This is a genomic window from Helicobacter macacae MIT 99-5501 (assembly GCF_000507845.1).
GTDB classification, from domain to species: domain Bacteria; phylum Campylobacterota; class Campylobacteria; order Campylobacterales; family Helicobacteraceae; genus Helicobacter_B; species Helicobacter_B macacae.
Genome location: NZ_KI669454.1, coordinates 1,446,500 through 1,503,160 on the forward strand (window position 1 = coordinate 1,446,500; position 56,661 = coordinate 1,503,160).

57 protein-coding genes, 3 tRNA genes and 1 pseudogene (2 of these 61 only partly in view) are annotated in these 56,661 nt (G+C 40.9%); 15 read left to right on the forward strand and 46 right to left on the reverse strand.

Features of this window, described 5'->3' with window-relative positions; translation table 11 throughout:
* Both HMPREF2086_RS06415 and HMPREF2086_RS06420 read right to left on the reverse strand, forming a co-directional pair.
* Window positions 1-937 carry the 5' portion of an aldo/keto reductase gene (locus HMPREF2086_RS06415; protein ID WP_023927970.1) on the reverse strand. The gene continues 14 nt to the left of window position 1, outside the view, so the window shows 937 of its 951 coding nt (coding positions 1-937); it begins with the start codon at window positions 935-937; the stop codon falls past the left edge of the window.
* Between the two features lie 70 nt (window positions 938-1,007).
* Window positions 1,008-2,123, reverse strand: a complete 1,116-nt coding sequence (locus tag HMPREF2086_RS06420; RefSeq protein ID WP_034561305.1) for an NAD(P)-dependent alcohol dehydrogenase — start codon at window positions 2,121-2,123, stop codon at window positions 1,008-1,010.
* Between the two features lie 325 nt (window positions 2,124-2,448).
* Here HMPREF2086_RS06420 and HMPREF2086_RS06425 point away from each other — a divergent pair, with 325 nt between their 5' ends.
* From HMPREF2086_RS06425 to HMPREF2086_RS06435, 3 genes are all read left to right on the forward strand, one after another.
* Window positions 2,449-3,195, forward strand: a complete 747-nt coding sequence (locus tag HMPREF2086_RS06425; protein ID WP_023927974.1) for a DNA-3-methyladenine glycosylase family protein — start codon at window positions 2,449-2,451, stop codon at window positions 3,193-3,195.
* A 101-nt stretch (window positions 3,196-3,296) separates the two neighbouring features.
* Window positions 3,297-3,725 carry a hypothetical protein gene (locus HMPREF2086_RS06430; RefSeq protein ID WP_023927976.1) on the forward strand — a complete coding sequence of 143 codons (429 nt, stop codon included), beginning with the start codon at window positions 3,297-3,299 and terminating at the stop codon, window positions 3,723-3,725.
* Between the two features lie 210 nt (window positions 3,726-3,935).
* Entirely contained in the window at window positions 3,936-4,358 is a 423-nt protein-coding gene (locus HMPREF2086_RS06435) for a GtrA family protein (protein ID WP_023927977.1), read from the forward strand.
* A gap of 185 nt (window positions 4,359-4,543) precedes the next feature.
* Here HMPREF2086_RS06435 and HMPREF2086_RS06440 read toward each other — a convergent pair.
* The 5 genes and pseudogenes from HMPREF2086_RS06440 to HMPREF2086_RS06460 form a co-directional block, all read right to left on the reverse strand.
* Window positions 4,544-4,618, reverse strand: a tRNA-Asn gene (locus HMPREF2086_RS06440).
* 143 nt (window positions 4,619-4,761) lie between these two features.
* Entirely contained in the window at window positions 4,762-6,390 is a 1,629-nt protein-coding gene (gene argS / locus HMPREF2086_RS06445) for an arginine--tRNA ligase (protein WP_023927979.1), read from the reverse strand.
* 279 nt (window positions 6,391-6,669) lie between these two features.
* Window positions 6,670-6,817 (reverse strand): annotated as a pseudogene (tatA, locus tag HMPREF2086_RS12120) (twin-arginine translocase TatA/TatE family subunit); the annotation flags it as partial.
* Window positions 6,818-6,949: 132 nt separating this feature from the next.
* The gene (gene gmk / locus HMPREF2086_RS06455; protein ID WP_023927981.1) at window positions 6,950-7,684 is read right to left on the reverse strand and encodes a guanylate kinase; all 735 of its coding nucleotides are present in this window, start codon (window positions 7,682-7,684) and stop codon (window positions 6,950-6,952) included.
* Between the two features lie 106 nt (window positions 7,685-7,790).
* The gene (locus tag HMPREF2086_RS06460) at window positions 7,791-10,640 is read right to left on the reverse strand and encodes a midas domain-containing protein (RefSeq protein WP_023927982.1); all 2,850 of its coding nucleotides are present in this window, start codon (window positions 10,638-10,640) and stop codon (window positions 7,791-7,793) included.
* A 148-nt stretch (window positions 10,641-10,788) separates the two neighbouring features.
* On the opposite strand from HMPREF2086_RS06460, the gene HMPREF2086_RS06465 reads away from it, so the two are divergent.
* A complete protein-coding gene (locus HMPREF2086_RS06465) occupies window positions 10,789-11,244 on the forward strand; it encodes a phospholipase D-like domain-containing protein (protein ID WP_408605727.1) in 456 nt (151 codons plus the stop codon).
* A 111-nt stretch (window positions 11,245-11,355) separates the two neighbouring features.
* On the opposite strand, the gene HMPREF2086_RS06470 is transcribed toward HMPREF2086_RS06465, so the two are convergent.
* The 3 genes from HMPREF2086_RS06470 to HMPREF2086_RS06480 form a co-directional block, all read right to left on the reverse strand.
* A complete protein-coding gene (locus HMPREF2086_RS06470) occupies window positions 11,356-12,618 on the reverse strand; it encodes an SAM-dependent methyltransferase (RefSeq protein WP_023927984.1) in 1,263 nt (420 codons plus the stop codon).
* Between the two features lie 15 nt (window positions 12,619-12,633).
* A complete protein-coding gene (gene yejB, locus HMPREF2086_RS06475) occupies window positions 12,634-13,674 on the reverse strand; it encodes a microcin C ABC transporter permease YejB (RefSeq protein ID WP_023927985.1) in 1,041 nt (346 codons plus the stop codon).
* Window positions 13,675-13,822: 148 nt separating this feature from the next.
* Complete coding sequence (locus HMPREF2086_RS06480) at window positions 13,823-14,848, reverse strand: bifunctional 3,4-dihydroxy-2-butanone 4-phosphate synthase/GTP cyclohydrolase II (protein WP_023927986.1); 1,026 nt, start codon at window positions 14,846-14,848, stop codon at window positions 13,823-13,825.
* 105 nt (window positions 14,849-14,953) lie between these two features.
* Between HMPREF2086_RS06480 and HMPREF2086_RS06485 the strand changes: the two genes are divergently transcribed.
* From HMPREF2086_RS06485 to HMPREF2086_RS06495, 3 genes are all read left to right on the forward strand, one after another.
* A tRNA-Gln gene (locus HMPREF2086_RS06485) sits at window positions 14,954-15,028 on the forward strand.
* Window positions 15,029-15,087: 59 nt separating this feature from the next.
* A tRNA-Met gene (locus HMPREF2086_RS06490) sits at window positions 15,088-15,164 on the forward strand.
* Between the two features lie 184 nt (window positions 15,165-15,348).
* Window positions 15,349-16,530 (forward strand): MFS transporter, encoded by a 1,182-nt coding sequence (locus HMPREF2086_RS06495; RefSeq protein WP_148374503.1) that lies wholly within the window; start codon window positions 15,349-15,351, stop codon window positions 16,528-16,530.
* On the opposite strand, the gene HMPREF2086_RS10850 is transcribed toward HMPREF2086_RS06495, so the two are convergent.
* The 7 genes from HMPREF2086_RS10850 to HMPREF2086_RS06525 form a co-directional block, all read right to left on the reverse strand.
* Entirely contained in the window at window positions 16,507-16,875 is a 369-nt protein-coding gene (locus HMPREF2086_RS10850; RefSeq protein ID WP_023927988.1) for a R.Pab1 family restriction endonuclease, read from the reverse strand. The two genes, HMPREF2086_RS06495 and HMPREF2086_RS10850, sit on opposite strands and share 24 nt — an antisense overlap.
* Complete coding sequence (locus tag HMPREF2086_RS10855; protein WP_023927989.1) at window positions 16,860-17,231, reverse strand: hypothetical protein; 372 nt, start codon at window positions 17,229-17,231, stop codon at window positions 16,860-16,862. The genes HMPREF2086_RS10850 and HMPREF2086_RS10855 overlap by 16 nt, the downstream gene beginning before the upstream one ends.
* Window positions 17,228-18,271 (reverse strand): N-6 DNA methylase, encoded by a 1,044-nt coding sequence (locus HMPREF2086_RS06505; protein WP_023927990.1) that lies wholly within the window; start codon window positions 18,269-18,271, stop codon window positions 17,228-17,230. The genes HMPREF2086_RS10855 and HMPREF2086_RS06505 overlap by 4 nt, the downstream gene beginning before the upstream one ends.
* A gap of 18 nt (window positions 18,272-18,289) precedes the next feature.
* On the reverse strand, window positions 18,290-19,912 hold the full coding sequence (locus HMPREF2086_RS06510) for an ABC-F family ATP-binding cassette domain-containing protein (RefSeq protein WP_023927991.1): 1,623 nt from the start codon (window positions 19,910-19,912) through the stop codon (window positions 18,290-18,292).
* Between the two features lie 116 nt (window positions 19,913-20,028).
* Complete coding sequence (gene bioC, locus HMPREF2086_RS06515; RefSeq protein WP_023927992.1) at window positions 20,029-20,817, reverse strand: malonyl-ACP O-methyltransferase BioC; 789 nt, start codon at window positions 20,815-20,817, stop codon at window positions 20,029-20,031.
* A gap of 40 nt (window positions 20,818-20,857) precedes the next feature.
* Entirely contained in the window at window positions 20,858-21,706 is an 849-nt protein-coding gene (locus HMPREF2086_RS06520) for a pimeloyl-ACP methyl esterase BioG family protein (protein WP_023927993.1), read from the reverse strand.
* Window positions 21,707-21,764: 58 nt separating this feature from the next.
* Window positions 21,765-23,135, reverse strand: a complete 1,371-nt coding sequence (locus HMPREF2086_RS06525) for an aminotransferase class I/II-fold pyridoxal phosphate-dependent enzyme (protein ID WP_023927994.1) — start codon at window positions 23,133-23,135, stop codon at window positions 21,765-21,767.
* A 103-nt stretch (window positions 23,136-23,238) separates the two neighbouring features.
* On the opposite strand from HMPREF2086_RS06525, the gene HMPREF2086_RS06530 reads away from it, so the two are divergent.
* The gene (locus HMPREF2086_RS06530; protein ID WP_023927995.1) at window positions 23,239-24,657 is read left to right on the forward strand and encodes an adenosylmethionine--8-amino-7-oxononanoate transaminase; all 1,419 of its coding nucleotides are present in this window, start codon (window positions 23,239-23,241) and stop codon (window positions 24,655-24,657) included.
* A gap of 497 nt (window positions 24,658-25,154) precedes the next feature.
* On the opposite strand, the gene HMPREF2086_RS06535 is transcribed toward HMPREF2086_RS06530, so the two are convergent.
* The 9 genes from HMPREF2086_RS06535 to HMPREF2086_RS06565 form a co-directional block, all read right to left on the reverse strand.
* Window positions 25,155-25,964, reverse strand: a complete 810-nt coding sequence (locus HMPREF2086_RS06535; RefSeq protein ID WP_023927996.1) for a hypothetical protein — start codon at window positions 25,962-25,964, stop codon at window positions 25,155-25,157.
* Window positions 25,961-26,503 (reverse strand): hypothetical protein, encoded by a 543-nt coding sequence (locus tag HMPREF2086_RS06540; protein WP_023927997.1) that lies wholly within the window; start codon window positions 26,501-26,503, stop codon window positions 25,961-25,963. The genes HMPREF2086_RS06535 and HMPREF2086_RS06540 overlap by 4 nt, the downstream gene beginning before the upstream one ends.
* Before the next feature lie 316 nt (window positions 26,504-26,819).
* Entirely contained in the window at window positions 26,820-27,068 is a 249-nt protein-coding gene (locus tag HMPREF2086_RS06545) for a hypothetical protein (RefSeq protein ID WP_034560429.1), read from the reverse strand.
* Between the two features lie 130 nt (window positions 27,069-27,198).
* Window positions 27,199-28,164, reverse strand: coding sequence for a thiamine pyrophosphate-dependent enzyme (locus HMPREF2086_RS06550; protein WP_023927998.1), 966 nt, complete (start codon window positions 28,162-28,164; stop codon window positions 27,199-27,201).
* Window positions 28,165-28,197: 33 nt separating this feature from the next.
* Entirely contained in the window at window positions 28,198-28,338 is a 141-nt protein-coding gene (locus tag HMPREF2086_RS11570; protein ID WP_156921316.1) for a hypothetical protein, read from the reverse strand.
* Between the two features lie 81 nt (window positions 28,339-28,419).
* A complete protein-coding gene (locus HMPREF2086_RS11575) occupies window positions 28,420-28,596 on the reverse strand; it encodes a hypothetical protein (protein ID WP_023928000.1) in 177 nt (58 codons plus the stop codon).
* Window positions 28,596-29,828 carry a 2-oxoacid:ferredoxin oxidoreductase subunit alpha gene (locus HMPREF2086_RS06555; protein WP_023928001.1) on the reverse strand — a complete coding sequence of 411 codons (1,233 nt, stop codon included), beginning with the start codon at window positions 29,826-29,828 and terminating at the stop codon, window positions 28,596-28,598. The genes HMPREF2086_RS11575 and HMPREF2086_RS06555 overlap by 1 nt, the downstream gene beginning before the upstream one ends.
* Window positions 29,829-29,862: 34 nt before the next feature.
* Window positions 29,863-30,261, reverse strand: coding sequence for a 4Fe-4S dicluster-binding protein (locus tag HMPREF2086_RS06560; RefSeq protein ID WP_023928002.1), 399 nt, complete (start codon window positions 30,259-30,261; stop codon window positions 29,863-29,865).
* A 280-nt stretch (window positions 30,262-30,541) separates the two neighbouring features.
* Window positions 30,542-31,102, reverse strand: a complete 561-nt coding sequence (locus HMPREF2086_RS06565; protein ID WP_023928003.1) for a pyruvate flavodoxin oxidoreductase subunit gamma — start codon at window positions 31,100-31,102, stop codon at window positions 30,542-30,544.
* 160 nt (window positions 31,103-31,262) lie between these two features.
* Between HMPREF2086_RS06565 and HMPREF2086_RS11580 the strand changes: the two genes are divergently transcribed.
* A complete protein-coding gene (locus HMPREF2086_RS11580; RefSeq protein WP_156921317.1) occupies window positions 31,263-31,439 on the forward strand; it encodes a hypothetical protein in 177 nt (58 codons plus the stop codon).
* Between the two features lie 62 nt (window positions 31,440-31,501).
* Here the strand turns inward: HMPREF2086_RS11580 and truD are convergent, their stop codons facing one another.
* From truD to HMPREF2086_RS06620, 12 genes are all read right to left on the reverse strand, one after another.
* The gene (gene truD, locus HMPREF2086_RS06570) at window positions 31,502-32,833 is read right to left on the reverse strand and encodes a tRNA pseudouridine(13) synthase TruD (RefSeq protein ID WP_023928004.1); all 1,332 of its coding nucleotides are present in this window, start codon (window positions 32,831-32,833) and stop codon (window positions 31,502-31,504) included.
* Window positions 32,834-32,837: 4 nt separating this feature from the next.
* A complete protein-coding gene (locus tag HMPREF2086_RS06575) occupies window positions 32,838-34,088 on the reverse strand; it encodes an alanine racemase (RefSeq protein ID WP_023928005.1) in 1,251 nt (416 codons plus the stop codon).
* A gap of 45 nt (window positions 34,089-34,133) precedes the next feature.
* On the reverse strand, window positions 34,134-34,718 hold the full coding sequence (locus HMPREF2086_RS11190; protein WP_023928006.1) for a c-type cytochrome: 585 nt from the start codon (window positions 34,716-34,718) through the stop codon (window positions 34,134-34,136).
* A 229-nt stretch (window positions 34,719-34,947) separates the two neighbouring features.
* On the reverse strand, window positions 34,948-36,762 hold the full coding sequence (gene mrdA / locus HMPREF2086_RS06585) for a penicillin-binding protein 2 (protein ID WP_023928007.1): 1,815 nt from the start codon (window positions 36,760-36,762) through the stop codon (window positions 34,948-34,950).
* Window positions 36,737-36,886, reverse strand: coding sequence for a hypothetical protein (locus HMPREF2086_RS11585; RefSeq protein ID WP_023928008.1), 150 nt, complete (start codon window positions 36,884-36,886; stop codon window positions 36,737-36,739). Before HMPREF2086_RS11585 ends, mrdA begins: the two co-directional genes overlap by 26 nt.
* Window positions 36,865-37,365, reverse strand: a complete 501-nt coding sequence (locus tag HMPREF2086_RS06590) for a hypothetical protein (protein ID WP_023928009.1) — start codon at window positions 37,363-37,365, stop codon at window positions 36,865-36,867. Before HMPREF2086_RS06590 ends, HMPREF2086_RS11585 begins: the two co-directional genes overlap by 22 nt.
* Window positions 37,366-37,534: 169 nt before the next feature.
* Window positions 37,535-38,374 (reverse strand): GTP-binding protein, encoded by an 840-nt coding sequence (locus tag HMPREF2086_RS06595; protein ID WP_023928010.1) that lies wholly within the window; start codon window positions 38,372-38,374, stop codon window positions 37,535-37,537.
* 113 nt (window positions 38,375-38,487) lie between these two features.
* Complete coding sequence (lptA, locus tag HMPREF2086_RS06600) at window positions 38,488-39,027, reverse strand: lipopolysaccharide transport periplasmic protein LptA (RefSeq protein WP_023928011.1); 540 nt, start codon at window positions 39,025-39,027, stop codon at window positions 38,488-38,490.
* 76 nt (window positions 39,028-39,103) lie between these two features.
* The gene (locus HMPREF2086_RS10860) at window positions 39,104-39,826 is read right to left on the reverse strand and encodes a hypothetical protein (protein WP_023928012.1); all 723 of its coding nucleotides are present in this window, start codon (window positions 39,824-39,826) and stop codon (window positions 39,104-39,106) included.
* A gap of 9 nt (window positions 39,827-39,835) precedes the next feature.
* A complete protein-coding gene (locus HMPREF2086_RS06610) occupies window positions 39,836-40,354 on the reverse strand; it encodes a KdsC family phosphatase (RefSeq protein ID WP_023928013.1) in 519 nt (172 codons plus the stop codon).
* A gap of 176 nt (window positions 40,355-40,530) precedes the next feature.
* Entirely contained in the window at window positions 40,531-41,121 is a 591-nt protein-coding gene (gene hisB, locus HMPREF2086_RS06615) for an imidazoleglycerol-phosphate dehydratase HisB (protein WP_023928014.1), read from the reverse strand.
* 497 nt (window positions 41,122-41,618) lie between these two features.
* Window positions 41,619-41,945, reverse strand: a complete 327-nt coding sequence (locus HMPREF2086_RS06620; protein ID WP_023928015.1) for a c-type cytochrome — start codon at window positions 41,943-41,945, stop codon at window positions 41,619-41,621.
* Between the two features lie 156 nt (window positions 41,946-42,101).
* Here HMPREF2086_RS06620 and HMPREF2086_RS12125 point away from each other — a divergent pair, with 156 nt between their 5' ends.
* The 6 genes from HMPREF2086_RS12125 (at window position 42,102) to HMPREF2086_RS06655 (ending at window position 49,397) form a co-directional block, all read left to right on the forward strand.
* The gene (locus HMPREF2086_RS12125; protein ID WP_034560433.1) at window positions 42,102-42,329 is read left to right on the forward strand and encodes a hypothetical protein; all 228 of its coding nucleotides are present in this window, start codon (window positions 42,102-42,104) and stop codon (window positions 42,327-42,329) included.
* Window positions 42,277-43,458: a flagellar basal body P-ring protein FlgI gene (locus tag HMPREF2086_RS06630; protein WP_023928016.1), complete on the forward strand. Its 1,182-nt coding sequence runs from the start codon at window positions 42,277-42,279 to the stop codon at window positions 43,456-43,458. Before HMPREF2086_RS12125 ends, HMPREF2086_RS06630 begins: the two co-directional genes overlap by 53 nt.
* 50 nt (window positions 43,459-43,508) lie before the next feature.
* Entirely contained in the window at window positions 43,509-43,895 is a 387-nt protein-coding gene (locus tag HMPREF2086_RS06635) for a rod-binding protein (RefSeq protein WP_023928017.1), read from the forward strand.
* A 40-nt stretch (window positions 43,896-43,935) separates the two neighbouring features.
* On the forward strand, window positions 43,936-45,093 hold the full coding sequence (locus HMPREF2086_RS06640) for a sensor histidine kinase (RefSeq protein ID WP_023928018.1): 1,158 nt from the start codon (window positions 43,936-43,938) through the stop codon (window positions 45,091-45,093).
* A 79-nt stretch (window positions 45,094-45,172) separates the two neighbouring features.
* Window positions 45,173-46,348: an ATP-dependent DNA ligase gene (locus HMPREF2086_RS06645; protein WP_023928019.1), complete on the forward strand. Its 1,176-nt coding sequence runs from the start codon at window positions 45,173-45,175 to the stop codon at window positions 46,346-46,348.
* Window positions 46,349-46,763: 415 nt separating this feature from the next.
* Complete coding sequence (locus HMPREF2086_RS06655; protein WP_023928020.1) at window positions 46,764-49,397, forward strand: TonB-dependent receptor domain-containing protein; 2,634 nt, start codon at window positions 46,764-46,766, stop codon at window positions 49,395-49,397.
* Between the two features lie 81 nt (window positions 49,398-49,478).
* Here HMPREF2086_RS06655 and HMPREF2086_RS11590 read toward each other — a convergent pair whose 3' ends face one another.
* The 8 genes from HMPREF2086_RS11590 to HMPREF2086_RS06690 form a co-directional block, all read right to left on the reverse strand.
* The gene (locus HMPREF2086_RS11590; RefSeq protein WP_148374481.1) at window positions 49,479-49,760 is read right to left on the reverse strand and encodes a hypothetical protein; all 282 of its coding nucleotides are present in this window, start codon (window positions 49,758-49,760) and stop codon (window positions 49,479-49,481) included.
* 436 nt (window positions 49,761-50,196) lie between these two features.
* Entirely contained in the window at window positions 50,197-50,973 is a 777-nt protein-coding gene (locus HMPREF2086_RS06660; protein WP_023928021.1) for a pseudouridine synthase family protein, read from the reverse strand.
* A 4-nt stretch (window positions 50,974-50,977) separates the two neighbouring features.
* Window positions 50,978-51,994 carry an LptF/LptG family permease gene (locus HMPREF2086_RS06665; RefSeq protein WP_023928022.1) on the reverse strand — a complete coding sequence of 339 codons (1,017 nt, stop codon included), beginning with the start codon at window positions 51,992-51,994 and terminating at the stop codon, window positions 50,978-50,980.
* 9 nt (window positions 51,995-52,003) lie between these two features.
* Complete coding sequence (locus HMPREF2086_RS06670) at window positions 52,004-53,134, reverse strand: prepilin peptidase (RefSeq protein ID WP_034560436.1); 1,131 nt, start codon at window positions 53,132-53,134, stop codon at window positions 52,004-52,006.
* Between the two features lie 37 nt (window positions 53,135-53,171).
* Window positions 53,172-53,942 carry a hypothetical protein gene (locus tag HMPREF2086_RS06675; RefSeq protein WP_023928024.1) on the reverse strand — a complete coding sequence of 257 codons (771 nt, stop codon included), beginning with the start codon at window positions 53,940-53,942 and terminating at the stop codon, window positions 53,172-53,174.
* A gap of 394 nt (window positions 53,943-54,336) precedes the next feature.
* Window positions 54,337-54,984 (reverse strand): protein-L-isoaspartate(D-aspartate) O-methyltransferase, encoded by a 648-nt coding sequence (locus HMPREF2086_RS06680; protein WP_034561334.1) that lies wholly within the window; start codon window positions 54,982-54,984, stop codon window positions 54,337-54,339.
* A 35-nt stretch (window positions 54,985-55,019) separates the two neighbouring features.
* A complete protein-coding gene (locus HMPREF2086_RS06685; protein WP_023928026.1) occupies window positions 55,020-55,751 on the reverse strand; it encodes a carbon-nitrogen hydrolase family protein in 732 nt (243 codons plus the stop codon).
* Window positions 55,741-56,661, reverse strand: partial view of a ribonucleotide-diphosphate reductase subunit beta gene (locus HMPREF2086_RS06690; protein ID WP_023928027.1) — the 3' portion only. Its footprint extends 144 nt past the window's final position; 921 of the gene's 1,065 nt are visible here — the last part of the coding sequence; its start codon lies off the right edge, out of view — the gene reads right to left on this strand; its stop codon occupies window positions 55,741-55,743. The genes HMPREF2086_RS06685 and HMPREF2086_RS06690 overlap by 11 nt, the downstream gene beginning before the upstream one ends.

A 56,661-nucleotide genomic window follows, 5' to 3' on the forward strand; every position in this document is an offset into this window, starting at 1 on the left:
CAAACTGCGAAGTATTCGTATCCATTGCGCTTAATGTCGCCTTATCACGCTCATCAAGCGCGAAGTCAAACACAGCGATATTTTCTTGCATTCGCTCTAGCCTAGAAGTCTTTGGAATCACTACTATGCCTTGCTCTATGAGAAATCGCAATGCCACTTGCGCCATAGTTTTGTTATGCTTTTTAGCGATTTGTAGCAAGGTAGCGTTGTGAAAAAAGTCGTTTTTCCCCGCCACAAAAGGACTCCACGACTGCAAAATAATGCCTTGCTTTTTCATCACTTCACGCAGGGATTTTTGCTGATGAAAAATATGCGTTTGGCATTGATTTATCGCAGGGACTACCTCGCAACCTTCAATAAAATCCGCCAAATCCTTTTGCTTAAAGTTTGAGATTCCAAGTGCGCGGATTGCACCCTCTTTGTAGAGCCTTTCCATTGCCTTATACATTTGCTTTGCATTCCTGTAAGTGTCGTGGATAAGGAGCAAATCAAGCCTATCAAGCCTTAGCTTTTTCATTGAGGTTTCAAAAGCCCTTAGCGTCTCATCATAGCCCATATTGCTTGAGAGTTTGGTAGTGATGAAAAACTCCTCGCGCTTAATTTCTGCAAGCGCGTTTGCCACTGCGTTGCCTACTTCGCGCTCGTTGCCATACATTTGCGCGGTGTCAATTAGTCGGTAGCCCACTTGCAAGGCTTGGCTTATGGCTTCTTGCCCGCTTTTGCCACTAAGCCCATAAGTGCCAAGCCCTAGAATTGGCATTTTTATGCCGTTATTAAGCGTTAGAAATTCCATTTTTACCCCCTTGCTTTGTGCTTTGGTAGTCTTTGAATCCTTTGCAAATAATGGCAACGCAGTAGTCATCATCGCAAGTCCTGCGAACCTTGTGCAATCCGCGACAAACTCCCGCCGTTTGTTATTAAAACAATCACTTTGCATTTCTGCTCCTTTTAATATTAGTTTTGCCCTCTAGATTCTAGAATCTAGAGTGTGCGAAGATACACAGATTCTAACTCAAACTTTTCATATCAATCACAAAGCGGAAGTTTGCCTTGCCTTGCGCGACTTTTTGATACGCACTATCAAGCTGTGTGATTGGGATTAGCTCAATGTCGGGGTAGATATTGTTTTTCACGCTAAAATCAAGCATTTCTTGTGTTTCTTTTATGCCACCGATAAGCGAGCTATACACTTTCCTGCGAAACTGCCAAATCATCGCGTTTGCGTCCAAACTAGGATTGTCTTTATGTGAGGGCAAGCCCACGATTGCCATTTCGCCATACATTTTTAGCATTTTTTGATACGCGTTTATATCGTAATGATAGGGAATCGTAGAGATGATGAAGTCAAATTCATTTGTGATTTGGCTAAACTCTTTGCTATTCACATTGACAAATCGCTTCGCACCAAGCCCTAGCACCGCTTCGCGCTTATCTACTATGTCAAATCCCGTAACCTCCGCGCCAAGTGCCACCATATATTTCACTGCCAAATGTCCTAGTCCGCCCACACCTGCTACGGCGACTTTTTGCCCTTTTTTGACTTTGCTAAACATTATGGGCGAGTAAGTTGTGATTCCAGCGCAAAGCAGTGGCGCGACTTTTTCTATTTGCGCGGTTTTTGGCACTTTTATGGCAAATTTTTCACTCACTACATAGTTGTTTGAGTAGCCACCGAAAGTGATTTCATCGTTATGAAAGACATCTTTGCTATTGTAAGTAAAGACGGTTTTAGCGTTTGTGCAAAACTGCTCTTCGCTGCGTTTGCACGCTTCGCACTCCCCGCAAGAATTTACCATACAGCCAATCCCCGCGTAATCGCCTATTTTAAATTTGCGCACTTTCTCTCCCACTGCGATTACGCGCCCTGCGATTTCGTGTCCGGGTATCATAGGATAGTTTGGCTTGCCGTGCTCGCCCAAAACCGCGTGCAAGTCGCTGTGGCAAATCCCCGCGTAGAGGATTTCTATGAGTATATCATTTGCGCCTAATGGGTGGCGTGTGAAGCTATGGGGCTTAAATTTGAAATCCTTGCTAAAAGCTGCGTAGCCTTTGCTTTGGATTCGCGCCCCGCTTTTTGCTTGGGATATTGCTTCATTTGAGCCGATGATTTGGCTTGCGCTCATTGTGCTTGCAGTGTTTGCTTGCGTGCTGCTAAAAATCGCGCCACCAAAAAGGGCTACGCCCGCGCTTAGTTTGGCAGAGTTTTTGACAAACTCGCGCCTTTTCTCATCGCGACAATCGCGCTGTGTGTCGTGCAATTTACCTTGCAATTTATCTTGAATATTTGTTTTCATTTTTTGCTCCTTTTAAATTATGAGTTTTGCACTCTAGATTCTAGAATCTAGAAGTGATAATAAAATTATAAAACTTGAGAGCAACTATCAGTCAAGAGAAAATCACGAAATTTTTATCAAAATGCGTAAAAATGATTTTTGAAATGAAGTTATAATGCAAAATATTTCAACACAAAGGGATTTTGTGGCTTACAACCAAAGTTTTTTCACTCCTCACATTTTCACTTACACCACTAAAGAGCTAGATTGCCTAAAGGCAAAGGACAAAAGGCTTGCAAAAGCGATTGACAAAATCGGCACAATCACGCGCGAGGGCGAGCGCGATATATTTGCAAGTGTCATTCATCACATAATCGCGCAACAAATTTCCACCAAAGCCCAAGCAAGCATTTGGGCACGGTTTTGCGCGCTTTTTAGCGAGGTAGAGAGTGAGAAAAAAAATGTGAAAAAGGCACAAAGCACAGATTCACAATCCAAGCAAAAAGCGCAAGTCCTCTTAGCCATAGACATAGACAAAATCCGCTCTTGTGGGATTTCCTCGCGCAAGGCACAATACATTTTAGACTTCGCCCACAAAGTGCAAAGTGGGGAGTTTGACATAGAGGCGGTGGCAAAAATGAGCGATGAAAAAGCCATAGAAAGCCTAATCAAACTTCGTGGGATAGGCGTTTGGACGGCGGAGATGATATTGCTTTTTTGCTTGCAGCGCAAGGATATTTTAAGCTATGATGATTTGGCACTGCAACGCGGGCTAAAAATGCTCTACGCGCTTAAGTGTGAGGGCAAAAATGGCAAAATCCCAAAAGAAGTGTTTGCGACATATAGGGCGAAATTTAGCCCCTATGGCAGTATCGCAAGCCTTTATCTTTGGGAAATTGCAAGCGGGAAGTTTGAGATTTAGGGGTTTAGAATTTTTATTGTGCTTTATAAATTTTGGTGCTTTTGTAAGTTTTGCGCTTTTATGAGCGCGGAGCGAAAAAGGCGAAACCTAAGGAGTAAAAAATGGCAAGTAGTGAGGCGTTTAAGGACTTTGTCTTGGAGCGATTGGAGCAGTGCGCTAGGGAGTATCTAAATGGTGCGTTTGCCTTTAGTGCGCTAAAAATGTTTGGGGAATATTGCGTGTATATCAGTGAGTTTGGGAACTTGGAAAGCCAAAGGAGCAAAAAAGTGCTGTTTTTGCTCTGCGATGAGCAGGTGTTTATCAAAAAGTATGAAGCCTTAGATGAAGTTGCTAGCGAGTATGAGGGGTTTTTTGCGCTTGGATTCCCTTTTGTCGGTGCGAGGGAACATTATATTTTAGACATCGAAAACCTTGAGCTACTAGCCAAAATAGTGCAATCCACCCTGCCCTATCTACCCACACCAAAGTCAAAAAATACACACCAAAGCAAGCGTGCAAAAGCAAGAAAGCCAAACTTGCTAGAGCAATAAAAAAACGATGATTTTTAATTATACGCCAAACTCTCGCTTATATTTTGCTTTGCTATCTTTTTCAATGTGTCGCAAAGTAGCACCATAAAAAATACTAAAATTGTGGCAAAAAATTTGTGTTGATAGATTATGATTCTATCCAAAAGTGCGAACTACGCGCGAAAATCCGCACAAAAATCTAAGCCAAAATCCACATAAGGAAAATCACAAATGAAAAAATACGCAAAAGAATTTTTAAAAAACCCTCTGCAAAATTCTGCCCTGCTGTATGCAATCGTAGGTGTTGCAAATACGATTGTGGGGCTTGGCGTGATATTTGCGCTAATGTATGTGGGAGTAAAGCCTGAAGTTGCAAATCCTATTGGCTATGTCGTAGGGTTTTTGAACTCATATTTTCTAAATAAAAAATTCACTTTCAAGTCGGCAAACTCACACAAAAGGGACTTTGTGAGGTTTGGTGTGGCTATGGGCGTAGCTTATCTCATAAACCTAGCCGTGCTACTTGGAATGCACTATGGGTGTGGCACGGATAAATACATAGCCCAAATCATCGCAAGTGTGTGCTACACCATAAGCGGATATTGCATTAGCAAACTTTGGGCTTTTAAGCCAAGCAAGAAAGAAAGTGAGTGAGTGAGGTAAAATCAAGCATTGATAGCAAAAAATGATAAAGCTATTTGCGATAAATTTAGCATTGTAAACAATAGAAAAAACTTTTTTAATCATAGTGTGAAAATTTCGGCTATATCAACTAAGATTGCGTTTTTTAAATTGTCTTTGCAAGGTTTGGTAAGAAGTTAAAAAAGTCTAAAAAAGAATGGCTCCGGATGCAGGATTCGAACCTGCGACCAAGCGGTTAACAGCCGCCTACTCTACCGCTGAGCTAATCCGGAATCTAAAAAATATCGCCTAAAAAACTAAAAAGAAATAAAGGCAAAATTCTACGAAAAAATCGCGCTAATGTCAAGGTTTTACGCAACAAAAGCGCGGATTTTGTATATTTTTATTTTTTAAAACTACAAAAAAGATTTGATTCTCACATTTTTGTCTTTGCTTTTATCCCTAGCAATGATAGCCCCTGCGTGATTGATAGGCTTACAAGTTTTGAGATTTTTAGATATATTGCTTCGTTTTTGCTACCCAAAATCTTAGTAGCATTGTAAAATCCGTGATATGCGCTTGAGAGGTTTTTTAGGTATTCACAGATTTTTTGCAAGCTCCTCTCATCATACGCCATTTCTGCTATGCGTGGCAAAAGTAGTGCCAAAAACGCTAGCTCCATTATCTCGCTATTTTCTTTGCCCTCTTGGCTAGATTCTAGCTTCGCGCTCAAAATCTCTCCCTCACTCAAGCTAGATTTTGCACACATTGTGTGGATTCTAGCATTTGCATAGTTGATATAAAATATAGGATTGCTTGCGTCCTCCTTGCTAAGCATATCTATGTCAAACTCCAAATGCGTATCAGGCTTTTTTGTCAAAAACACAAACCTAAGCTCATCTGCACTAATCTCATCAAGCACTTCGCCAATCAAAATAAAATTCCCCGCTCGCTTACTCATCTTGTATGGTTTGCCCTCTTTTAGCAGGCTTACCATTTGTGCTAGCAAGACTTCAAGCCTAGATGAGTCAAATCCCAAAAACTCCATAGAAGCCTTTACTCGTGGGATATAGCCGTGATGGTCAGCACCCCAAATATTTATCAGTCTATCAAATCCGCGCTTATACTTGTAGCGATGATAGATAATATCCCCAGCTAGATATGTTGGTTCGCTATTTTCTCGCACCACCACCCTATCTTTCTCATCGCCAAATTGGCTAGATTTTAGCCAGATTTTGCTATCTTTATCATAGACACCGTTATTTGATTTTAACTCTTTTAGAGTATCCTTCCACTGCGTATAGAGGCTTTTCTCACTTACGAAATTATCAAAGCAAATGTGTAATCTCTCCAAATCAGTCTTAATAATCTCTAGCATAAGATTTTTGCCGAAATCTTTTAATTGCTCAAGGTTTGAGATTATGTTTTTTGGCAAGAAAAAATCCTTGCCAAAATGGCTAATCGCATCTTGTGCTGCTTTAGCGATATACTCGCCTTTATAAGTCTCTCCTGCCTCTTCTGCCTCTAGCAAAATCTGTGGCAAAGGGCTAAATTCTAGTATCCTTAGCCCACTAAGTGCGAGTGAATATGCTAGCTTATCCATTTGTGCGCCAGCGTCATTTATGTAGTATTCTGTGGTGATATTTTTCCCTAGATATTCTCCCACACGCTTCAAGCTATCGCCATAGACAGCACCTCGTGCGTGCCCTATATGAAGCGGTCCTGTGGGATTTGCGCTGACATACTCAAGGAGAATTTTTTCTTGCTGTGATTTTTTTTGCGTTAGAGTATTTTCAAACGCGCTCTGTATGCAGTGATGAAAAAACTCGGCACTCAAAGTGAGATTGATATAGCCATTCACTTGAGATACTTTGCTAAACTCGGCTTTTGATTCTAGTTTAGCACATATTTCTTGTGCGATTTGTGTAGGAGGAAGTTTTTTAATCTTTGCTAGACTAAAAGCTATGGGTGTGGCAATATGCCCAAAATCTTTATTTTTAGGTAGCTCTAAAACTACCTCTTGCCCTACGATTTCACTTATGATATTTTTGATAGAAGCAAACATAATTTGTGATTTTATCTAGTTGGGTTTTATCTAGCTTGTGCTTTTTGTCATTTTTGCAAGATTGCCAAGTGGATTATGCTTTCTTAGAGCGTCCACGCTTTTTGGGAGAATCTACCCCACTAGAAGAAGTAGCACTAACAGAAGCAGTGGCCTTGTCTGCAGAAGTCTTTGTGCTAGAGCCTTTTGGACGAGTGCGCCCCCTTGTGCTTTGGGAAATTTGTGGCTGTGAAGTGCTAGCTTCTATGATTGTTTGCCCTGAAGTGTTGGCAACGCTACTAGACTCCTCATCATCATCTTTTATCGCCTTTTTGAAGCCCTTGATTCCTGTGCCGATGCCTTTCATAAGCTCGGGGATTTTTTTGCCACCAAAAAGTATCAAAACCACCGCTATGACAATAGCCCAATGCCACCAGCTACCTGCTCCCATCTATCGCTCCTTTATTAAATTTTTACAAACAAAAACGCTGATAAAATGCTTAAACAAAAAATGTTATTGTAAAATTTTTTATTAAATAAAAATCCCACAGAATCGCAAAATATTCTATGCAAAATCTTTTTGCTAGCCTTTCCACTCCTGCATAAGCAAATCAGTGATTGCCTCTTGGGTGAGAAATTCTAACGAAGTAGCAATATGCAAAATCGCACTTTTTGCTTGTGCTATATCATCATTTATTATCACATAATCAAACTGCGAAATATGCTGCATTTCGTTATAAGCGTGCAAAAGTCGTAGCTCAATATGCTCCTTGCTATCGCTTTGTCGCTTCTCTAGTCGCTCACGCAAAATCTGCTTGCTTTTTGTCGTTACAAAAATAGATTTTGCTAGCTCGCCATAATGCTCTTTTATGCTTCTATGTCCCTGCACATCGACATCAAAAACCACTAGCTTGCCTTGATTTAGTGCTTTTTGGATAGGTTTTAGAGAAGTGCCGTAGTAGTGATTATGCACTTGAGCCCATTCCAAAAACTCCCCCTTTTCTATATCTGCGATAAATTCTCTTTCACTAACGAAATGATAATGCTCGCCGTCCCTCTCGCCATCGCGCATAGCCCTAGTCGTAGTAGAGATAGAAAAATACATATCACTTATGGATTCTTTTAGTGCGGTGCAAAGAGTGGATTTCCCAGCACCACTAGGACCTGAAAGAACCAAAATCCTACCACATTTTTGCCCTAAACGATTTTGGCTAATCTTTTTTTGATTTTTAGCACAATCAACCGTGCTAGACTTTGGAGGATTTTTCTGCGATTGTTGTGATTGCGCATTGCGTGATTGCGTTGTTTGTGGTTGCATTTTATACCTTTATCGTAGTTGTTGCCCCACTTTTTTCTAGCTCCGTTTTTTGCCCCGATTTTACTACGCTTTTATGCTTTGCTCTCTACTCTATCTTGGCAGATAGCTAATCCTGCGAAAAATCAATATCAATGCGGATATGCGCTCCCTCAAGCAGTGAGCTAATCTCCTCCGCGCTTTTATTGGCAAGTAGCTCGGTGATAAGTCGCTTTTGCGTGGATTTGGCACTTGATGATTTGGTAGAATCTTTTGAGCTAGATTCCACACTAGAGCCAAAATCCAAACTAGAATCTTTGGTATCAAAATCTTGTGCCACAACTTTTTCAAGCGAAGTGTCTAGCTCAGCGATAGCTGTATCTAGCCCGCTTATAGAATCTTTTGATTCTATTAAATTTTCTAGCTCTTCCAAAGATTTTGGCAACTCGGTTTTTGGCATATCCACATCATCTAGGCTACTTGCTTCTAAGTCGCTAGATTCGCTCTCTTCCAAGCTAATATCATCTAAGCTGCCCGCTTCTGCGCTATCAGCACTATCTATGTTATCTGTTTGCAAGCCACCCTCCTCTAAGCCACTTGCTGCCAAATCTTTGCTTAAGTCATCTTGTGCCAAATCCTGCAAATCATTCTCTAGGACGCTATCTAGCCCCATTTCATTTGCCAAATCCTCTTTAGAATCCTGTGTACTAGATTCTTTAGCATCTGCTTGTGTTTCATCGACTTGTGATTCTGTCTGCTCGCTCAAATCTGCCAACTCAAGCACTTTATCTATACTGCTAGCCTCATCTTTAACTGCCTCATCTACTTGGCTTATTTCATTATGAGACTCGCTAGGCGGCTCTCCCTCTGCCAAATCATTTTGCAAGACCGTTGGCGTCTCTTCTTCTAAGCTTTTTTGCAAATCCTGCTCCAAATTTTCTTGCAAATCTTTTATTACTTCATCTTGAATGGATTGTGTGGATACTTCTTTGCCTGCGCTTGCTTCTTGTGGGGCAAGAGACTGTGCTACCTCATCGCTTATCTGCTCTTTTGCCACTTCTGCTACGCTGGTATCCTCCACGCTAGCATCCGTGATAGACTCTTGTGGAGTTTCTACCACTGATTCTTGGCTAGAATCTTGTGTATTTTGAGCACCCTGCTCTGCCACACCCAAATCACTCAAAGGCTCTTTCTCACTTCCTGCCAAAGCCTCTTTATCCAAAGTAACGCCACTAGCCAAATCACTGCCCAAATCCTCCTCGCCTAACACTTCCATAATATCACTTTCACTCAAATCCGCAAACTCTCCTCCCTCGCTAGCTTCTTTGGCGTTTTCTTGTGCGGATTCCTCTTGTGTGGATTCTTGGATAGGTGCTTGTGCTTCTTGTTGTGCGCTAGGCTCACTAGCCTCTACGCTACCAATCTCCTCTCCAATAAATTCTTGTGATTCTTTGCTTGCACCCTCATCGCTTATGCCTGCTAGTGCCTCGCTAGCCAAATCACTATCTGCGCTAATTTCCGCACTATCCGCGCTCTCTGCACCTTTTGCCTCATCTATATCATCTGCTAATCCTGCGATTTCATCTGCACTATTTGCACTATCTGCCAATCCCTCGACTTGTGCTCCTGCATTTTCAGCAAGCAAGTCTTGTATCTCTTGGGCTTCATCTTTGTCAAGCACACCACCTTGCGCGGTAAAATCTAGGCTTGATTCTTGTGATTCTTGTGGCAAATCCTCTACATTACCATTTGTGCCACTTGCACTATCTGCTACACCTGCTATGTCATCAGTCGTTTCATTTGCAACCACTTCACTTGAAATGTCTAAGCCATCAAGGCTATCATCCAAACTATCTAAACTAGCTAAATCATCTTGTTTTTTATCCAAGTCCACTCCCAAACCCGCACTTGCGCTTTCGCCCAAATCCGCACCCAAATCGCCACTCAACCCCTCATCACTACCGATGTCATCTCCAAGCAGTTCATCACGCTCACTCACATCACTAGAAGCCACGCTAGAATCCGCGCCAAAATCCGCGCTAGGAGCACTATCTGTGCCACCTAGCCCATCTAGATTCCCAAGCACAGAGGCAGTGCCCAAATCATCTAACTTATCCAAACTATCTAACTGTCCATCTAATGAACTATCTAGAGAATCGCCCAAAGAGTTATCTAAAGAATTCTCATCAATGCTATCCAAATCCCCTGCCAAACTCTCTCTTATGTCTAAAGCAGAATCTAACTCATTAGGTTCTGCGCTATATTGCCCTGCAGATTCCCCACCCAGCGCATCCACTGAAGCAGGCTCGCTTAAAAAATCAGGTTCACTAGAAATATCCTGCACCGCACCTAAATCATTACCACCCAAATCATCTACGCTCGCCCCACTTTTTTCTCGCTCAAGCGCAGCTAGGCTTTTATGCTCGATATTTTCCCCCACTTCTAGGAAATTTTCTTCCTCATCTACTTGCTCTTTTTGCTCTTTTGCACTCTGAGCACTTGTCTTTGTCTCCACCGCGTCAGTATCAGGCAATGGTGGCAACTCCAAATTCCCCTCAAATAAATGTTCATCTTTCAAATCAAATTCATTAAGCGGTATATCTTTGATGGGTTCTATCGGTGTTTTTTGCTCCTCTTCGACAGCTCTATTGAAATCCTCGCCCCTATTCACAAGCTCTTTGCGCAATAGCTCCAAAATCTGCGTAGGCAAAAACGGCTTTTGGACAAGGTATTTAAACTCATTTAGAGGTTTGCGCCGTGAGTATATAAGACAGCTTAGAGATTCTGTGCCGATTTGCTTAGCGCGTTTTGTGTCGCTACCTAGCGCATTCTCATCGACAAACAAAAAGCAATCCTCCAGCATAGAAGAATCAACCTCTTCTAGGCTAATAAAATGCTGCACTTGCAACCCCGTCTTTTTCGCACAAGCCTCAATCAGCTTTGACACCATTAAATCTGTGTTAGCTATGACAATCTTCATACACGCCTACCCATTTCGTAGATAAAATGCTACAATTATACCAATTTTTTGACAAAAGGATTGCCAAATGAATAAGTTGCTAGCAAATTTTGTTCTCTTTTTATTCCTTTCTACTTCCAGCACACTACTCGCAAGGAGCGAACTTTTTATGATGCCTTATGAACAATCCCAAGCCCTAAAAAGCCTACAAGACGCATTTAAACGCGCTCAAAAAAGCATAGATATTTCAATTTATAGTTTTACAAACAGAGAGATTGCAAAAACCTTGAGAGATAGCGCAAATAGAGGTGTAAAAGTGCGAATAATCTACGACAAAGATAGTGCCAAAGACGCCCGCTCCACCATAGGCTACCTAGAAAAATACAACAACATAACCACCTGCACGCTAAAAGGTCGCAAAGCTCAAAACGGCAACTACTACGGCATAATGCACCAAAAAATGGCAATAGTGGATAAAAATATCCTCTACATAGGTTCTGCAAATTGGAGCAAAAACGCCTTTGAAAACAACTTTGAAACGCTTTTTTATGATGATGATTCTTATCTCGTAAATAAAGCACTAAACGCATTTGAAAAAATGATAAAAGAATGCGAGAAATTCTAAAAAATTTTTAGTGTTTTTTTTTAGTAAAACTTAAAATCCCTATTTACCACAACAACTAAGGCACACTTTCTAAAGCCCAAATAAAGCAACATTTGCAAAAAATAGTGAACTTCAACTACCAAATTCTACACAGAAAAATCTCTCACCCATTCCATTTGGGCTAAGTAGCTCACGCACTCTTAGCACTTCTTGCTGATAGATTTGCATTTTGGGATTTTGTGAGATTTCACTTTGTAAAATTTGGTTTTGTGAGGCTTGATTTTGCAAATCTTTATTTTGTAGATTTTGATTTTGCGAATTTTGGCAAAAAAGAAAAAACTCCTCTAGTAGCTTATCTATACCAAACTCCACAAGCGCAGCATTTAGACGCGATTTAGCTTGTAATCTCACACCAAATGAGCCAAAAAGCGCAATAATGCGCGAAAAATCCACTTCATAAGTCAAATCACACTTGCCAAAAAGCCCGTGCAAATCTGTGCAAATCTCTTCAAAGCTAAGCACTCTATGTGCCTTATATCCACGCAAAGTTACCTCATATCTTGCCACTTCGCCACCATAATCAAAGCTCAAAAACCTCCACGATTTGAGATTATCTTGGGATTTGATAAAATCACAAACACTTCTTATAAAAGGTTCTAGTCCAAGCGAAATCTCGCCGTTTTTGACTTTATCTAGCTTTTTTTGAGAAAGCATTTTTTGTAGATGATTTTTGCAAAATATAGTTTTTTTACTTTGTGCGCTTGATTGCTCTATCTGTGATTGTAGATTTTGGATTTGTCGCTCTATTTCCTCATCGCTACGCCACACAATCCTATCAAAATCCTTGATAAAGCAAAAGCGATTTTCCCTCACCACCTCGCAAGCAAACGCATCAAAAAGCTCATTACTTAGCATAAAAATACTTTTTTCATTAGCTAGCTTTAGCTCGCTTAAATCTTCTAGTGGCGTTATGCGCGGATTTTGCGCTTGCATTTTGCGCAAAAGCTCTAGTGGCTCTATACTAAAAAACCTTGTTTGCTCTAATACTCCCACACTCAAAATATCCAAAAAATCAATAATATCGCTAAGAAGCCTACCACTATGCGCACCAAACTCCACAACACCAAGTGGCAACTCTAGCTTGCCACACTCAAGCAAGTCAATGATATGTCTTGCGATAGCACCACCAAAAAATCGCGACACACTCACAGCTGTGTAGAAATCCCCCTCTTTGCCAATTTTTTCATCTCCTTTTGTCGCGCGTGAATAGTAGCCATTTACCCCATAAAGCCACTCATTCATATACAGCCCAAAGCTCACCCCAAAATCATCTGCAAAATCCACTCCAAAATCGCTTGCAAAGCCCTTTGCAAAATCCGCGCTAAAATCCCTCATAAGCCCTACTCAAAATCAAAATCTATCAAAATGAATTCTAGGGTCGATGAGTGTATAAACGATGTCGCTAATAATCCCCACCACAAGACTAAGAAGCGTGAAAATATATAGCGTGCCAAATACCACAGGATAATCCCTACTCAATATACTCTCATACCCCAAAAGCCCCAATCCATCAAGGCTAAAAATAATCTCAATCATCAAACTACCGCTAAAAAAGATTCCCATAAAAGCCGCAGGAAAAGAAGCAATCACAATTAGCATAGCATTGCGAAAAATATGTCCATATAGCACGCGATTTTGACTTGCCCCTTTTGCATAGGCACTTAGCACATATTGTTTGTGCAACTCCTCTAAAAACGAGTTTTTGCTAAGTAGTGTAAGCCACGCAAAACCACCGATAGAAAGGCACAGCACAGGAAGTGTGATATGCCACAAATAGTCTTTAATCTTGCCTATTGTGCTTAGCTCTTTAAAATCCTCACTCACAAGCCCACGAAGCGGGAAAAAATCCCATTGCACCGCAAAAAGCACAATAAGCAAAATCCCAAACAAAAACGCAGGAATAGCATTGCCTATAACAATAGCAAGCGAGCTAAGAGAATCTAGCAATGAGCCGTTTTTGCGGGCTTTGTAAATCCCTAGCGGGATAGAAATGAGATAAATCAAAATCGTGCTAAAAAGCCCTAGAGATACTGACACAGGCAACTTTTCTACCACCAAATCCCATACGCTGATTTTGCGATAGTAGCTATTTCCTAGCTCAAATGTCGCGTAATTTTTTATCATTAGCCAAAATCGCTCCATTATGCCTTTATCAAAGCCATATTGCTTTTTTAGCTCCTCTATGAGTTCGTTTGGCAAGCCTTTGCTTGCTTTGTATTCGCTTATTTTTATTCCCGCGCTTGCTTCGCCTTTTGCACTCATTTCAAGTTTATTTGTCATATATTCCACAGGACCGCCCGGTGCTAGCTGAATGATAAAAAAATTTATCGCAATAATGCCTAAAAGTGTGGGAACAATGAGAAATAATCGCTTGCAAAGATAGGAAAACATCGCTAAATCCTTTTTGCAGATTTTTAAAAAGATTGCAAAATATCATACAAGGCTAAAATGACTGATTTTTTAGCGTGATTTTTGATTTCTAAATGGGCATAAAAAATAACTAAAATCTCAAATCCGCACAATAAATTCACACTCAAAATCACGCTGTAAGTGTTTCTAAAATCTTTAAGTCAAATCCGCCAAGTGCTGCAAACTCGCGTTTGTTGTTGCTGATTAGCTTAAATTCTCGTATGTCAAGTTTTTTTAGAATCTGCGCTCCGATTCCAAAGTTTTTTACCAAATCCGTTCTTGTCGAAGCGTCATTGACAAACACAAGATAGCCGCCCTCTTTTTGTAGTTTTTTAACGCACTTTAGCAAAAAGTCAAATCGCTTTGCGTTTTGAAGTAGCTCAAAATCGGTTCGTATCGTGTGTAATCGCACAAGAGGCGTATCTGGCGAGCCAAACTTAAACGCATAATGCTCTCTATCCAAATGGTCTTTTAGCGTGATTTTTTCACACACACTTGAGAGAAACTCACTATTTTCACGCGAAGTGATACTAAGCAGATTTTCATTTTGGAGGCGATAAGCTATCAAATCTGACACATAGAGAATCTTTATATTATGCTCTTTGCTAAAATCACTCAAAAATCTATCCCCTCTTGCTGCCATAGTGCCATCTTCTTTCATTATCTCACAAATCACGGCTATGGGCTTTACCCCTGCCATTTTGCACAAATCCACTCCCGCTTCGGTATGCCCTGTGCGAACCAGCACACCTCCGTCTTTTGCGATAAGCGGAAAAATATGTCCCGGACGGACAAAATCGCTAGGTTTTGCATTTGGCGCACACATAAGATTGATAGTCAAATCCCTCTCATAAGCAGAAATCCCTGTCTTAGCCTCCCTAGCATCAATAGAAACCGTAAAAGCTGTCTCGTGGTTGCTATCGTTTTTTGCCACCATAGGAGGCAAATCTAGCTGCAAGGCAATCTCTTTTGGGACGCATACACAGATAAGCCCTCGCGCTTTGCTCGCCATAAAATTTATCTTTTGAGGCGTGCTAAAAATTCCCGCCATCACTAAATCCCCCTCATTTTCCCTATCCTCATCGTCCATTACGATTACCATTTCGCCATTTTTTATTGCTTCTATTGCTTTTTCTACGCGGGTTAAATATTCCACAGCAAAATCCTTAAAAAACAAAATTTTGTGCGCATTATACTTCAAAAGTATTGACAAAAAACATAAAGTTTTATAGAATAGCGACTTTGTTTTGCGAAGTCGTATTGGGGTATCGCCAAGTGGTAAGGCAGCTGGTTTTGGTCCAGCCATTCCGAGGTTCGAATCCTTGTACCCCAGCCACTTTTTAGATTCTTTTTCTTTTCTTTATATCCCCTTTTTTTACCTTTATCGCTTCTTGTCGCGGGATAGAGCAGTCCGGTAGCTCGTTGGGCTCATAACCCAAAGGTCGGTGGTTCAAATCCATCTCCCGCAACCAAACCACTCATACTACTCAAACCAACATTAACTACTCTAAAAAACTAAAAACAACAAAAAAAAAACACGCAAGTCAAAAACGCACACCTGCGATAAAAGCGTGCTAAAAAAGCACACCAAACGCACAAGAAGCGCAAACAACGCAAACAAACAAAAACCCAAAAAAGGAGCAATACAAACCAATGATTAGCTCTAAGCGCACGATAAAATCCCTCTCCGCACTTTTTATCGCCATTTCCTTTGCTTTCGCTGGCAATGCCCTAGTGGTAGGCTCTATGGGCGTGATTTTAAAGGAGCGCGAAGTAGGAGAGCTCATCATCGGCATTATTGGCGCGTGCTTTTTCATCGGCGCGAGTATGAGCACCATTAGCGCGCATATTTTCCTTGCAAAAATCGGGCACATTCGCGCATTTGGGCTTTTTTGCGCAGTATTTGCCATTAGCATTATATGCCATAGCCTTAGCCAAAACCTCCTCTTATGGATATTTTTGCGCCTAATGCTGGGGTATTGCTATTATGCAATCCTAATGAGTATAGAATCGTGGATAAACCAAAAAGCAAAAAACGCCGTGCGCTCAAGGGTGCTAAGCTTTTATGAAGTCGTGTTTTACCTCTCTTTTGGCTGCGGACTTTTGCTTATCGGCTTGCCTTTTAGCGAAAGTGAGCTTTTCATCATCTCCGCGTGCTTGATAATGTTTTCCTCCATACCGCTAAATCTAATGCGCATTAAAGAGCCACCCCTCCCGCAAAACTCCTCAATCTCCCTGCCAAGCATTGCTAGCATTCCACCCTTAGCGCGTGCGGGGAGCTTCATCGCTGGTATGGTTATGGGCGGGTTTTTTGCGCTTGGGAGCGTGTTTGCTCTCTCACAAGGGCTTAGTGTGCAGCAAGCCTCTGTCTTTATGTTTTGCGCGATGATTGGAGGATTTTTGGGGCAAAGCTGCATAGGCTTTATCTCTGATGCGCTAGGGCGCAAGTTTGCCATTATCATTAGCGCGAGTGTGGCGTTGCTCGCTGCTGTGCTCTTTTTGTTTGCCCCTGCAAATGTCGTAGCGCAGTGTGGCTTGGCAGTATTGCTTGGCTCTGGGATTTTTTGCCTCTATTCGCTCTCACTTGCTAGGGCAAATGATATGCTAGAGGACTCCACAAAGCGCGTGGAGCTAGGACGCAGCGTGCTGTTTGTGTATTCTCTTGGCTCGCTTCTCGCGCCATTATTGCTAGGGATTGCTATGGAGTTTTTTGGCGCAAATGGCTTTATGGGATTTTACGCGCTAAGTTTGGCATTTTTGATTGCCTTTGGGCTTGATAAACCAAACAAAGAGGGCAAATCCCCGACTCAGAATTTAAAAAATTTCATCGGCGACTAACCCACCCTTGCTTTCCAAATACCCCAATATCGCCAAACAATCGTGTTTGTGGGATTTACTTAATAAGGCAAAAATTCTAAACATTTGCATAAAAATATCTCTATTTTTATCGCTAATTTCTAAAAACCCACTCTCGCCACTTTGCACCGCTCGCCCGATAAATGTGCTATTATTTTTATCTTTTAGCACCCCCAATTCCACGCAAAAATACAGCATAGGCATAGTGCCAACTGCAAATTGCTTCTCTCGCACGATGATTTCACAAATCATATCTTTGTCGCTAAATTTATGCACAAGTAGCGGATAGCTCACGCTTGATTGCAAAAATTCTATACCAGCACGCACTCTTGCACAAAATGTGTCCGCGTGATTTGCGCCCTCTCATCAATAAAATCATTGTTGCTTTGTATTGATTGCTTTAGCGATACAATCTCATTTTTTGTGATTATGCCACTTTGCAGGGCATAAGCCAAAAATTCACTTAGCTCATAAATTTGCTTTGGCTTGCCATTTGCGCCAATGAAGTGATAATTCTCGCTCTTTGGCACTACCTTGTCATAGCCGATTTGCCACTCTATGTAGTGCTTGTGCGTGATTATTGTTTGTGTGGGAGGCACAGCTTTGCCATAATCGCCAAATGTCAATCTCTCTTTTATGCGGATTTTGCCCATCGCTTTGCTAAGTGGAAATTCATACCTCATCGCACAAAATCCTTAAACAATGTGTCAAAATAATCCTCTATAACCGCATTTCTTTCTAATTGCAAAAAATTCCTACAAACTTTCAAAAACGCCTTATTATCGATAAAAATATCAAAATTGCCAAAATAATAAGGCAGTCTATGAGCAAAGTATTTGAAATGATGAATGTAGTAATAATACGCCAAATTCTCACTAAAGACGCGAATGCTATGGTCTGTAGGACTAGGCAAAAAAGTTTTGTTGCGCTTTAGGGCGTTAATATCGCGCAAAGTATGAAAGTAAGCCACTTCCTTGCGCGTATCTTTTGGGTTAGGATATTTGCAAACATAATTTGTAATAAAATCAAAACGATTTAGGCAAATAATGCTTCCATTATCCACTTTGAAATCATAGTTTTGGATAAAGCTAAAATCCATACCCTGCGCACTTCTCTCATATAGAGCGATGATGATTGGGAAAAATGTGCTTGATTTTGGCGCGAACACTTCCGAGCTAATAATCAAACTATCAATAAGGTGATAGCACTCTTTGAAATTAGAGAGGGCATTGAAATTTGCGCGCTTAATCAAATACGATAGCGGGTGCAAAACACACACAAAATCTGCCTGCAATACCGCATAAGAGCGCAAAAACGCTATGCCTAAATCCCTGCAAGAAAGCTGCTTATCAATATCACATATATGCGTTTTTATGGTGTTTTTCGTAAGCGAGGTTTTGTCATTATAGGGTGGGTTACCGATGATTATGAGTGGCTGTTTCTCATCTATCCCAAACGCCTTTCTAGAGACATTGCTAAGTGCGTTTGTGTGGATAGTTTTGATATGTCTAGGCACGGCTTGCAGTGCTACTTTGTCAATATCAACACCCAAATAATTATAATGCTTAATAAAAAAATCCCCACTCCCACAAGCACTATCAAGCAAGAGATATTTATCTAAATCAAGTCGTGATTCAAGCATTGCATAAGCGAGATTTACGATATTTTTAGGCGTATAAAAAGAGCCTAAATTTATCGTTTGAGTCCTATCTAAATGCGACATAAATTCCCCTTGCAAACTTCACTCGCCTTTGCTTTCCAAATACTCCTCGTAAGTTCCGCGAAAGTCGATGATTTGCGCGGGGAGATTCGCGCCGTTTTTGTCAAATTGTGGCACAAGCTCGATTATGCGGTTTGCGTAGGCATCGATGAGCTCTCTATCGTGGCTTACGCATATCACATTCCCACCAAATTTATACAACGCCTCGCCAAGCGCGATGATAGACTCCAAGTCCAAGTGGTTTGTCGGCTCATCAAGCACGAGGAAGTTCCCGCCCTCAAGCATTAGCCGACTTAGCACCATTCGGTGTTTTTCGCCCCCGCTAAGTTTGCTTACCTGCTTTTCTTGCTCCTCTCCGCTAAAAAGCATTCGCCCAAGCGCGTTGCGGATTTCCCCCGCTTCCTTGCGCTTATCAAACGCCCTTAGCCACTCAAATAGCGTCTCCTCGCCCTTGATTTCCTCGCTCACATTTTGTGGGAAATACCCGCGCTCTATGGTCGCCCCCCACTTCACGCTTCCTGAATCTGGACTTAGGACTTCCACGAGAATCTGCAAGAGTGTGCTTTTGCCCACGCCATTTGGTCCTATTAGCGCGATTTTGTCATTTGGGAGGATTTTTAGGCTGACATTTTCTAGCACTTTTTTGTCGCCGTAGGATTTGGAAATCCCCTCGCATTCTAGGGCTTCGTTGCCTATGGTGCGATTGGGCTTAAAGACTATGCTTGGGTCGCGCCGTGAGCTGACTTTGAGCGCGGAAATATCAAGCTTTTCAAGCTGCTTTTGTCGGCTGGTGGCTTGTTTTGCCTTACTTGCATTAGCTGAAAAACGCGCGATAAAGTTCTCTAACTCCTCTTTTTCTTTTAGCTTTTTGTTGCGCTCTGCCTCTTGCTGCTTGGCAATGAGCGTGCTAGCGATATACCAATCATCATAATTCCCGCTAAACTCGCGCACAGAGCCAAAATCCATATCCAAAATGTGCGTGCAAATGGAGTTCAAAAAGTGCCTATCGTGGCTAATGACAACGATTACGCCCTCATAGTGCTTGAGGTTATTTTCCAACCACGCGATTGAGGGCAAGTCAAGGTTGTTTGTCGGCTCATCAAGGAGCAAAATCTCTGGCTTTGGGAATAGCACTTGGGCAAGCAAAATCTTAAACTTATCCCCGCCTGTAAGGCTACTCATAAGGTTTTCGTGCGTGTTTGCGGGGAATCCCAAATCCTCTAAAATCTTTTCAATCACCACTTCGCACTCATAAGTAGGGTCTTCCTCCGCGCAAATCATCTCCAAATCGCCTAGCTCGTTATTGACTTTTTCATCGCTTAAATCGCCGTTTTCATACAGCCACGATTTACGCGCTAGTGCTTCATAAAGTCGCTTATTGCCGATAAGCACGGCATCTTTTAGGCTTAGATTTTCGTAAGCGTATTGGTCTTGTTTTAGCACGCCAAGCCTCGCATTTGGCGTGATGATGACTTCCCCGCTACTTGATTCTGCCTCGCCACTTAGGATTTTTAGCAGTGTGGATTTCCCCGCGCCATTTGCGCCGATAAGCCCGTAGCGTTTGCCACTATCAAGTTTGAGATTGACATTTTCAAAGAGTTTTTTGGTGGGGTAGCGCATCGCTAGATTTATGGTTTGGAGCATTTTTTTGTCCTTTTTTTAGATTTTTGCAGAAAAATCTGCTTTTTGGATTTTATGAAGTGTGTAGCTAAATCAAAAGCCCTATTTTACACTATTTTTTTGAGTTCTTTATAAATGGGCTACCCTCTTTTGCGTGCCAAAATATAGATTGGGTGGTAGCTTATGCGTCCTCCAAATCGCGCTTGATACTCGCTTAGAAGTTTTTTGTTTAGCTTGCTTTGATGAGACTTTAGTCCATTTGCGCCACTTTTTTTTATATGCCTAAACACATTAAGGCTAGAGCCAAAATCCAAAGTTTCAATATTCTCCTTTAGCTCCAAAATATCTAGAGATTCTATTAGGTTTTTTTTTATATCTTTTAGTGTGAGATACTCTAATGAGATACTAGCGAGTTGGGCTAGCTCACGCAAGTTTTGCTTGCCAAAAGTGCTAAGACAAAGTAGCGCATTTGGCTTTAGCATTTGGCTTAGCTGTGATAGTATTTGTGGTGTATCCAGCCATTGCAAGCAAGCGTTTGAAGAGATTAAATCAAATCGTTTTTTAAAAATTTTTTGCTTTTGCAAATCATTCATATCAAAAATTTCCACGCTATCAAATTTTGCAAGTTTTGTAAAATTTCTAGCTTGCTTAAAGGGTGTTGATTTTTTTGGATTTGGCAAGCATTGCGGTGGGTTTATATCATTTGCTATATATGTTTTGTAGGAAATATTTGCTTGCAAAATCTCGCTAAATTCACCATTTCCTACGCCAAATTCAAACACTTCACTAAAATGTTTTTGTCCATATTTTTTAAGCATTTCTATAAGCGCAAAGCGCATTTTTTCTTGGATAATAGCATTTTGTTTATAAGTGTTTTTTGCCTTTGCAAAGCTATTTGCCACTTGAGTGCTATCTAGGCTATTTTGCATAGATTTTACCTTTTATTTTTTGCGTTAAAAAATTTTGATTTTAAGCAATGATTTCTTGCCAATTTCTAAAGCCTACAAAAGCAAAATGTGGTGCGTCTGTATATGTGATTTTGGTGTGATTTTTGTGCGGATTTTGAGCGAAAAACGCTTCGCACGCTTGAGGTGGGAAAACCTTATCCGTGCGCGAAATAATAGCTTTATCCCACAAAAAATCATTTGTAAAATCTCGCCCAAAATCTTGCAAATGATTTTGCGCTAGACTTTTAGCAAAAATCTGAAAGGATTCTAGCTCGTTTTGCATATTTTCTAAGCTAGGCAAAGCAAAATCTAAAGAAAAGCGCGAAATAATATCACGCATAACTTCCGAATTTTCTCCCTGCATTTTAGTATCAAAAATAGCGTCTCTAAAGGCTTGTGGTTGTATATTTTTTGCCGTGTAGGCAAAGACTTTAGGTGGGATTCCTAGCACTCTATCTATGCCGATATTTGTGCCATTTATAGCCACCTTTTTAGCAAAGATTTTATCACACTCACCACCTGCTTGATAGATAAAATCACTTAGCAATGCAGAAGCGACAAAAACCCCCATAGACCACGCTATTAAATAGACATTTTTATACTTTTTGCTAGCATTTATTATCTCTTTTATCTGTGCTTGATGCTGGCTAAAATCGCAATAATCATAAACCATAATCATATCAAAGCCCTGCAAAAAATTCTTATCTGCGAATCTGCAAAAATGACTAGGCAAGCTAGCAAATCCACTAAAAAATACGACTAAATTCTGGCTAGATTGTTTGTCAAAATCTTCCTGCAAATTTTGAAAAGTAAAATCTGCAAAATCCACTTTAGAATCTTGTGGTAAAATCTTAAAAAAACATATTTTCATATTTTTGCCCTTTTTTTATCGCTTTTTTGTAGCTATGTTTTTTATGTTTTCGCAGTGCTTAGATATTTTTCTTAAGACTTTTTAGGATAGTTTTTAGGTGTTTTTCTAGCTCCTCTATGACAAATCTTGCTTCATCTAGAGACATACTTGCACTAAGCGAAAAACGGATTCTAGCACTTCCTTTTGGCACGGTTGGAGATTTTATCGCAGGGGCGTATATACCGCTAGATTCTAGCTTTTTGGCAAGGTTTATAGCTAAATAGTTTTCGCCCAAAATAAGTGAAAAAATATGGCTTTTTCCAAGTGATTTTAGGTAATATTTTTGCGCTATTTGCTCTAATGAATCTCTAAAAAACTCGCTTAAAAGAGCTAGATTTTCCCTGCGTTTTGTAATAGATTTTGCAAGTTTTTTCTCTTCTTTACAGCCCCCCAAAATCTCAAACACAAAGTAACTAAACGCCACATTTATCGGTGGCAAAGCACTAGAGTAGATAAGTCCGCGCGCACTATTGACAAAAAAGTCCCTAAAATGCTTATGGCAAATCACACACGCCCCCACAGAGCCAATCGCCTTGCCAAATGTAAAAACCAAAAAATCTACACAAGACTCCACCCCCAAAGCCCTCGCTAGCCCAAGCCCGTCATTTTCTATCCCAAAACCACTTAAGTCTTTGCTATATCGCACGCCCTCACTCCTGCCAAACACCCCTACACTATGAGCTTCATCAAGGTATATATACACATTTTTTCCGCGCTTTTTGTGCTCCTCTTTTAGCGCGATGATTTGCTCCAAAAACGCAAAATCCCCCTCCATACTAAACACCCCCTCACTCACAATAAAAATATGCTCATAATTTTTACCCCTAGATTCTAGCAGTTCGCTTAAGTGAGAAATGTCATTATGCCTAAACCGCTTAAAATCAGCACCACCAAGTCGCACGCCATCTATCACACTAGCGTGTGAATAAAAATCAAGCAAAAATAGTGAGCGTGGAAGCTGACTAAGGGCTTGCATAAGCGATACATTTAGATGATAGCCACTATTAAATAGCAGGGATTTTTTTGGAAAAAATGCAGAATCCAAGTGTGCTTCAAATGCCTCATACACAGGAAATCCCCCACTAAGTAAGCGCGAAGAAGATGAGCTAAAGCGCAAAAAATTTGCAAAATCTTTGTGTGGTGTTTTTGAATTTTTATGAGATTTTGCACTCTTTTTAGGTGCTAAAAAACCCTTTTTTTCACACCATTTATAAAACTTTTGCACGATTTTTTCATCACTAGCGATACCTAGATAATCATTGCTTGCTAGATTTAGTAGCTTTACTTCCTTGCTATCTAGTAAATACCCACCACAATGCCTAAAATCACGCAATATGCGGTAATTATCCTGCGCTTTTAGAGAGTCTAAAATCTGCTTTATGTGCTGCATTTATTGCCTTTTTTACTTTCGTAAATATGTTTATTTTGTTGGAGTGAAATTGTAGATTTTGGTGTAGTATTTTGCCATAATTTATCGCTACAAAGGCACACAAATGGCACAAAAATCAACCCAAAAATCAAAATCCTTGAAAGCCCTTGATTTAGCACATATATGGCATCCCTGCACGCAGATGAAAGACCACGCTAGCAAAAAAGACAATGGCGAAAATACCCCGCTAATCCCCATAAAAAAGGCAAAAGGTGTGTATCTATATGACTTCGATGGGAAGCGATATGTAGACTGCATAAGTAGCTGGTGGGTAAATCTTTTTGGACATCAAAATCCACTCATAAACAATGCCATAAAAAAGCAACTAAACACCCTAGAGCATATCATTTTGGCAGGCTTCTCTCATAAGCAAATTATTAGGCTTTCGCACAGGCTTACTAGCCTTTTGCCTAGCAAACTTAGCAAGTGCTTTTATGCAGATAATGGCTCAAGTGCGATAGAAGTCGCCCTAAAAATGAGCTACCAATATCATCAAAATCTAGTGCAAAAATCCGCAATAACTTTGACAAAATCTAGCCCAAAATCGCTTGCAAAATCAAATAAAAAAACCAAGTTTTTAACCCTAGAAAATGCCTATCACGGAGAGACTTTAGGCGCACTAAGTGTAGGAAATGTCGGGCTTTATAAAGACATTTATAAGCCACTTTTGCTAGAGTGTATCACTACACCTGTGCCAATCCATAAAGCAACCCCTCACACCTGCCAAAATCCCACAAAATATAGCGACTACCAAAAAGAGCTAGATGCCCTAGAAGCGATTTTGCAAAAAGAGGGGGAGAATATTTGTGCGTTTATTTTGGAGCCACTTATCCAGTGCGCTGGGGGAATGAATATCTATCCTAGTGGGTTTGTCAAAGAAGCGTGTGAAATGGTAAGAAAGCGAGGCATTTTAATAATATTTGATGAAATCGCAGTAGGATTTGGGCGAAGCGGGAGTATGTTTGCATTTCAGCAGTGCGACATAGTGCCTGATTTTTTGTGCCTTAGCAAAGGCATTAGCGCGGGGTATTTGCCACTATCTGTGGTGATTACAAGTGATGAAATCTATAAGGCTTTTTATGATACTTATGAGAGCAATCTAGGATTTTTGCACTCTCATAGCTACACGGGCAATGCCCTTGCTTGCGCGGCTGCAAACGCAGTGCTAGATATTTTTGAGTCTCAAAGCATACTAAGGAAAAACAAAAACTTAAGCGACTTCATCGCATCGCTTTGGGGCAATCTCTCAAAGCTAGAAAATGTCTGCAATGTCCGCTACTGCGGTATGATTTTCGCACTAGATATTACAAGCAGCAGACACAAGAGAGCTGGACTAGAAGTATTTAAGCGCGGGCTAAAAAAGGGGTTACTGCTCCGTCCGCTTGGTAGCACAATATACTTTATGCCTCCATATATCATTAGCAAAAAACAAGTGCGATTTGTAGTAGAAAATCTGCGCGAAATCCTAAAAAATCTTGGCTAAAAAACTAATGCAAAAAAACTTCATATCTTTAAAGCTCCCTCCCCAAATGATAAAAATGTGGCGGAGGAGTGTTTTGTAACTTAAAAGCCATCACTCCTTTAGCACGAATATATTTGTTTCTTTTGAAGCCCCCTCCCTTTGCGGAGGGGGTTTGGGGGTGGGTAAGTTTTGCTTAAAAAAGTATTTTCCCGCTACACAAAAAACAATCACTTATCATACTAATTTAACCACTTGTCATACCGAATGAATAGCTCGTCATACTTAAGGTTTTTAAGCCTAAAGCATCAAAAACATTTTGTCATACTGAGGGCGTAGCCCGAAGTATCTCAAAAGATTCTGCAAAAACAATGTAAAACAAAAAGAGATATTTCGGTTTCTTACGAAACCTCAATATGACAAATCCACATTTCCATTTGAATATTTCGCTTTTGCTTAAGTATGACAAAAGTAGGCTTGATATTATAAAATAAAATCTTTAGCACAAGGTGCATTAAATTTTATGGGCGATTAGCGATTATAGATTGAATATAAGATATGATTTGTCTTTCTTCGTAATTTTTCCAAGTCCAATCCCAATCATGTTTAAAATTAAAGTCTTTCATATCCTTATCTACAGGAAAAGTTATCCCTCTACACTCTGCTACATACTCTTTGATTTCTTGTGAGTTTCTAAAAGCTATTTGTAGAGGCTCTAATGCTTTTTCTGCAGCTTTTTCTGCTTTGTGATGTTCTGCCATATATTTTTCAAAAGCAGTACGATATCCTTCTTCGCAACGGTGATAGTTAACGCAAGAATTAGGAGGCTTTTTTGATGCTGCTGACATTCCACTTATTCTTTTTTTAAATTCATACTCTGCTCTTGTTATTCTCTCAAATGCTTTATCAATATCATATACCCCACCTAAGAACAATTCACAAGTAGCACCTATTTCTATGTCAAGCGGTCTTCTAGCTTCTCTAGTCTTCTTGTTAAATTCTTCCATAGCATCTGCCGCCATGTTACAATAACCGCATCTTCCGTATACTCTCTCTGCTTCTTTATATTCTTTTGACTCTCCCCATTTATACACAAACATACGCGACTGCCATTCAATTGCCTCATACTCCTTGAATTCCACCGTATTCCTGTATGTATCAGCTAATCTCTTTACATCTTCTAGGAGTGGTTTGCATTTATTTTTTAGTTTGATAAATTCCGCAGAGTGTGCTTTGTATTTCTCATATAGTTTCTCTCTGCAATCATCTGCATATCCTACCTCAAGCATTGATACAAATACTATCAATACGATTTTTGCTATATTTCTCATTGTCTTACTCCTTGTGCTTGTTTAAACTGCCTAAAAGTTTGATAGTCCTCTTGCAGGATTTTCTCTTTGATAGTTTTATCTAAATCTGTTTGTGCATTTTGCAATATATCAAAAACTCTTTTTTGACGCTTAGGACTAGTGTTTTTGTAACACACATTTTGAGATTTATCAAGCAAATATATAAAATTCTGTATCGCTCTTTCAAGTGAAGTTGAATTATTGTAACTATATGATTTATATCCATTGTTTATTTTGCTGGTAACACTTTTTAATAACTTTCTATCACAAGAGTTTTTATCGCTATTTTTTGCTATAAATTCTTTTGCTCCGTAGTAGCAAGCAATGTGTTGCCATAGCAGATAACAAAAATTTTTACCAACGCCATTTTTTGTGTTATATGCTTTTACACACTCTTTACAAATCTCAAATCTTAGATTTTCTATCCCCTCTATGCCTAGCCCGCCATCTACGAGATAAAACTCCTCTTGTGGCTTTGACTCTTCGCAGCCTTTGCATTGTATTTTGTTGCTATTTTGCATTTATCGCTCCTAGTTTTTATGATTTTCACAAGAAGCGATACTACAAAAAAAAAAAAAAACAGAATACTAATGTGGGGAAGCAAGAGGATTTTGTGAGGATTTGTAAAATTGAGAGAATTTTGAAATGTTTGAAATGTTGTAGAGGTGGATTTTGTGAAAATTTTTGCATATATTTTGTGCGGAGTATGATTTGAAGTCTTTGTGTGATGATTTGTAATGGATTTTGGGATTTTATGGGATTTGTTGTATTTTGCCTTTTGTTGTCATACCTAAAGCCAACTACTTGTCATACTTAAGATTTAGCTTTTTGTCATACTTAAGGTTTGGGACAAACCGAAGTATCTCTAAAAAATGCAAATTTACAAGAAGTGCTTTTTTGGATATTTCGCTTCTTACAAAAGCTCAATATGGCAAGTTTGCATTGAGATATTTCGCTTTCGCTTAAGTATGACAATAAATTTTTTACGCTTTTAAAAACCCCCTCCCTTAGCACGAAGATATTTGCTTTTTCTATAAGCCCCCTCCCTCTGCGGAGGGGGTTTGGGGGTGGGTTCTTTTCTGCCATTGCAAGAATCGCTTTAGTATTCGTGGCAATCTATATCTTTTTTTATATGGATTGCTACGCTCACTTCGTTCGCCCACAATGATGAAAACATACCCACCCCAATCCTCTCCACATTATGCCTTTGCAGATTCTACCCATTTACACCTAGCACGATATTGTTTGCCTCCTCTAACCGTTGGAGGTGCTCCCACCGCTCATCGACTTCTTTTTGAAAAAGCTCGATGATATGGGCATTTTCTGGCTTAAAGAGATGCTTAAACCGCCCTTGCGCCCCTAGATAGTCCCGCACGGGGATTACATTTTTTGGGCGATAAGTGATACGCACTTCACGCCCGCCAATGATTTCAAAAAGCGGGAACACAAGGCTATCCACCGCCAAATCCGAAGTATCAATGGTTTTGTGTGATTCAAACTTCCACTCTGTCGTGCAAGCACTCATCGCATTTATGAATGTCGGTCCCTCTGTGTCGATTGCTTGCTTGATTTTTTTGTTCATATCTTTCCATTTGTTTGGTGCTACTTGCGCGACATAAGGGCTTCCGTGCGCTGCCATAACAAAGAGAATGTCTTTTTTGCGCTCTTTTTTACCATAGCTTACGCTCCCTGCGGGCGTGGTAGTCGTGCTAGAGCCTATGGGCGTGGAGCTTGACCGTTGCCCCCCTGTGTTTGCATACACTTCGTTATCAAGGCAGATATAAGTCATATCGTGCCCGCGCTCAAAGCACCCGCTGATGAACTGAAAGCCAATGTCATAAGTGCTTCCATCGCCACCAAATGCCACAAACTTCGGCTTCTCACCCTGATATTTGCCCTTTTTGGCAAGTGCGCGATACATTGTCTCTGCACCCGCTGTGGCAGTGCTTCCGTTTTCAAACCCTATGTGAATCCACGGCACATCCCAGCTTGTGTGTGGATACACGGCGGTAGAGACTTCTAGGCAGCCTGTGGAGTTGCCTATCACTAGGGGACCATCGACTGCGTTTAGCACTTCGCGGATAATGATTCCGTGTGCGCAGCCCGGACAGAGGATATGCGCGCCTTCAAATTTCTCGGCGGATTTTGAGAATTGTTTGAGGTTTTTGACTTCTTTTACCATTTGTTACTCCTTTTTTAGTTTGATTTGCCATTGCTACCTATGCTTGGCTTTTGGCTTTGCGCGATAAATCAAGGAGTCGCAAAATCTTAGATTTTGCTTGCTTTGCACGCTTCGCTTGATAGACTTTATTGTCTTATCTGCGCTCGTGTGCTTCGCACAACCTTGATTTCTCATCACAAATCCTTCACGCATTTGTTGCTCCTGTTTTTCTTTTTGCGTCCTTTTGCCTTTTTTTTAGAATTTAAATTCTAGACCCTACCTTGCCACTGCCACGCTTGTGCGAATGTTTTTTGCCAAAACCCAAATTCTAGCATTTGCGGTGGTGCTTTGCACAATCGCTTCGCTTTGTAAATGAGGTGTATTAGACATACACCGCAGTGAAGCAAGGCGGAGGGATTGTGCGAATTGATTACCCAAAGGCGAATTTCCCATTAAAAGAAACTCATCTTTGGACCGCGCAACCCCACAAACTGCTGCACCGCGTGCGTAATCCTCCCCTCCTTTGCGTCCCTATCGATTTCAGCCAAAATCTCGCCCAAATCCTTTTGCGTCATATCGCGCTCGCCCAGCCCATAGATATAGTTGCTAAGCAGCGGACTAGCACCGCCACCTTTTGCGCTTGCATTATACAACGCCGCGCTTACTTCATTATATAACGCACCCATAGCCCCAGCAGGAAGGCTTTTATCAAGGATTGCCACTGCTTTGCAGTGCTTGAGGGCTTCGCCTACTTCGATGAAAGGGAATGGACGAAAGACTTTTAGGCTCACCACGCCCGCTTTTATGCCATTTTTGCGGGCGTTGCTTGCCGCTACACGCGCGGACTCCACAGTCGTGCCAAGTGCGAGGATTGCCACTTGTGCGTCTTGCATATCATAGCATTCTACGATATTGTGCTCCCTGCCTGTGAGAGCTTTAAATTCTGAAAACACGCGCCCTATCACTTCGCTAGATTTCATTAGGGCGTTGTGAAGCTGTGCTTTGTGCTCATAGTGCCACTCCTCTTCTGCCTGCGCTCCGTAAGTAACGGGGTGGGCAAAATCAAAAAGCGGATTTTTGCTCTTATACTCGCCGATAAATTTATACGCCTCCTCATCGCTTAGCGGGCGGACATTTTGGGCGGTGTGAGAGCAGAGGAATCCGTCTTGATTGACTATCACAGGCAAGCGCACGGACATATCTTCGGCGATTTTGAACGCCATTAGGTTTAAATCATAGGCATCTTGAGGATTATACGCGCAGAGGTTTATCCAGCCCGCATCGCGCCCTAGATACATATCGCTATGGTCGCCGTGAATGTTTAGAGGCGAGGCAAGTGCGCGATTTACGAGATTTAGCACGATAGGCAGGCGCATACCAGAGGCTTGATAAAGCACCTCCACCATAAGCGCAAAGCCTTGCGAGCTAGTCGCAGTCGCCACGCGCCCGCCCGCCGCAGCAGCCCCCACGCACGCACTCATCGCGGCGTGCTCTGATTCGACAAGCAAAAACTCCCCATCAATGTAGCCATTGCTTGTGAAAGTCCCGTAGTTTTGCACGATAGGCGTGGAGGGCGTGATAGGATAGGCTGCGACTACATCGATTTGGGCTTGGCGCATAGCTTGGCAGGCTGCCATATTGCCATCCCACACGACTACTTTGTCTAGTTCCATTACTTTTGGCATATTCTCTCCTTATGTTGTATTCTAGTCGCTAGATTTACTCGCTAGCGGGCTTTTTGGGCTCTTTTTGGGGCCAGTTTCCTAGTGCGACTTCGTTGCTCTCATTATTATCAAACATTAGCAGGGATTTTGGGTTTGTGGGGCACACGCTTACGCACACGCCACAGCCTTTGCAGTGCTGATAATCCACACCGCGCATTTTTTCCTCACGCACAAGTATGGCAGCATCGGGGCAATACACCCAGCAGTTAAAGCAGTTTATGCAAATATCCACATTATGCACGGGCTTATCCACGCGCCAATGCGCCACACTCGTGCCATAAGAGCTTTCTTTGGTGTAGCTTCGCTCGTTGTTGTGCTCTCGTAGGGCTTCTCTGCCGTCCTCTGCAAATGGGAAAAGCACCGAGCCGATTTCAAGTTCGCTCCAATCTTTCATTGTCGCCTCCTTTGTTGTTGATTTTTGGCTTTGCATTCTAGAATCTAGAGTGCTAAAGCACTTCTTTGGCTAAAATCCGCGTTTTTGGGATTTCTCTTAAACTTTTCTTTTTGCGCTTCCTTTGCGCTTTTGTTTATTCTTTTTTCGCGCTTTCTTTGTGCTTCTTTAAGGCTTTTTTACTTATGCTTTTTGCACTTTCTCGCGCTTTCCTCGCGATTTTTGCACTTTTTCGCACTTCCTTGAAAAAGCCCCTAAAAAGTGCTGTGTTTGTCGCGCTTGCCTACCTCACTTCGTTATACGCACGCTCGATAGCCTGCATATTCGCATCAATGATATTTTGCGGGAGCTTTTTGCCAAGCACTTTTGTAAAAGCCTTTTTGAAATACTCCAACTCTAGGCTTTGAGAGATTTTGATAAACGCCCCTAGCATTGGAGTATTTGGGATAGGCTTGCCGATAGTATTGAGCGCGATTTTTATGCAATCAAGCACATAGAGCTCTTTGCCCGCTAGCTCAGGCTTTTTTGCCACGAGTTCATCTTTGCTTAAATGCGTGGTGATGATATACTTGGTGTCAGGCTTGTCATTAGCGCAAATATCGGTGATAAAGACAATCCCGGGGTCAATCACAAGCACATAGTCTGGCTCCATATACTTCTCGTGATTGAGGATAGGCGTATCATCGATTCTATCATACGCACTCATCGCCGCACCGCGCTTAGCAGAGCCATACAGCGCAAAGGCTTGGACTTCTTTGCCCGTGCTAGCAAAGACATCTGCTAGCCCTTTTGCACCCGTTACCGCGCCCTGCCCCGCACGAGAATGCCATCTAATCTCTAGCATCGTTTCTCCTTATTTTTAATATTTCTTTATGTAAATTTGGCTTACAAAAGATTAAAAAAAATTTTACCATTTTTTTATTAAAAAGATGATTAACTTGAGAACCTAAGCGAGCAAGAATGCACCAAAAATTGACATTTACGACAAAAAAGAGACAAAAAGAGTGTATTTTCTTTTTATTTTTTGTGTAGATTTTGTAGATTTTTTATATATTGTCGTGCATTGGGCGATTTTAGAAGTCATAGATTTTATATTTGTGGTAGATTTGTGGGGGTTTTTTAAGCATTTTGACAAAAGTTTTGATAAAAATTTTATCGCTTTTTGGCAAGACTTTTTTTAGCCTTGCAAAGTCGATTTTTAATGCGACACATAATTTGCACAAACTTATTGCGCAAATGTCGCTTACAGCTCCTTGCCTGCGATTTGTTCAAGCATTGTAGTGGCATACGCCCCACTTGGCAAGCTAAAGTGCAGCTCCATTTGTGCTTTACTCTCCTTGTAGCTAGACTCACACTCGCTAGCCCACACCCACGCATATCGCCTGCTCCCACCACTACGACAATCCACCTCCAAAAACGGCGATTCTAGCAAGGAAGCTATGCCTGTGGCTTGCTTTAGATTTTCTCCATTTAGCGCACCTGTGGGGGCAAACTCCCCTGCTTGAAATCTAGCTATTTGCTTAGAATCCACCCCCTCTAGCGCAAAAAATCTACCATACGGATAGTGGCAGCAAATATCGCCTTTTAATAGCCCAAAAGGCATTTTTTGATTTCGCAGATTTTCATAGATTTCGCGCAGATTTTGCCTAGATAAACTAAAAAGATTTTCAAAAGCTCTACTTTGCAGTGTGTCTAAAAAATCTAACTCACTAGATTGCTTTTTTGATTCTTGCTCTTTGGATTCTTGCTCTATGTGTTTTTGCTCTTTTGATTCTTTTATAGCCTCTATAAATTCACCAAACCCAAACTCCCCAAATCGCCCAAGAAGCAATCGCACACAAAGCCATTCATTGAAAAGATAGCTTTGCAAACTTGAGCGCAAAAAATCCCGCATTTTTTTGTTTTTTGGTATTTTTGCTTGGGTTTTTGGTTTGTAGGACTTAAGCGCAAAATCATTCAAATCGCACTTTCTCAAATCCCCATTTTCAAAACTCTCTCTTGCCAAACTCCCCCTTGCCAAATCCGCATTTGCCAAATCAAATCCAAGTTTATAATTCTCTCCACTAAGTCCAAATCGCTGAAATCCAAAAAAGTTTGCAAAGCCAAAATTTTGCATTATTTTTAGGCTAGATTCTATCTTTTTGGCATTTATAGGTGTTACCTTTTTTAGACGGATAAAAAAGCGATTGCCCTTTAGGTGTCCTGTCTTTATTTTGTTATTGTGCAGTGTGGTATAAAGTAGCTTTATATCGTGTTGCTTAGATATTGCTTCAAAGCAAGATTGTATATCTCTTTGCTTGAAGTAGATTTTTGGGATTGAGAGGTATTGGGTGGTGGTGGCGTTTTTGTCTTTTAGTCCTGCATAGCCTATGCTTTTGGCTGGGCAGGCGATATGTGAGCTCAAAATTTTGACTAGCTCAAATGTGCTTAAGCCTTTTTTGCGAATTTGCAAAATTTGGTGCTCTCCACTTCCGCTAAACTCATAAAGTGGGATTTCACTTACCACAAAATCTCTAGGTGAGTGGGCAAAGTAAAAATCCGCACTTAAATTTGGATAGCTAAAGATTTTTGGCATTTTTTTAGCGCACAATCACGCGCGGGATAAATGGCGATAAATGCGTCAAAATCACATAAGGTATCGTCCCAAACACTTGCGCAAACTCGCCCACATCGCTAAAAACGCATATTTCCTCCCTCTCACTCTCACAGCTAAAGCAATCCATACTCATCACAGGCAATATCTCCTCTCCACTAGCACAATGCAGTTTTGGCATATCTTTGCCAAGCCGAAACAGCCCATCTCCATAGCCCACATCATAGGTGCTAAACGCACTATCTTTGCCTACCACACTTACCCCACCATAGCCGATTTTATCGCCTTTGCGTAGATTTTGCGTAGTGATTTTGGACGCCCAAAGACTTAGCACGGGTTTTAGATGAATCTCAAGCGGAATTTCAGCGGTGTGGTAGCCATACGCACCAATACCAATCCGCACGATTGTATCACACAATTCTAGCTCGCATTTTTCTAGGCTAGATTTTTGTGTTTTGTTTCGCAAAGCCCCTGTGGTGCTAAGAGAGTGAAATCTAGGCAAATAGATTTGCAAAGTATTACAAAAATCCCTCACTTGCCTTTTTATCTCATAAAAATTTGCTTGAGATTTTGCAAAATCTAGTGCTTCTTCTCCTCCATTATCGCCATAACCATTATGCGCAAAAACTCCAATAAACCTGATTTTTCCCTCCCTTATAAGTCGTGCCAAAATCTCAAATGCTTTATCTAAATCGCCTTTTTGGATTCCATTGCGATTCATTCCTATATTGCATTTTAGCTCAATCCCTAGTGGCAAAGATTTGCAATTTTTTTTAGTAAAATCTTGCAAATCTTTCTCTAGCTTTTTTAAAGACTCTAGCGAAGCAATAGAGCGATAAATATTGCTAGGACAATCAAGCGGAGCTTCGCCATAAAGAATGGTAATATGTGAAAAAATCCCCTGCAAAGCCAACGCTTCATCATAGTTTTTGACAAACACACAATCTATGTCATTCTCTTTTGCAAGCTGTGCGATTTGTAGCAGTCCGTGCCCATAGGCATTGTCTTTCATCACAAGGGCGATTTGTGGCAAGATAGATTTTGTAGTAGATTCGGGGGTAGATTTGTGTGATGATTTTGCTAGGGATTCTAGTGTAGGTTCTGCGGTGGATTTGAGAGTAGATTTGGGCGGTTGCTTTGTAGGGTTTGGGGTAGAATCTATGTTGTTTTTTAGAGCTTGTGCTATTGCGTTTAGATTATGACAAAAAGCCTTAGAATCTAGGCGAATCTGTGCCATTTTTGCTCTTTTGGCTTAATTAGCAGGATTTATTGGCAAAATCAATTATTTAGGGAGTTTTGAAATATATTCTGCTAAGGCTTGTATGTCATTTTGGCTTAGACTTTTTGCTTGCTCCTGCATAATAGCTTTTGTCCCGCCTTTGTTGCCTACTTGGCGTTTGTAGGCTTGCAAGTCGCCGATGATTTTGTATCGTGGAAGCCCTGCGATAGTTATATCCCCACGCGCACCGGGCGCGGACTTTTTGCCGTCATTTCCGTGGCAAGCAGCACATTTTTTGTAAGTCTTTGATGAGGGGCTTTGTGCGAAATGCTGCAAATCTTTAGTAGAACTTTGCGTAGAATCTTGTGCTAAAAAATCGGGTAAATCCTCCCACAAAAAGCGTTTTTGGGTGGATTTTGATGAAGTGCTTGCATAAGCATTTGTAGAGATTTTTGTCGCTCTGTCTGCCAAACTTTGCGCTAAAGCTTGGCTAAAAAACAAACTCGCAAATAAGCAAAAAACACCTAATGCCAAACAAAATCTAGTGCAAAACCTAGCATAAGATATTTTGTTTTTGGTAGCAATTTTTTGGGCTGCGCTAATAGCTTTGTAAATCGCAGTAGAAGCGACTAAAGTGGCGGTTTTCATTTATACTCTCCTAAATGTGTTTTGCCTAATGTGCGTTGTGCATTTTGGCTATTTGATTTTGTGATTTTGCCTTGCTATTTTTTTCATCTTTTTTTCTAATTTCTCTAGCTTTGGGACTTAAATTGACTTAAAAATTTACTAGAGAGATTCTACATATTTAAAGTTTATAAATGGATAAAATATGCAAAAACTTATATCAAAATCTTATGCCAAATTTTTACACCAAAATCTAGCGACTAATATAGCCTAGCTTTAGCAATTCATTTACGATACGAACCATTATAGGACCAGCATTCCCACCGCTTTGTCCGTGCTCTACTAGAATCGTTACTGCATATTTTGGATTTTCTGCAGGGACAAATCCCGTCATCCAGCCGTGAGAGCGTCTAAAATAATCTAGCTCACTCTCTTTTATCCGTGTCTTTACATCTTGAGCGATAGCTGTTACTTGGGCAGTGCCCGTTTTGCAGCCTATTTTTGCTTTTGCTGCTAGCAAGCGCATATAGCCCGTGCCACCGGGGACATTGCAGGCTTCTACCATTCCTTTTTGTAGCACCCATAGTTTTCCTTTTTGAAAATCATTTAGCACATCTTTTGACTCAAAGGTAATATTTGCCGCGCTTTGCTGATTGGCGTTTTGCTGCTTGATAAAATGTGGTGTAGGTAGCTTGCCAGAAGCGATAAGCGCGGTATATCTCACAATCTGCATAGGCGTAGTAAGGAAATATCCCTGCCCGATAGAAGTCTGCACCGTATCCCCAGCATACCACGCTGCGCCGTGTCGCTGCGCTTTCCAATACGGAGTTGGCAAAATCCCACTAGATTCGCCCGGGAAATCTAGTCCACTTTTTTGTCCAAATCCCATTTGAGCAAGCACTTGCCCCATTCGCTCTATGCCTACGACTTGAGATAGTTTATAAAAATACACATCCACAGATTCTCTTATCGCCTTGAAAGTATCTGCACTTCCGTGTCCGCCAGCTTTCCAATCGCGAAAATGATGATTCCCAATCGTTATAGAATATGGTGTAGCGATTTTGGTATTTTCATCGACATTTCCATATTCCAAAATCGACATTGCAATGCCCATTTTGATGACAGAGCCCGGTGGATATTGCCCGTTTATAAAGCGATTGATAAGTGGCTTGTGTGGATTATCTCTTAGTGCGTTCCACTTTATAGAGCTTATGCCACCTACAAAATCATTTAAATCATATTCGGGATAGCTCCCCGCAGCCAAAATCTCGCCACTATGCACATCCATTACGATTGCAGAGCCATTTTTCTCGCCAAACCCATACTCCTCATCAATAGCCCTTTGTAGCCTCGCATCAATAGTAAGCGTAATGTCGTTTTGCACTTGCGGAAGCGTCTCTTCGGCTTTGGATACTTTTTGGTTAAAGGCATTTACAATGCTGGAGCGAGAGCCTAGCTGCCCTTGCAAAACCGTATTGTATTGTCGCTCTATGCCCTCCTTGCCGATGATTCCTGTGTGCTTGCTTATGGGGTCTAAAAAGACATCGTTTTTATCTGCTGCGCCCACATAGCCTATGATATGCGAAGCAAGCTCTCTATTTGGATAATATCTCTTAAAAATAGGCTTGACAGAAATATTTTCTTGCTGATTTAGCAAGGCATACACAGCTTGCATTTCATCATAGCTCACATAATCAATGACTTTTATAGGCTCGTGGTTATAAGCAGAATTTTGCTTATTATAAGTTTCTGCCAAAGTTTCAATATCCACACCTTGCAGATTTTCTGCGATTTTTTTGATTGCGCTTTGTAGCTCATCTTCTCTCAAAAGTGGCTTCAAAAACACGCCAAAAAATAAGTCATTTACCGCCAAAGGCTCGCCCTGCCTATCAAGTATAAGTCCGCGTGCAGGCACTAGCACTTCTTGCTTAAACATATTGCGCCTAGCCACTTCAGCATAGTGGTCATACCTCACAATCGATATGATAGATAGTTTCAAAATAAGCAAAATCCACACTAAGCCAAAAACGATAAAAGTGATTCTAAAAGGTAGGGGGATATTTTTCATTCTTTGCCTTTTTAAGTAAATATGCGTGTATGAATGCGTGGGTGTATTGTGTGTGTGGATTTTTGTGCCTATATTTTAGGGCTTTGGATTTTGGGATTTTGGCTACCATTTTTTGCGCTTCCATTTTATCTGCTCATAGATAAGCATAAGAGATGATTCTATGATGAAATAATAGATAAAAATCGCACTTAGAGAAAAATTTACCCCCGCACCAAACATTTTGATGATATAAAGTGCCAAAAAATACACACCATAAACCGCGATGATATACCAAAAAACAAAAAGTGCATTATGTCCAAAAATGATATTAAATCGCTCGACAATGAGGTAATTTACCACCACAAACACGATAGGCAAAGTCCCAAGTGGAAGCTGCTTTTCACTCTCATAGATGATGAGGCAAAGCACGATTGTAACCACTGCAGTGGTGTTTTTTTTGGAATAAAACTCCATAAAAAGAATAAAAAGCACCCCAATCATAGGAGGCAAAAACAAAAATATACTTCCAAGCAAAGTCCAAAGAAAAAACGCTATGCAAGCAAGTGTAGCTAGAGCTATTTTTTTGAAACTTTTGTCAGGAGTTGGCTGGGATAGAAGCTGCATTTTATGACTCTTTTTAGTAGTTTTGTAAAATATTTTTGCAAGGGGCTTTGAAATAATCCCTTAAGCAAAGATTTAAGACGGTTTGTAAATAGGCTTAAACTTTTGGTAGATAAAGCGTGGCAAATTTTTAGATTTTGTTTTTTTTAAGCGAAGTTTTTTGGCGAGATTTCTAAGTCCGCATTTCTTTAGACGAAGCACAAATCCCCAAAACCCCATCAAATATCGCCTCTCTCAACGCCTCTTTGCCACCATATTTTTTTGGTATTTTGTCGTTATAAGCCATAATTATAGCGTTATTTTGGCTATTTTTTTGGTGCAATTTTGCCAAATCATTCTTGCTTAGTTTGTCCGCTTTGGTAAAAACTTGCAAATACTGCTGGTCGGCATTTAGCAGTGAAAGGATACTATTTTTTAGGGCAAAATCTATCGCCAAATCTGTATGCCTAGAATCAATCAAATGCAAAAAAAGTTTGATACTTTTTCGCTCATTTATAAATCGCCATAGATTTTGCTGCCATTGTTTTAGCTCGGTTTTGGATACTTTTGCATAGCCAATACCGGGCAAATCTATTAGGCAAAACTCAAGCACTTTAGGAGAATCCACGCTAGATTCTATGCTAGATTTTTCACTAAAATTTACACTAGATTCACAGCCAAAATCAGCACTAGATTTTGCTCCTGATTCCACGCTTGATTTTGCATCTGTTTTTGCAAAATCCACACCTAATTTCGCGCTTGATTTTATAAAATCTGCTTTTTGCTCTGTGCTTGATTTTGCCTGCACTCTATCACACTCCCTAACCCACTGCGTAGTAAAAAAATTGATAAGTTTTGTTTTGCCGGGGGTTGAAGAGCTTTTGGCGAGATTTGATTCTAGGATTTCATTGATTAGCGTGCTTTTGCCGACATTACTACGACCCAAAAAAACCACCTCGCTATACAAAGGTGGAGGAGCATTTTTTGTGCTACTTGCAGAGGTTATAAACTTACTAAAGCGCGTGCGTATCATCAATCTATCCTCTTATATCCTATTGTGTCCTCTATGTGTGCTCTTTGTGCCTAAGATTTTGGAGGCAGACTTCTTTAGAGTGCAAAAGTCCAAAATCTCGCCACCACAAAATCTCACTTTTTTTGTTGTATGTCGTTCAAATCAATTATCACGCGCACAGGGGCATCGCCCTCGCTTTGAACATTTGCGAAATTCTCTTTATTATTAAATATGATTCTCTCGCCCTTTAGATAGTTTGGCTTGCCAATCTCGCGTGCTTCTGCTCTGCCGATAAGCTGATATTCGCTTTGCTCGATTAGATAGATAAGCGTATCGCTCTTTCCTTTTAGCTCTCGCCCATCTTCAGTGAAAATATGAAAATCCACATTGCCAATCGCTTCAAATTTAAATGGTTTGCGCTCTTTGCTCATATAGACATTGACTTTATCAGCATTTAGCGTATCGCGCTCCTTTGTGATATGCACGCTTCCCTCCGCACTTGTTATACCCCGCTTCTCATCGGCAAATACCTGCTTAGCATCGATAAGTAGCTCATCACCCCAAGCAACACTACAAAGCGCAAAAATCCCCACAAGCAAATAAAGTCGTAGCCAAAAGCCAAGCCAAACACGACAATCCACAAAAACACTACAAATACTGCCAAATATTTTCATCTCTTTTATTTTCCTTACTCTTTTACCTTTCCTACCTTTTTTTGCCTTTCTTGCCTTGTGCCTTTACCTAAAGCCCTCATTCTTTGGTTTTTTTATTGTTTGTGTCTAGATAGATTTTTGCTTGGACATTTTGCGCACTCATTGTGCCTTCTTTTTGTTTGTAGAGGATATTTTCCCCCTCCAAATCCCCGCTCAAAGACACCGCCCAAAATCTCCCTACTCCACGAAAAACACCATTTTTTGTATCATAGACTCCCTTCTCACTCCAAAAGCTCTCCCCACTATCTTTTGCATACACTCCACCTTTGTTAAACGCATATTCATTATCCACGTGCCTTACTTCCTCGCCATATATGTAGGAAATAGATTGCGCTTTTTTGTCGCTTTTGTTTGACACTATGGTTTCATACCCTACCTCATATTCAGCAAATCGCAATGCCCTTTGCCCTTGCAAACTTGACTTAATGTAGTCCTTATCCGCGTCATAGATTTGGTAGTATTCTAGCTCAATGATTGGCATTTGCTCGCGCTTTTTTAGAATCTCTTGCGTATCTTTGGCTGAAATTTTGATAAACACAAGCATAGCCACAAGCAGCACCCAAAAAAACCAATGCACCAAAAAAGAGGGCGAAAAATACGAAACGACAATATTAGTAGCCTTTAGAGTAAAAAACCGCGCAATCTCTTTTGAGCTAAGAGTGCCCTCCTCATATTGCCCTGCTAGGTAGATTTCCTCTCTTTTGCGTAGTTGTAGCTCTCTAGCAAACTTGATATAAATATATGCCAAAAACCGATTCATACTAGATTCTTAGATTTTGTGATATAGGGCTAAAAATTCTGCTTGCTCTTTTTCATCACGCGAGATGATAAAGTCTATCATCTCTCTTACTGCACCCTCTCCACCACGAGAATTTAGCACTATATCAGCGTGTTTTTTTATCTGCATATTTGCATCTGCAGGTGCGAAGCGCAAGCCACTTTGAGAAAACATCGCCAAGTCATTGACATCATCGCCTATGCAGGCAACTTCGTTTTTTTGCACCTCTAGTCCAGACATTATTTTGCGTGCTGTGCTTGCTTTGTCCTCCACGCCCAAAAACACCCGCGTAATGCCTAGCTCCTCTGCTCTAGCACGCGTGCTAGGGGATTCTCTCCCAGAGATAAGGGCGACTTCTTTACCCATCTTTAGCCACGCCACGATTCCTAGTCCGTCTTTTATGTTGAAACTTTTTGATTCCATTATGGAGTTTGTCTGCGGATTTTCTATAAGCGTGATTTTGCCATCTGTGAGTGTGCCATCGACATCGATAAGAAGTAGTTTAATCATAAATATCCTTTGTTTGGTGGGATTATTTCTGTGCTAGATTTTGGTGTGAAATTTTTGGCGCGAAGTGGCTACAAAATCGCTAGCTTAAAAAACTAGATTTTGATTCGCACAAAATCTTTTATTTGCAAGGATTTGCAAATCTTAGATTCACAAATATTTCGCAACTTAAATAATAACTACAAACAACCCTTTGTGCTTGGAATCTCTACGCGCGGATTTTTTGATAATGCCCTGCGAAGCGCAAGCGCAAAGGATTTAAACACCGCTTCTGTAATATGGTGCAAGTTTTTGCCTCGCTTTATAGAGATATGCACCGTTATGTTTGCATTAAAGCACACGGCGCGAAGCCACTCCTCCACTAGCTCAATGTCAAAATCCAAAATCTTGCCACGATACTCACAGGCACTTGTATCAAACACCAAAAATGCTCGATTGCTAATGTCTAAATCACACTCCGCGCACGCCTCGTCCATCGCCACCGCTCCATTGCCAAATCGCTCGATATTTTGCACGGGATAGATACTTTGTGCCAAAAGTTTGCCGATGACTATCCCGCAGTCCTCCACACTATGATGAAAATCCACCTCCACATCGCCCTTGCATTCTAGCTCTAAGTCAAAAAGCGCGTGCTTGGCAAACGCCTCTAGCATATGGTCAAAAAATCCTATGCTTGTGTGGATTTTGGATTTTCCACTGCCATAAATGTCTAGCTTTGCGTTGATTTGCGTTTCTTTGGTGTTGCGAGTAAGGGTGTTTTGCGCTTTCATCTAAGTCCTTAAAAAGTTTTTGTAAAGTGATTTTTGCTGAAGTTTTTGCTTTTTTTTGATTCTTTAATCTTTTCCACGTCTTAAATATGGAAAGCAAAAAGCAAAATGTAAAGTGTATTGCCTTAAAAATTTGCAAATATTTTTCAAAAGTTTTAATAAAAACCTTTGATTTTGCTAGATTTTGCAATCTAAGCACAAAATCTTTAGAAAAAAGTCAAATAAAAGTCAAATTGTAGCATTTCTTTGTAATTGTTTGCAATGTAGAAGTGGGGTTTTAGCAAAAAAGAGTTATTTAGTAAGCATTTTTTAAGCTATTTAGTGAAGTATTTGTGGCGTAAAATCACACAAAATCTAGCTCAAAACCAGCCATATTAGTGATTTTGGCTTCTCTATCAGGGATTCTACGCGCTTTTTGAGAAAAGGCAAGCTAGACAACGCCCGCCCTCTCTATTTCCTCAAATCCCCCTTAAATACGCTTCATACAGCTTAAAGCAATTTTACTTGCCTTTAAGCGTTGGGATATACTTAGATAGTGCGTCTATGTCCTCTGCGCTAAGGGAGGCTGCTTGTCCCCACATAGTCGCGCCTAGCCCAAATGTATTTAGCGTCTTTGCTTTGTAGCCTAGAAGTGAAGTTTTGATTTGCTCTGGCGTGAGCGTGTTTGTGATTTTACTTTTGCCAAGTGCTTGTTTCTCCATTTTTGGTCCGTGGCAGGACTGACATCTTTGCTTAATGATAGTGGCTGGGTCAGCTGCATTTGTGATAACCACCACCCCTAGCGATAAAGCACCTAGTGCAAGCACTTTTTGAAGTGAGTTCTCCATTTTCTCTCCTTTGGTTGTTGTGATTTCTTTAGGCGATTTTGGGGTAAATCTCACTAAAGCAAGCATATTATATTCCCAAAAAGCCAACAGAAATGAGATAAAGTTACAAAACGCAAAAATGCCATACAAAAGTAGCGCGACACACCACCCAAAACTATGCCAAAAGCACTATACAAAGAAGTAACGCACAAAATAAAAACAACGCAAAATCTCTATCAACCAAATTGCCAAGAAATTGCCAAAAATCACAAAAATGGAATCTCTTTTGCTTCAATCAAAGCCATACCAAATCGCCAAAAGCACATTTTACACGCGCAATTAAGGAGAATCTATGCGAGCAAAGCAGACAAAGGACTTTTTCAAAAGCTGGGATTTTTATGCTAGCTGGGGGAGTAGCACTGCTAGTTTTAGTGCCAAGCAGCCAAAATCTAGCCCAAATCTAAAAAAAACATTCAAAAATATAATATGTGGCTACGGAGCTAGAGTAATCGTAGCAGTGCTACTAGGTAGCGTAGCAATCGGTGTGCTTACCCCTGCAAAAGCCGAAAAAATCGGCGAAATAGCCAATGTCGTAGGCGTGCGCAACAACCAACTAATCGGCTATGGACTTGTCATCGGGCTAAATGGCACGGGGGATAAAACAAGCTCACGCTTCACAATGCAATCTATCGCAAATATGCTTGAGAGCGTAAATGTCAAAGTCGATGCAGAATCTATCAAATCAAAAAATGTCGCTGCCGTGCTTGTAACGGCGGATTTACCACCATTTGCAAGACAAGGCGACAAGCTAGATGTCAAAATCTCCTCCATAGGCGATGCCAAATCACTAGAATCTGGGATTTTGGTAATGACGCCACTTAGCGCGGTAGATGGCAATATCTACGCCGTAGCACAAGGGGGCGTAACCACAGGAACTTCAAGCAACCTCTTAAGCGCACAAGTCGCGCAAGGTGCAGTCGTAGAGCGTGAAGTCCCTTACAATCTCTTTAGCCAAGATAATATCACACTAAGCCTAAAATCTAGCAATTTCCAAAATGCCGTGAAAATCCAAGAATCCCTAAACAAAATCTTTGGCGAGCAAACAGCATTAGCGATTGATTCTCGCACCATAAAGGTAAGCAAACCCCAAGACATAACGCCTGTGGAATTTGTCGCGCTTATCCAAGAAGTGCAAATCGACTACTCCCAAGCAAACAAAATCATCATTGATGAAAAATCTGGCACAATCGTAGCGGGCATAGATATTCCTGTGCGTCCTGTTGTCGTTACTAGCGGAAATATCACGCTAAAAATCACAAACGAGCCACTAGAGGGCGAAAATCTAGAGCAACTAGATGCTACAAGTAGCTTTGATGAGGGGGCTGGCACGATAAGTGCGAGCGAAAAGTCCACGACTATATCAACCGTAGTCAAAGCACTGCAAAAAATGGGAGCTAGCCCAAAAAATATGATTTCTATCCTAGAAGCTATGCGACAAAGTGGCGCAATCGCAACCCCCATAGAGGTTATTTAGATAGAAATTATGCAAGTAGAAAATATTTAGCAAAGCAAAGGAGTGTCCAAATGAAAATCGATAGCACAAATGCCCTAAACCAATACCAAGCACTAAAAATCCAAAGCCTAGAATCTAGCCTAAGTAGCAAAGCACAAGGCAAGTCTACGCTTCACCACCAAGCAAACGCACTAAAAGACAATCCCACCCAAAAGAGCCAAAACGCTCAAAGCAAAGAGGATGCCGCACTAAAAGAGCAAACCGATGCGTTTGAAGCGATTTTGCTAAAATTTATGCTTGATAACGCGCTAAAGCTAGAAGACCCACTTTTCCCAAAGCAGCCCGGCACAGACATTTATCATAGTATGTATAAAGAATCATTATCCGAGCAGCTATCAGGTAGTTTTGGGTATTCAAAAGCATTGTATGATTGGCTAAAAGAGCAAGGCAAAGCCTAAAGTCATAAATCTTGCCAAATCTAGCAAACAAAGTCTATAAATGCCAAAAAACACCACAAACCCCGCAGGTAAAAAAATCTCAAGTGAAAATCTGCCAAACGAGATTTTGCCTAATGAGATTCTGCCAAACGAAATCTTGCCAAATGATTTCCTAAAAGACAATCCCCAAAATATCAAAGCATTGCTAGAGGAATTTATCCGCATTTCATACAGCTACGAAAAAGAAGTCAAAGACGCAAAAGCCCTCTATGAGCGACTTATCGAGACACTCCCAGAAGCGATATGGGTGTATAATCCAAATGGAAGTTTTTTTTATCAAAACAAGTTAGCCAAAGATTTAAGTGTGATTTTAGATAAGCTAGAATCACTAAAACACCACAAAGACTTACAAAGCAAAAAATCCGCGCCAAAATCCACCCAAGAAGAAATCACCTACCAAAACAAAATCTACCTTATACAAACAAACTATGTCAAAGCCAATGACACCGATGAGACGCAGTGGAACACCCTAATCACCGCCACAGACATCACAAGCCAAAAGCGACAAGATAGGCTTGCTTCTATGGGGCAAATCTCTGCCCACCTAGCACACGAGATACGCAACCCCATAGGCTCTATCTCACTGCTTATCTCTACCCTTGCTAAGCGTGCCACACAGGAGCAAAAACCCCTCATTAGCGAGCTTCAAAAAAGCATTTTTCGCGTAGAGCGAATCATCAAAGCCACGCTACTTTTTTCCAAAGGCATAAGCGCAAATCGCTCGCCCAACAAAATCTCCTCTTTGCGTGATGAATTGCGTGATACACTTGCGTATTATAGCTTTAGCAAGGATATAGATTTTGAGTTTGACTTTGTCGATAAAGTCGCGCTTTTTGACAAAGATTTGCTCTTTATTGCGTTGCAAAATTTCCTTTTTAATGCCATTGATGCGATTGAGGAGGGGGAAGCACAAAGAGGGAAAATCACTCTAAAAGCACAGCTAGATGGCGAGGAGCTTATCTTTAGCATACAAGATAATGGCAAGCCCTTTGATGAGGGGTTTGATGAAGTCGCGCTTTTTGAGCCATTTGTCAGCACCAAGCTAAAGGGAAATGGCTTAGGGCTAGCCCTCTCAAAGCAAATCATAGAATCTCATCAAGGCACTATCACGCTAAATGCAAACCAAAAGCTATTTATCGTGCGGATAAAGCGGGCATAAAATTTTATGGGCGAGATTTTGCAAGCAAGTTTTACAAGCAAAATAGTTTAAGGTATAAATTTAGGTTTTGGCAGGCATTATGCGTATAAAAAATATTAGCTTCTTTGCACTCTTTGCGCTATTTTTGGTGCTTTTTGGCTTTTGCTACTCTAATGAAAATTCTAGCGGGGATTTTAGCGAAAATTTTGGCATAAATTCTAGTGCGGATTTTAGCGAGGATTTTGACAAATCCACGCAAGTCTTCGCGCTTAGCAACTTTGATAAAAAGCTACTAGAAAATGGCTCGCTTCAAGGATATGTAGTAAGTGAAAAGCTCGATGGCGTGCGAGCACTATGGGACGGAGTAGTCCTAAAAAGCAGAAGTGGCAAAGCCTTTAGCCCACCAAAATGCTGGGTAGAAAATCTGCCAGATTTTGCCCTTGATGGCGAGCTTTTCATCGCTAGAGGGAAGTTTGAGGAAGTGCTAAGCATAGTAAGCAAGGGCGATAGTCAATGCGAGAAATGCAAGTGCGAGGAGTGGAGCAAGGTGGGGTATTTCATCTTTGATGTTCCCCAAGCAAATCAAAAATTAAATGCTAAAAATAGTGCTAAATCTAGCGCGGATTCAAGCGCAGAATCTAGTGCGAAATCCTACACACTTTTAGAGAGACTAGCCCTGCTAGAGAGTTGGATAGAAAATCGTGCAAACAAGACAAACAAAGCAAGTCAAGCAAAAACCACAAAAGCCAAAAATAGCGCGGATTTAGATAGCGCAAAAGCGAGTAAAAATCCTATCTTGCATATTATCCCCCAAGAGAGTGTGCCTAGCCAAGAAGCCCTGCAAAAAAAGCTAAAAGAGGTTGAAAAGCTCGGTGGCGAAGGACTTGTTATCCGCAAAAATAGCGCACCTTATGAGAGATTTCGCACGACAAATGCAATGAAGCTAAAATCATACAGCGACACCGAATGCGTAGTAGTAGCACACAATCAAGGCAAGGGCAAGTTTTCTCACGCGCTAGGCTCACTTACTTGCGAAAGCCTGCCACTAGATTTTGCCACCACAAAAAGCGCGAAAAATGCGGATTCCACACAGCCTGCACCGCTTACATTCCCCACACATTTGCGCAAAATCCGCTTCAAAATCGGTAGCGGCTTTAGCGACAAAGACAGAGCAGCCCCTCCACCAATCGGCACAATCATTACCTACAAATACTACGGGCTTACCAAAAATGGGCTACCAAGATTCCCCGTTTTTCTTAGAGTCTACTCACCTTAAATAGCCCAAATCGTCCTCACCCCACTTTCTAGCCACCACTTCATTGTAAATTTACAAACAAGCATAGTCAAATAAAATCTAACCAAGTGTATCAAAATGCAAATAAGTGCAAATAAACATAGCAAAGCCCACTTTGATAGAGCACTTTTTCTATCATCATTTTTTATCATTTTTATCATTGTTTTTTGCTACTTCTCTTTATCATCGCGATAGTAAAATCTAAAATACCTAGCCCATTAAATTCCCATTTATGCTTTATTTTTGAGAGTATCCATTCTCATTATGCCTTTCTTTTTGATAACTTTTAGAAATAATTACCATTTTGTAAAAAATTAAGATTTTTTTAAGAGTTTTTGCATTATTATCGCGTTCGTTTTTTAGCCCACTAGGGCAATCTAATCAAAAAGGACACCAAATGCAAACTCCGCGCAAACTATCTGCAAGCACACTTGCAAGCCTCCCTCCACATTTGCCTATACAGCCACTTAGCAATCTACTTAAAAATCAAATCCACTCACGCAAGCCACTTACACAAGCAACCTTTAAGCAAAATATCGCTCTATCAGCCATAGCTTTTCTAAGCCTATCTAGCGTTCTAAATGCCAACCCAAATGAGATTAACTTACAGGGGGGGGGGGCAGCACAAAATACAACACAAAATGTCTTAGAAAAAAATAGCACCAAAGAGCATTCCACTCAAACCACCTCGCAAAATCCTCAAACCACTTCACAAAACTCCACCCAAAATCCTATCTCTACAAACCAAAGCGATTATCAAGCAAACTCCTCCCAAGATTCCCTCATAGATTCTCTGCAAAATCCACAAACCACTTCACAAGATTCCACAATAGATTCCACCCAAAATATACAAACAAATCAATATGACAAAAAATCCAAACGCTACAACAAACTAATAAAACACGAAAGCAAATATGACGACCTCCAAGCAAAGCAGCTTGATAGAGTAGTAGTAAGTGCGAGTGGCTATGAGCAAGACATAAAAAACGCTCCCGCTTCAGTTAGCATTATCCCAAAAGAAGAGATTCTCACGCGCCCAGTGCGTGATATTGGCGAAGCGGTGCAAGATGTGCCCGGCGTGTATGTGGAGAGTGATAAGACAGGGTTTAACAAAATTTCAATGCGTGGGCTTAGCTCTGCTTATACGCTTATTTTGATTGATGGCAAACGCCAAAATGTCGCGCAGGGCTTTAGCTCTAATGGTTTTGGCGAGGCACTAAATGCAAATATCCCACCGCTTAGTATGATAGAGCGAATCGAAGTGATTCGCGGTCCTGCAAGCACGATTTATGGCTCTGACGCGATGGGCGGCGTTATCAACATTATCACAAAAAAGCATACGGATAAAACACAAAGCGGTATGCAACTTGACGCAAAATTTAGCGAAAATCCCAATGTCTTTGGCAATATCTATGGCGCAAATGGCTATGTAACCACGCCTTTACTTAAAAATATGCTCTCACTTAATTTGCGCGGTGGATATAAGATAGGAGAGCAAAATACCTTTCTAAAACCTGCAGGATTAAACGGCACAAACGGCGGAAGTGGAGGTGGGACGAATCCATACACTAATCCTTACGCCACGCATTCCGCTACGGGATTTACAAATTGGAATGCTGGACTTAGGCTAAACTACACACCCGAACCGCACAATAGCCTTTATTTTGACGCGGAGGCTTATTTCGCTCGTGTAGGTTCGCTAAATACTTCGCGCAATCAAATCACAGGAATCCGCGATTTTTATAAAATCAATTCCGTGCTAAACCACGATGCGAATTATGATTGGGGTAAAATCAACACTTATGTGCAGTATTCTGCCACTTTGTGGGCTTCACACTATGGATATACGGCAAATACTAGCACACCAAGCACTAGCGCAAGTGTAGCAGTGGGTGCTAGTAAAGGTGCTGGGGTGAATTGGGGCGCAGCAAGTATAAACCAAGATGTGGTATTTCAAAGCACTTACAACAATAGCTTTGATTTAGGCTGGGCTGGTGCGATAATCTTTAATGGTGGGGTTTATTACCTATATGAAAATCTATGGCGCAAGTCAAATGGCACTAAAATGGATATGCACCAAGTAGCACTTTTTGGCGAAGCAGAATATTTGATAAATGAATATATAAGCACCACTTTGGGTTTGCGCATAAATTATAGTAATAAATTTAACTCTCTAGCCGTGCCAAATCCGCGCTTTTATCTCAATGTCAATCCCACAAATTATCTCACATTTAAAGCTGGAATCTCAAGCGGTGTATTAGCCCCACAGCTAAGCTATCTCTATGATGGGTGGAATATGACTTCTGCAAATGCAGGTGTGCTTGGCAATAAAAATATTCAGCCTGAAAAGAGCTGGAATTACGAGCTAAGCGGGATTTTGGACTTTGAGGCTGTGAATCTAACGCTAACGGGATATTACACAGATTTCCGTGATAAAATCTCTACGCAACCATACACTGACGCAACCTGCACAAATGATAGCACTTGCTCGATTGTGCGAAATGTGGATAAATCACTCATCACAGGCGCGGAGGCGAGTTTTAAGCTAAAGCCGATTTATTATGGAATTGGGCTTGATATGAGCTATTCATTTGCCTACACAAAGATTTTGAGCGCAGCTTCACAAGGGTCGGCAAATGCCGAATACTACAAAGGCGAACCGCTAAACCTTATCCCACGACATAGCTTTGTGATAAAGCCCAGCTACAAAATTGGCGGATTTGAGGCATTTTTGCGCTGGAGTGGGAAATTTCAAACGCCTACGCCAACTCCCGCACCAAATAATAGCACCGCAGGAAACAACCTTGTGCGTGGGGCTATCGGCAAATACTACAAAAACTATCAAATCTTAGATTTGTCTCTTAGCTATAAGTTTTCAAATGGGCTTGGTGCGACATTTGCGGTAAATAACCTGCTAAATACGAATTTTTGGGAGCCTATTTTGTTTAGCAGCAATCAAAACTACACGAATCAATATCAACGAATCCTACCTAGCCGAAACTATTGGCTGACATTGAGATATGATTTTTAGATTCGTAAAAATTATTGACACGAATCGTGGATTTATTGCGATTGCAACAGCATAGAATTGTGGCAATCTATACGCTCATTGTCATTGCGAGGCGAATCGTAGATTTGCGCAAAGCAATCTATTTCCCCCTCCCTCTGCGGAGGGGGACAAAGGGGGTGGGTTCTTTTTCGTCATTGCGAGCAAGTCGCAAGACTTGCGTGGCAATCTAAAGAAAAAAAAAGATAGAGAAAAAGAATAGATTGCCACGAGAATCCTTGTGGATTCTCTCGCAATGACGATTGAGGGTGGATTGCCACGAATCTGACAAGTCAAATTCCAGCAATGACGGGAGTGGCGGACTGCTTCGTTGTGGCTTTTAGCCACTGCCTCGCAAAACAAGCGTAGTGCAGTTTCTTTAGAAAGCCTTTGGCTTCTTTAGTAAAACAAGGCGAAGCGAAGTTTCTTTAGTAATGACGAATTTTTCCGCGTTTTTACTCACGCAAAAAAACACCCACCCCCAAACCCCCTCGTGCTAAGGGAGGGGGTTTTTAAAAAGTCAAACACGGTTACTCTAAGGGAGGGGGGCTTTAAAGTCGCAAAAACACCCTCCGCTAGAATTTTATCATTTGGGAAAGCTTAAAAAGATTTTACACAAGCCTAGTTGTTTTTATCATATTATAAAAACATTTGTCATACTTAAGGGCGTAGCTCGAAGTATCCAAAGCAAAATCAAGTAGAGATATTTCGGTTTCTTGCGAAACCTCAATATGACAAGATAATAAATAAAAACAACTTAACAAAAATCTAAAGCTACAAACTCCTAATACCATACTTTGGCGAAATATAGCCCATTTGCACTCACAGGCTCTCGCCAAGCAGGTTTTTCCCCGCGTAGTTGGGAGAGAAAATCGCCAAAGTCCACTTCCCCCCTTGATACTGCTAGGCTAGCCCCTATCATCAGCCGCACCTGTGCGCGCAAAAATCCATCTCCCTCAATATAGATTCCAAAGCACTCATTGCCACCCCACTTAGATAGGCAAATTCTCTTTAGCCTAGTCGCATAAATCGTGCGTGTGGTTGTTTTGGCACTTGAGTTTGATTTTCTAAATAGTGCAAAATTATGCGTCCCTACAAATGCGTGTAAGCATTTTTGTAGCTTATCTACCTGCCCTACCCGCTCTAGTGCGACAAATGGTGCAAGAAATGGGCTTTGAAAATGTGGGGAGAAAAGATACAAATACGCGCGTTTTTTGGCGTCTTTTATCGGGCAAAAACTAAAATCCACTTCCTTTAAAGAGCGGATTTTGATATGAGGGTAGATTTTGGGAGCTAGGATTTTTGCTAGCTTAGATTCTTCCCAAAAGCTAGGCGCGTAAAACCGCACAACCATTCCTAGCGAATGCACACCTTTATCAGTGCGCCCAGCTCCAAGCACACTAGAATCTATGCCTATACTTTGCAGTGCCTCGCCTATTTTTTCGCTCACGCTTATGATATTGCGTGATTTTTGTGGGGCAAATCCACTAAACGCACCGCCGTTATACGCGATTTTTAGCGCGAAAGTTTTTTGCAGATTTTGCTTTTGTAGCGTTTGCATTAGCCTAATATCGCCTAAAAATAAATCTCCGATACAGCACATAAGAGCCCACAAGCCACACCAAAGGTAACGCAATAGTCCCTATAAGTGGTGCGTTTTGGCTCAAAACATACATAGCCACAAAATACCCCGCTACACTCACAAGCAAATACACATAGCTAAGATTTCTTTGAAATCTTGGATTTGCCACGCCAAAAAGCACTACTAAAAACACACTAGCGATAGGAAAAAGCGAAGCAAGCACCGCTTGGGCAAACCGCCTTGCTTGCGAGCTATTTCCCTCAAAAGCACTGCTCCAATACTCTATCAAATCATAGGAGCTAAGGCTTATGTCTTCGGTTTTGGAGTTTAGCCTCATTTTGGCAAAATATGCTTTTTGCACCTCATCAGGCTTAGCAAAATAAGCACTCCCGCTAGAAAGTAGCAGGCTAAATACGCCATCTTCGTTGGTAAGCTCCCCCTCTTTTGCTGTGATAAAGATTTCGTTATTTTCTATCGCGCTAGAAAAAAGCACCAAGCCTTTATAATGTCGATTGTTTGCTTCATCTGCATACACGAGCCAATCCCCAAGCCTTTGCCCAAATTCGCCCGCTTTTATGTTGATATTGACTTCGGCTTTTTTTTGATTGGCAAAGCTAGTGTATGCCGAGCGCGTGATAGGGATAAGTGCTAGCGAAAACACAAGTAGCACAACGCTTACAAATCCGCTTATCCACACAAATGAGCGCAAAATCTTGCGCGGGGAAATCCCAAGCGAGAAAAACACTAGCAATTCATAATCATAAGAAAGCCTTGATAGCCCAAGCACACACGCACAAAAAAATGTAATAGGGATAACAAAAAAAATCGCATTTGGAATCGCATAAGAAAAAAGCTGCAACAAGTCAAAAATGTTGATTTTTATCGCCTGTGTAGCAGCAGAGAGTGAGATAAGTAGCACGATAGAAGCCACAAAAAATAGCACCAAAAAAAACGGCATAAAAATCTGTCCCACAGCATAAAAAAGGTAGCGTTTCATCATTTTTGTGCCTTACATTGCTAGATAGATACCTTTTGCTATGCCGCCTAGCACGACAAAAGGGATAAGCGGTATGCGGCTAAAAAACTCCAAAGATTTTTTAGAATCCAAAAACTTATGCAGGCCAAGTGCGCCTAAAAAATCGCTTTTTGATTTTGCTGATTTTTTGGATTTTGTGTGTTTTGGGTAGTTTTTAGCGATTAGTCCAAGTGAAATCTTAGCACAAATAAATGCAACGCTAGCCAACACACAGCCCCAAAAAATACTACCAATCAAAAATGTAAATCCAAATAACCCACCAAAGCCAGCGCAAAAAATAATATCCCCCTCGCCCAAAATCTCTTTGCCCCTTAAAAGGACTTTGCCAAGTAATAATGCAAGAGATAGTAGCCCAGCAGCACACAGCGCGTGAAGTAGCACTTGGACAAAGTCATAAAACAAGCCATAAAAACTATGCGACATAAAAAACACTTTGCAAAGACAAAATGCCAAAAACACGACATTGTGCCAATCAAGCACAGCTAAATACTTGCAATCAAAAGCACAAAGCACAAACATAAACCCGAACAACGCACAAACATACACAAAAGCTAGAATCCTAATCAAATCATCGCCAAAGCCACTTTGCCACTCGCTAAAACCAATATTACCAAAACCACTGCCAAAAATCTCATAACGATATGGCACAAAATCTTGCAAATAAAACAAATAAGAATCAAAAATCTCTTTGTAAGAAAAAATATAGGGATAAAAATCCAACTTGCCAAACACCACAAACAAACACCCTGCAAAAAATGCCAAGAAAAAACGGCGATGATTTTTAGACAAAAAAGTTATTAAGATTTTTGAGATTTTGCTAGGGGATTTGAAAAATTTTTTATATTTTTTGTTTTTGGATTTTATGCGAGAGTTTGTGAAAAAATCTATGAGAGAATTTGTGCGAGATTTTGCGCAAGTGTTTGCATAACTTCTTGCGTGGTATTTTTTGTTAGATTTTTGGATAGATTTTGAAGTATTTGCACTCTCATATATATACTCATCTAGCGAGTTATCAAACATTTGTCTTGCAAACATTTGTTTTGTGAGATAATACACAAGCAAAAATACAAGCCCGCCACCCAAAATCACATAAAAACTCTCCACCTAAAACCTACCTAAATCCACACAAAATCTAAAAAATCTAAAATCCAAACCCAATCTCTACCCCAGCCAAAAAATTATCGCTTTTAGGATAGTGCCACGCGTTTATGGGGCTTGACTTCCCAAGCGATTCATATCGCAGATTTGTCCGCATATAATAGTGAAATCGCTTCAATATACGATAAGAAAACCCGACATACCCACCAAGTGCGTAGCTATACGCGCTTATGGTAGAATCTTTTTTGTCCTTATCTGCGCTAAATCCATAATATCCATTTACTACCACATCATAGCCCACCCCATATTCTAAGCGGATTTTGCGACTAAGCGGGACTCTGCCCTCTACTTCTACTCCTATATACTGAAGCATTCTAGAAAATCCGCGCTTGCCGCTAATATCGCTAAGGTAAGAATCAAGTGTATAGAGGACATTTAGATAGATAGGCGAAGTGGCTTTGTAAGTATTTGCGCCAAATTTCACGCGCATTTGCGTGCCGAAGTTTGTAGCGTTCACCTCTATGTCGCTTGGTAAAAAGCTCGCTTTCATATCGTTTTTTAGATTGCTTTTGCCAAAGCCTAAATTCAAATCCCCCACAAGCTGAATTTGCCCATTTGCAGGTGCGATTCTGCCGTGAATAGTGATAAACCCACCAGCATTTTCATTGATATTTTGTGGGGAGTCGGCTCTAGGCGATAAATGCGTGTAGTAAAATCCGCCACCACCAAAACGGACATTCTCTCCCTTTCTCTCGCAAAACTCTCCACCACCTTGCAATAAGCACGAAATCAAAAGGGTAGGCAAAAACGACATACAAACTCCTTAACTTAAATTTATAAAAGATTTTAGGATAAAGCATTGTATCAAAGCAAAATAAAGCAAAACCTAGTAAGGCAAATTTTAGCAAAGCAAAAATTAGTAGAGTGAAATTTAGCGAAGCAAAATAAAGCAAAATCAAACACAACACTGCAAGAAAACCACAAAAATCAAACAAAAACAATGCCATATCTCATTAACCATACCAAATCAAAGTGGCTACCAAAAAAAGTTCTGTAAAAAACTTCGCACTAGCTAAATTTGGGATTTTGATTTTGTTATGGCTAAAACTTGATTTTGCTTTACTTTACTTTACTTGGCTTGATTTTGCTTGATTTGGCTTGCTTGATTTTAGTTGCTAGGGGCTTGCGCTTGACTTTTAGTTGGCTTACTATTGCATCGTCCCTTTTACAATCGGCACAAAAAGACAATCTTCTAGCACCTCCTCATCTACAAGCCTACCACTATTTTTCAAAAATCGCTTGATGACTTGCCTTTGCTCCACTTTGCCACTTGGTGTGGTGCGCTCTTCAAGCATAGGTGCTAGCAGGATTCCCCCCTCCTCTAGCTGCTTGATAAGCGCGCTAGGGACGCTATCCTCTAAGCACGCAGAGAGTAAAATCCTATCATAAGGCGCATACTCTGCCCAGCCACTTTGCCCATCGCCAAACTTCGTGTTGATATTTAGCACCCCACTTGCGCGAATTTTTTCTCGTGCTTGGAGCAAAAGCCTCTCAATCCGCTCTATGCTAAAAACACGGCGAAATCCGGCCTTTGCAAGCACCATAGCTTGATAGCCACTGCCTAGTCCCACTTCTAGCACGCTATCGCCCTGCCCTAGATATTGCGTCATTTTTGCCACTGTGAGAGGCGAGCTGATAAACTGCGCTCCTTGTATTGGCAAAGGATTTAGCTCATAAGCCAAATGGCTAAAATCACTCACAAAATCAATTCTATTGACACTCATTAGGGCTTCTCTTACCCACGATTCTAGCTCTAGATTTTGAGAAGCAAACGCTTTTGCAATGTCATCACACATAGATTCTAGTTGACGGATTTGGGCTAGCCTCTCTATCACTGCGTAAGCCTTATATTTATGTATTTTCGCATTTTTTCGACCTCATCTAGCTCGATTGTGTGGCTGATGACTTGAGCTTCATCATCGGCATAGACTTTGCCATAGGGCGTGATAATCGCACTAGATTTTGCCATTTGCAAGTTTGCGCCACCACTTGCTATGACAAAGCATTGATTGGCTATGGCTAGGGCTTTGCAAAGCGTCTCAAAATGCTCTTTTCTAGCTTTGCCCCATTGAGCTGGCACAAAAATCACTTCAACCCCACTTAGCCGCTTCCATAAGTCAATGAAGCGTAGCTCAAAGCAGATAAGCGCACCACAAGTGATATTGCCGATTTTAAATGGAATCATCTCATTTAGCCCACCACTTGCAAAATGCAGATGCTCATCGCCTAGCAAAAATAGCTCGTGCTTTGCTTGCTTGTGGATAAGCTCGCCATTACAAAAGACTTTTAGGTTGTTATAAAACTTGTGGTTTTTCTTTTCTATCATCGTAGTGATTATCGTGCGTCCGCCTAGACTTGCTTCTAGTAGCTCTTGAGTAGCAATCTTGCTAAACTCATCTGCTTTGTCCATTTTTTGGTAGCAAAACCCACTTAGTGCAAGCTCGGGCGTGAGTATCACGCTATCCTCATCACTAGATTTTGCCACCTCCAAGATTGCTTGTAGATTTTGACTAAAATCCTGCTTTGTTTTGATTTGCAACGAATAGATTTTCTTAGAAGTCATCAAATTTCACACTCCCTTTTTGATAGTTGGTTACCTTTGCTTCAAAGAAGTTTGTTTTTTGGTCGTTAAATTTTGCAAAATTATCAACCCACTTGATAGGATTTGTAGCATTATAGATTGGCTTAAACCCAACTTTTGCTAGTCGCTCATCTGCGAGGGATTTTATGTATTGTGAGATAATATCACTTGTAAGCCCCAAAATCTGCCCTTGAGTGATATAATCCCCCCAAGCAGATTCTATCTCTACGGCTTTTTTAAACATTTCAATGACTTCTTCTTCTAGACTAGGGGTAAACAAATCCGCCCTTTCTTTTCTCAAAGAATTGATAAGCTGCTGAAACAAATACAAATGCGTAACCTCATCTCGCTGTATAAATCGAATCATCTGCGAGCTTCCTAGCATTTTGCCACTTCTTGCAAGCGTATAAAAATAGCAAAATCCGCTATAAAAATAAATCCCCTCCAAAATCTGATTGGCAAACATTGCTTTTAGGACATTTCGCTCTGTGGGGTTGCTTGCTAGCTCCATATACACTTGAGCGATATAGTCGTTTTTGCTTCTTAGCTGCATATCCACTCGCCACATATCATAGATTTCATCGGTGTTTGCGCTGATAGACTCTACCATTACAGCATAGCTTTGAGAGTGCAAAGCCTCCTCATAAGCTTGGCGCACCAAGATTAGATTGATTTCAGGGCTTGTTATGTAGGGATTTACATTGTCGATTAGGTTGTTTGTCTGCAAAGAATCCATAAAGATAAGTTGTGCCAACGCCCTATCATAGCCGATTTTTTCTTGTGGAGTAAGCGTGCTTTCATAATCTTTTTTATCGGGATTCATATTTACTTCTTCAGGAAACCAAGTGTTTGCAAGCATTGTTTTCCATAGATTATATGCCCATTGATATTT

Bases quoted from the DNA above. Each gene is read 5' to 3' on its own strand.
- HMPREF2086_RS06660 (WP_023928021.1), bottom strand. From the start codon at position 50,973: ATGCAAACGCTACAAAAGCAAAATCTGCAAAAAACTTTCGCGCTAAAA.
- HMPREF2086_RS06560 (WP_023928002.1), bottom strand. From the start codon at position 30,261: ATGAAAGATTGGAGCGAACTTGAAATCGGCTCGGTGCTTTTCCCATTT.
- argS (WP_023927979.1), bottom strand. From the start codon at position 6,390: ATGTTTGCTTCTATCAAAAATATCATAAGTGAAATCGTAGGGCAAGAG.
- HMPREF2086_RS06630 (WP_023928016.1), top strand. From the start codon at position 42,277: ATGCGAGCAAAGCAGACAAAGGACTTTTTCAAAAGCTGGGATTTTTAT.
- HMPREF2086_RS10855 (WP_023927989.1), bottom strand. From the start codon at position 17,231: ATGAGGTATGAATTTCCACTTAGCAAAGCGATGGGCAAAATCCGCATA.
- HMPREF2086_RS06535 (WP_023927996.1), bottom strand. From the start codon at position 25,964: ATGAGAAATATAGCAAAAATCGTATTGATAGTATTTGTATCAATGCTT.
- HMPREF2086_RS06685 (WP_023928026.1), bottom strand. From the start codon at position 55,751: ATGACTTCTAAGAAAATCTATTCGTTGCAAATCAAAACAAAGCAGGAT.
- HMPREF2086_RS06550 (WP_023927998.1), bottom strand. From the start codon at position 28,164: ATGGTAAAAGAAGTCAAAAACCTCAAACAATTCTCAAAATCCGCCGAG.
- HMPREF2086_RS06595 (WP_023928010.1), bottom strand. From the start codon at position 38,374: ATGATACGCACGCGCTTTAGTAAGTTTATAACCTCTGCAAGTAGCACA.
- HMPREF2086_RS06510 (WP_023927991.1), bottom strand. From the start codon at position 19,912: ATGCTCCAAACCATAAATCTAGCGATGCGCTACCCCACCAAAAAACTC.
- HMPREF2086_RS11575 (WP_023928000.1), bottom strand. From the start codon at position 28,596: ATGGGAAATTCGCCTTTGGGTAATCAATTCGCACAATCCCTCCGCCTT.
- HMPREF2086_RS06435 (WP_023927977.1), top strand. From the start codon at position 3,936: ATGAAAAAATACGCAAAAGAATTTTTAAAAAACCCTCTGCAAAATTCT.
- HMPREF2086_RS06555 (WP_023928001.1), bottom strand. From the start codon at position 29,828: ATGCCAAAAGTAATGGAACTAGACAAAGTAGTCGTGTGGGATGGCAAT.
- HMPREF2086_RS06575 (WP_023928005.1), bottom strand. From the start codon at position 34,088: ATGGCACAGATTCGCCTAGATTCTAAGGCTTTTTGTCATAATCTAAAC.
- HMPREF2086_RS06540 (WP_023927997.1), bottom strand. From the start codon at position 26,503: ATGCAAAATAGCAACAAAATACAATGCAAAGGCTGCGAAGAGTCAAAG.
- HMPREF2086_RS06610 (WP_023928013.1), bottom strand. From the start codon at position 40,354: ATGATTAAACTACTTCTTATCGATGTCGATGGCACACTCACAGATGGC.
- HMPREF2086_RS06465 (WP_408605727.1), top strand. From the start codon at position 10,789: ATGATGCCTTATGAACAATCCCAAGCCCTAAAAAGCCTACAAGACGCA.
- HMPREF2086_RS06680 (WP_034561334.1), bottom strand. From the start codon at position 54,984: ATGTGTGATGACATTGCAAAAGCGTTTGCTTCTCAAAATCTAGAGCTA.
- HMPREF2086_RS06545 (WP_034560429.1), bottom strand. From the start codon at position 27,068: ATGGCAGAAAAGAACCCACCCCCAAACCCCCTCCGCAGAGGGAGGGGG.
- mrdA (WP_023928007.1), bottom strand. From the start codon at position 36,762: ATGAAAAATATCCCCCTACCTTTTAGAATCACTTTTATCGTTTTTGGC.
- HMPREF2086_RS12125 (WP_034560433.1), top strand. From the start codon at position 42,102: ATGCCAAAAGCACTATACAAAGAAGTAACGCACAAAATAAAAACAACG.
- HMPREF2086_RS06675 (WP_023928024.1), bottom strand. From the start codon at position 53,942: ATGTCGTTTTTGCCTACCCTTTTGATTTCGTGCTTATTGCAAGGTGGT.
- HMPREF2086_RS06420 (WP_034561305.1), bottom strand. From the start codon at position 2,123: ATGAGCGCAAGCCAAATCATCGGCTCAAATGAAGCAATATCCCAAGCA.
- HMPREF2086_RS06665 (WP_023928022.1), bottom strand. From the start codon at position 51,994: ATGATGAAACGCTACCTTTTTTATGCTGTGGGACAGATTTTTATGCCG.
- HMPREF2086_RS06520 (WP_023927993.1), bottom strand. From the start codon at position 21,706: ATGAAAATATGTTTTTTTAAGATTTTACCACAAGATTCTAAAGTGGAT.
- HMPREF2086_RS06640 (WP_023928018.1), top strand. From the start codon at position 43,936: ATGCCAAAAAACACCACAAACCCCGCAGGTAAAAAAATCTCAAGTGAA.
- HMPREF2086_RS06645 (WP_023928019.1), top strand. From the start codon at position 45,173: ATGCGTATAAAAAATATTAGCTTCTTTGCACTCTTTGCGCTATTTTTG.
- bioC (WP_023927992.1), bottom strand. From the start codon at position 20,817: ATGCAAAATAGCCTAGATAGCACTCAAGTGGCAAATAGCTTTGCAAAG.
- HMPREF2086_RS06470 (WP_023927984.1), bottom strand. From the start codon at position 12,618: ATGAGGGATTTTAGCGCGGATTTTGCAAAGGGCTTTGCAAGCGATTTT.
- HMPREF2086_RS06430 (WP_023927976.1), top strand. From the start codon at position 3,297: ATGGCAAGTAGTGAGGCGTTTAAGGACTTTGTCTTGGAGCGATTGGAG.
- yejB (WP_023927985.1), bottom strand. From the start codon at position 13,674: ATGTTTTCCTATCTTTGCAAGCGATTATTTCTCATTGTTCCCACACTT.
- HMPREF2086_RS06620 (WP_023928015.1), bottom strand. From the start codon at position 41,945: ATGGAGAACTCACTTCAAAAAGTGCTTGCACTAGGTGCTTTATCGCTA.
- HMPREF2086_RS06590 (WP_023928009.1), bottom strand. From the start codon at position 37,365: ATGCAGCTTCTATCCCAGCCAACTCCTGACAAAAGTTTCAAAAAAATA.
- truD (WP_023928004.1), bottom strand. From the start codon at position 32,833: ATGCCAAAAATCTTTAGCTATCCAAATTTAAGTGCGGATTTTTACTTT.
- HMPREF2086_RS06460 (WP_023927982.1), bottom strand. From the start codon at position 10,640: ATGAAGATTGTCATAGCTAACACAGATTTAATGGTGTCAAAGCTGATT.
- HMPREF2086_RS11190 (WP_023928006.1), bottom strand. From the start codon at position 34,718: ATGAAAACCGCCACTTTAGTCGCTTCTACTGCGATTTACAAAGCTATT.
- HMPREF2086_RS06655 (WP_023928020.1), top strand. From the start codon at position 46,764: ATGCAAACTCCGCGCAAACTATCTGCAAGCACACTTGCAAGCCTCCCT.
- hisB (WP_023928014.1), bottom strand. From the start codon at position 41,121: ATGAAAGCGCAAAACACCCTTACTCGCAACACCAAAGAAACGCAAATC.
- HMPREF2086_RS06505 (WP_023927990.1), bottom strand. From the start codon at position 18,271: ATGTCGCATTTAGATAGGACTCAAACGATAAATTTAGGCTCTTTTTAT.
- lptA (WP_023928011.1), bottom strand. From the start codon at position 39,027: ATGAAAATATTTGGCAGTATTTGTAGTGTTTTTGTGGATTGTCGTGTT.
- HMPREF2086_RS06525 (WP_023927994.1), bottom strand. From the start codon at position 23,135: ATGCAGCACATAAAGCAGATTTTAGACTCTCTAAAAGCGCAGGATAAT.
- HMPREF2086_RS06425 (WP_023927974.1), top strand. From the start codon at position 2,449: ATGCAAAATATTTCAACACAAAGGGATTTTGTGGCTTACAACCAAAGT.
- HMPREF2086_RS06635 (WP_023928017.1), top strand. From the start codon at position 43,509: ATGAAAATCGATAGCACAAATGCCCTAAACCAATACCAAGCACTAAAA.
- HMPREF2086_RS10860 (WP_023928012.1), bottom strand. From the start codon at position 39,826: ATGAATCGGTTTTTGGCATATATTTATATCAAGTTTGCTAGAGAGCTA.
- HMPREF2086_RS06530 (WP_023927995.1), top strand. From the start codon at position 23,239: ATGGCACAAAAATCAACCCAAAAATCAAAATCCTTGAAAGCCCTTGAT.
- HMPREF2086_RS11585 (WP_023928008.1), bottom strand. From the start codon at position 36,886: ATGGAAGCGCAAAAAATGGTAGCCAAAATCCCAAAATCCAAAGCCCTA.
- HMPREF2086_RS11570 (WP_156921316.1), bottom strand. From the start codon at position 28,338: ATGAGAAATCAAGGTTGTGCGAAGCACACGAGCGCAGATAAGACAATA.
- gmk (WP_023927981.1), bottom strand. From the start codon at position 7,684: ATGCAACCACAAACAACGCAATCACGCAATGCGCAATCACAACAATCG.
- HMPREF2086_RS06565 (WP_023928003.1), bottom strand. From the start codon at position 31,102: ATGCTAGAGATTAGATGGCATTCTCGTGCGGGGCAGGGCGCGGTAACG.